The sequence below is a fragment of the Nonomuraea corallina genome, from assembly GCF_027620315.1.
Taxonomy (GTDB): domain Bacteria; phylum Actinomycetota; class Actinomycetes; order Streptosporangiales; family Streptosporangiaceae; genus Nonomuraea; species Nonomuraea corallina.
In genome coordinates this window covers 1-57671 of record NZ_JAPNNL010000015.1, presented here as the reverse complement: position 1 = coordinate 57671, position 57671 = coordinate 1, and the positions used below count along the sequence as shown (strand labels likewise).

The following is a 57671-nucleotide window of genomic DNA, read 5'->3' as shown; positions in this document are numbered from 1 at the left end:
AGCCGTCGTAGAAGACGCGGTCGACGACCCGGCGGGCGCGGCGGGTGACCCGGCGGTAGTCGTCGAGGAAGTCCTCCGAGCCGTCGGGCGGGTAGCCGAGGGCGCGGGCGAGGTGGCGGCGCTCGCGGGCTCCGGTGGGGACGCTGTCGCCGGGCCGCCCCTTGACCAGCATGATCGCGTCCCTGACGCCGGAGGCGCACCGCCACGCCTCGGCCAGCACGGCCTCGTCGGCGGGGTCGAGCAGCCCTTCGACGACGGCGGCGCGCAGCGCCTCCAGGGTGCGGGTCGTGCGCAGGGAGGGCCGCTCGCCGGCGTGGCGCAGCTGCAGCAGCTGCGCCACCCACTCGACGTCGGACAGGCCGCCGCGGCCCAGCTTGGTGTGCAGGGCGGGGTCGGCGCCGCGCGGCAGCCGCTCGGCCTCCATGCGGGCCTTGAGCCGCCTGATCTGCCGTACGGCGTCGTCGGAGATGCCGCCGGCCGGGTAGCGCAGCTCGTCCACCATGGCGGCGAACGCGGCCCCCAGCCCCGCGTCACCGGCGGAGAACCTGGCCCGCAGCAGCGCCTGCGACTCCCAGGGAGACGACCAGCGGGCGTAGTAGGCGCGGTAGGAGGCGAGGGTGCGGACCAGCGGCCCCTGCCTGCCCTCGGGCCGCAGGTCGGGGTCGATGAGCAGCGGCGGGTCCGGCGCGGGCAGGGCGAGCAGCCGGCGCACCTCGTTGGCCACGGCGAAGGCGGCGTCGGTGGCGTCCCGCTCGGCGGCGCCCTCCACCGGGTCGTGCACGAACATCACGTCGGCGTCGCTGGCGTAGGAGGACTCCATGCCGCCGAGCCGGCCCATGGCGATGATCGCGAACCGGGTGGGCAGCTCGCCGCGCCGCTCGGCCGACACCTTGGCGATGGCGGCGTCGAGCGCGGCCTGGAGGGTGACGTCGTTCAGGGTGGACAGCGCCACCCCGACCCGTTCGATGTCGATCAGGCCGGACAGGTCGGCCACGGCGGTGCGGAACAGCTCGCGGCGGCGCAGCGCGCGGACGGCGGCCACCGCCGTCTCCGCCTCGTCGGTGTAGCGGGACACGGCGGCCGACGCCTCGCCGAGCAGCGCCTGCGCCGGGCGGACGGCCAGGTCGTCGTCGCCGCCGAGCATCGCCACGGCCTCGGGGGCGTGCATGAGCAGCTGGGTGGCGTACCGGCTGGTGCCCAGGACGTGGGCCATGCGCTGAGCCACGGCAGTCTCGTCGCGCAGCAACCGCAGGTACCAGGGGGTGGCGCCGAGCTTCTCGCTCACCTGGCGGAAGCCGAGCAGCGCGGCGTCCGGGTCGGGCGTGTCGGCGAACCAGCCGAGCATGACCGGCAGCAGCGTCCGCTGGATGGCCGCGCGCCGGGACACGCCGCTGGCGAGGGCGGCGATGTGGCGCAGCGCGCCCTGCGGGTCGACGTAGCCGAGCGCGCCCAGGCGGGCCTCCGCGGCGGAGGCCGACAGCCGCGTCTCGGTCTCCGGCAGGCGGGCCACGGCCTGCAGCAGCGGCCGGTAGAACAGCTTCTCGTGCAGCCGCCTGGCCTGGCCGGCGTGCCGCTTCCACCGGGTGGTGAACTCGCCGACCGGGTCGGTCTGCATGCCCAGCGCGCGGCCGAGCCTGCGCAGGTCGGCCGGGTCCTCCGGCAGCACGTGGGTGCGGCGCAGCCGGTGAAGCTGGAGCAGGTGCTCCACCCGGCGCAGGAACGTGTAGGCCTCGGCCAGGCCGCGCGAGTCGTCGCGCCCGACGTACCCGCCGCGTGACAGGGCGGCCAGCGCGGACAGCGTGGCGCGGCGGCGCAGCAGCGGGTCGAGCCGGCCGTGCACGAGCTGCAGCAGCTGCACCGCGAACTCGATGTCGCGCAGCCCGCCGGGGCCCAGCTTGATCTCCCGCTCCCCCTCCGCCCGCACGTGCGCCTCCACGCGGCGGCGCATGGCCTGCACGTCCTCGACGAAGTTGTCGCGGGTGGCGGCGGACCAGACCAGCTCGTTGACCGCGCCGACGTACTCCTCGCCCAGCTCCGGGTCCCCGGCGACCGGGCGGGCCTTGAGCAGCGCCTGGAACTCCCACGTCTTGGCCCAGCGCCGGTAGTAGGCCAGGTGGCTGGCGAGCGTGCGGACCAGCGGCCCGGAACGGCCCTCGGGGCGCAGCCCGGCGTCCACCTCCCACAGCGACCCCTCGGCGGTGGCGGCCGAGCAGGCGCGCATCATCGCCTGCGCCAGCCGGGTCGCGGCGCGCAGCGCCTTGGTCTCGTCGGCGCCCTCGCGCGGCTCGGCGACGAAGATGACGTCGACGTCGCTGATGTAGTTGAGCTCCCTGGCGCCGCACTTGCCCATGCCGATCACGGCCAGCCGGGCGTCGCCGGACCCGACCTCGGTACGGGCGATCGCCAGGGCTGCCTCCAGGGCGGCGCCGGCCAGGTCGGACAGCTCGGCGGTGACCTCCTGGAGCGTGGCCAGGCCGGCGAGGTCGCGGGCGGCCACGTGGGCGAGCCGGCCCCGGTAGGCGACCCGCAGGTCGACGAGCGCGGCGGAGCCGGTGGCGCGCGGCTCGGCGTCCCCGGGATCGGCGCCGACGGCGCGCAGCAGCTCCGCCCTCGCCTCGCCGAGGCCGGGCAGGGCCAGCCGGTCGAGCTGGTCGGGGTGGCGTACCAGGTGGTCTCCCAGGGCGGCGCTCACGCCGAACAGGGCGAGCGTCCGCTCCCGGAGCGTGGCGTCGGCGCGCAGCCGGTCGAGGGCGGCGGGCTCGCGCTCGGCGAGCCTGGTCAGGGAGGCCAGCGCCAGGTCGGGATCGGCGGCGCCGACGAGGGCTTCGAGCAGATCGCCCAGCTCCACCCCGGCCGTCTCGACCAGGCGGGCGGAGGTGGCGGCGTCGGCGAATCCGAGTTTGGCGAGACGGGCTGCGGTGGACTCGATCCTGGGCACCCCTCCAGTTTGACAGCCCTGGGCGGCACCCGGCTCTCTCACATCGCCGGGCGGGGCGCCGGGGGAAGGGGCGGGAGCGGCGGTCCGCGCCGGGCTCAGGGCCGGCGTGCGTCCGAGCGGCTCAGGTTCCGGGGGCGTCAGGTTCCGGGGGCGTCAGGTTCCGGGGGCGGAGGTGAGGGCGGTGGCGCGGACGACGGACGCGAAGGCGTGCACGACGGGGCGCCAGGTGGACTCCAGGGCGGGCGCCGCGGCCCGCACCTGCTCGTCGAGGTGCTCCAGGCCTGTCCCCGAGGTCCAGGAGGCGAAGATGTCCGGCGTGGCCTCGGGATGGAACTGGACCGCCCAGGCGGCCTCGCCCAGCCGGTAGGCCTGGTTCGGGTACGGGTCGCCGGTCATCAGCGGCACCGCGCCCTCGGGCAGGCGGGTCATCGCGTCCCGGTGGTACTGGACGGCGATCGCCCGCCCGACGCCCGCCAGCAGCCGGTCGGCGGAGGCCGCGGGCAGCGCGACGACCTCGCACGCCCCGACCTCCAGTCCGTCGGCGCCCCGCTCCACGGTGCCGCCGCAGGCCATGGTCAGGAGCTGGGCGCCGAGGCAGACGCCCAGCGTCGGGGTGCCGTCCTCGACGGCCCGCCGCAGCAGCTCCCTGGTGGCGGGCAGCCAGGGGAAGCGCTCGTCCTCCCACGCGGCGGCCTCGCCGCCCAGAACGATCAGCCCGTCCGCCGCCCGGCCGGGGATCTCCTCCCCCAGGTACGGCCGGACGACGTCGCAGGGCAGCCCCAGCCAATCGGCCAGGTAGCCGAGCGGGGCGGCGGCCTCGTGCTCGATCACCGTGATGCGCATGGCACCCAATGTAAAGCCCTCTATACCCCTACAAACCCGACATGAGGATCGAGGATGTCAAGGTCAACGAGGGGTGATCCAGGTGGCGTTGGCGGCGGCCACCAGGGTGCCGTCCACCTCGTAGATGGCGCTCTCGCCGAACCGCTTGCGGCCCTCGCGGCCGGTCGTGCGGGCCACCACGGAGTAGACGCCACCCGGGATCACCTTGCGGTGGAACTGCACCGCGAGCCGGCCCAGCAGCGCCGACTCGCCCGGCTTGAGGTGGGCCCAGCCGGTGACGCAGTCGAGCGCCGCGCCGACGACCGAGGGGGGCACGCCGTCCTCCTCGGCCACCGTGAACGGCACCCGCCATCCGGCCGCGACGAGGTCCTCGGCGCCCTGGACCGGTCCCGGGAAGATGCGCAGCCCGTCACCCGGCTCACGGAACCCGCAGGCGAAGCACTCGGGGAAGGCGTGGGCGCGGCGGCCGGGGAAGCCGGCCTCGGCCCGAGCGGCCTCGGTGAAGCGCACGAAAGGCGGCGCCTTGACGTCCTCGGCCACCGGGATGGCCTCGACGAGCGGCTTGTCGCCGTCGTAGAGGGAGACGGAGTTGGCCAGGTGTTCCAGCTTCAGCTCGGTGCCGAGGGGTGTCGGGGCGCGCAGCGTGACCTCGACCGCCGATCGTCCGCCGTTCAGCGCGTCTGTCAGGGTGCCGGCCAGCCAGCCGCCGTTGGCGCACTGGGCAGGCCCCCGGTAGCGTTCGGGAACGGTCAGTACGGTCTGCAGGGCAGCCGTCGTCATGCAACACCCTCCTATATCACCCTAAATCGGGCGAAGTCCTAAAACGTCATTCGGGATGGGCCGATAGTACTGGACCTGCTGATCAGTCACGCCCCGGGTCCCACACCCAGGGATAACACCACGAAACCCGCCGAAACTTCCCATCCACGACGAAGCCGTACGGGTGCCCGCACTCCCCGGAGGCAAACCCCCGGGATCAGTAAAGATACGGTCCGGACGTTGCGCCCAGGTGACTTCCGTGTACGAGTGACGTTGCTCACGCCGCCGCCCGACCGGCGGCGGCGCGGCGGCCCTCGATGCTAGAGGACGGGCAGGTAGCGGCCCAGCTCGAACTCGGTGACCGTGCGGCGGTAGTCGCGCCACTCCGCGCGCTTGTTGCGCAGGAAGAAGTCGAACACGTGCTCGCCGAGCGTCTCGGCGACCAGCTCGCTCCGCTCCATGACACTGATCGCCTCGTCGAGCGACTGCGGCAGCGGCTGGATGCCGAGGGCGCGCCGCTCGGCGCTGGTGAGGGTCCACACGTTGTCCTCGGCGGCCGGCGGCAGCTCGTAGCTCTCCTCGATGCCCTTGAGGCCGGCGGCCAGGATCAGCGCGAAGGCGAGGTACGGGTTGCAGGCCGAGTCGAGCGACCGGAACTCGATGCGGGTCGAGCCGCCCTTGTGCGGCTTGTACATGGGCACCCGGACCAGGGCCGAGCGGTTGTTGTGGCCCCAGCAGACGTAGGAGGGGGCCTCGCCGCCCTGCCCGGCGATGGCCTCGGCGCCGCCCCACAGCCGCTTGTAGGAGTTGACCCACTGGTTGGTGATGGCGGTGATCTCGGCGGCGTGCCTGAGCAGGCCGGCGATGAACGAGCGGCCCACCTTGGACAGCTGGTAGTCGGCGCCGGGCTCATGGAAGGCGTTGCGGTCGCCCTCGAACAGCGACATGTGGGTGTGCATGCCGGAGCCGGGGTGCTCGGTGAACGGCTTGGGCATGAACGAGGCCCAGATGCCCTGCTCCAGCGCCACCTCCTTCATGACCAGGCGGAAGGTCATGATGTTGTCGGCGGTGGTGAGCGCGTCGGCGTACCGCAGGTCGATCTCCTGCTGGCCGGGGGCGCCCTCGTGGTGGCTGAACTCCACCGAGATGCCCATCGACTCCAGCATCATGATCGCCTGACGCCGGAAGTCGTGGCCGGAGCTGTGGGGGGTGTGGTCGAAGTAGCTGCCGGAGTCGATCGGCTCGGGCCGCCGGCCCTCCTCGGGCCGGTTCTTCAGCAGGAAGAACTCGATCTCCGGGTGGGTGTAGAAGGTGAAGCCCATGTCGGCGCACCTGGCGAGCGTGCGCTTGAGCACCCAGCGCGGGTCGGCGTGCGACGGGGAGCCGTCGGGCATGAGGATGTCGCAGAAGATGCGCCCGGCGCCGGGCGTCTCGCTGCGCCACGGCAGGATCTGGAACGTCGACGGGTCGGGCTTGGCGAGCATGTCGGACTCGTAGACCCGGGCGAACCCCTCGATCGCGGAGCCGTCGAAGCCGATGCCCTCGGCGAACGCGCCTTCCAGCTCGGCCGGCGCGATGGCGACGGACTTGAGGAAGCCGAGCACGTCGGTGAACCAGAGCCGGATGAACCGGATGTCGCGTTCCTCGAGCGTGCGGAGCACGAACTCCTGCTGGCGGTCCACGGCGTCCCCTCATGATGACAGTACAGGTCTCCTATCAGGATGCCGTGTCCGTGTTTCGCACACGTTACGAGGGGTGCCGGTGCGAGCCTCACTGACAAAGGGCGCGGCCGGACTTAATGTGATCACGCAGTCAGTCTCGGGGGAGGCATTGGTGGCTATCGACCTGCTCAATCACAAGCTCGATCGGGCCTTCGACCACATCGACGCGGCCGGGCGGGGCGTCGTGGACCGCGAGGACCTGCTGGGGCTGGGCGCCCGGATCCTGGTCGGGTTCGGGGAGTCCCCCACGTCGGTGACCGGCAGCGCCCTCGTCGAGGGCTTCGACCGCATCTGGGCGGAGCTGACGGCCGCGCTCGGCCGCGACGAGGACGCCGACCTGTCCCGTGAGGACTTCCGGCTCGGCATGACGGCCGCGTTCGTCAAGGGCGACCGGTACGAACCGGTCTTCCACCCGGCGGTGGTGGCGACGGCCGCCCTGTGCGACCGCGGCGCGGACGGCTACGTGGGGCCGCAGGAGTTCCGTACGCTGCTGGCCGCGTTCGGCACCGGCCACGACGACGCCGACGCCGCCTTCGACCGGCTCGACACGACGGGCAGGGGCGTGCTGACGGTGGACGAGCTGCTGGAGGCGGCCCGCGACTTCTACGCGGGCGAGGAGCCCGGAGCGCCCGGCAACTGGCTCTTCGGGCCCCTGTGAACACCGCGGTGAGCACGACCGTGATGGCTTCCGTACGGTCCGCGCTCCGTTCCGTCCTGCACTGGAAGCCGCTGCTGCCGCTGCCCCGCCGGGGCAGCAGGGCCGCCGCCGCGCTGCTGCCGCTGATCGAGCGGGTGCCGGCCATGGCGGCGCCGTGCCGGATGCACCCGGCCGTGTACGCGATCGAGGCGGCGGTGATCGACTGGGCGCGCCGGACAGGGCTGCGCGCCGATCCGGAGGTCGGCTTCCACCGGATGGCGGGGCGGGCGTTCGCCGAGTTCGACGCGGCGGCGGCGGCGCTGTTCGCGCAGTGGCTGACGTGGCTGTTCCACCTGGACGACGAGCTGGACGAGGGCCCGTGCCCGCTGGAGGTGTTCCAGGGGATGCTGGAGGGGTCGGCCGGCCATCCGCTGGAGGCGGCCTTCGCCGACCTGTGGCGGGTGACGAGCGCGCGGATGAGCGACCAGTGGCGCCGCCGGTTCGCGGTCAACCTGCAGCGCCAGCACTACGCCTGCCGCACCGAGGCCGACAACCGGGCGGCGGGCAGGGCGCCGACGCTGGCCGACTACCCGATGCTGCGCAGGGGCACGGTCGGCCCCTACCTGTACGACCTGGTGGAGCCGTGCCTGCGGGTGGAGGTGCCGGCCTGGGTGCACCGGTCAGAGCCGTGGCAGGAGCTGGTGAACTCCTGCAGCGACATCACCGCCTGGTGCAACGACGTGGCCTCCCGGCCGAAGGAGCACGGCGACGGCCACAACCTCGTCGTGATCGCGATGCGCGAGCTGGGCCTGGGCGAGCGCGACGCGGTCGGCTGGGTGCTCGACCGGATCGCCGAACGGTGCCGCGACATGAGCCGGGCGGCGCGGCGGCTGCCGCTGGACGACCTGGCTCCGGGCACGGCCAGGGACGTCAGCAAGGTGGCCTGCGCCTACCTCGCGGCGCCGCGGGCCCACCTCGACTGGTTGCTGGAGTCGTCCCGGTACGCCTGAGGCGCGCGGGCGAGGGCGTCGCCGGTGGCGGTGCGCCGGTAGACGACCTGCTTGCCGACCCGCATGCCGACGGCCAGGCCGCTGCCGCTGAGCACGGTCAGGTGCTGGCTGACCGCGCCGGGCGTCAGCGCTATGCGCCCGGCCAGCGCCGTGGTGGTGGTCGGCTCGGCCAGGGCGAGCAGGATCCGGGCGCGGCTGCGGCCGATGAGCGCGGCGAGCGCGCCGGGCGCGGGCGGCGGGCCCTGCTCCCACAGCGTGCCGACGCCGAGCACCGGATAGACGAGCATCGACTGGTAGGGGGCGGACATGACGGCCACCGACGGCCAGAAGAACGCGCTCGGCACCAGCACCAGGCCGTCGCCGTGGAGCGAGGCGTCGTCGTTGCACCAGGGCCGGTCGACCACGAGCTTGCCCGCGGACCAGGTCACGGCCGGGTCGAGCGAGGCGAACAGCTCGCGCGCGCCGCCGCCGGCGAGCTCCCGCGAACGGCGCAGCACGTCGCGTTCGAGCAGCGCGTGGACGCGCGGCCAGAACTCGCGGTCGGGGGCACCAGCGCGAGCAGCTCGTCCAGGTCGAGACCGGCCAGCCGGGGCCGCACGCAGGTGAGCCAGGGCAGGTGCAGGGCCTGCCTGGCCGGGTCCTGGAGCGTGCGCAGGCTCGCCACCAGCTCCCAAAGCGGCGAGAACGCGAACCGGATCCGGGCCACGTCCTCCGGCTTGAGCACCCAGGTCACTGCCATGCTTTTAGCATTTCCTAAATCGTTCGACCGGGTGTGCCAGGAGCCGGAACCTGTCCGGGTGACCACCACCGCCCCCGTGAAGCCGTCCTTCCTGCGCGCCGCCTTCGGCGGGCTGCCCCGGCCCTTCTGGGCCCTGTGGGGCGGCACGCTGGTCAACCGGCTGGGGACCATGGCGCTGCCGTTCACCGGCGTGTTCCTCACCCAGGCCCGCGGCCTGTCCGTGGCCGCTGGCGGCGGGGATGGCCGTCATGGGCGTGGGCTTCGCGCTGACGTCCTTCGTCACCAGCACGGCCATGCTGGCGGTCACCATCGCCGTGTGGACCGCGGGTGAGATCATCACCGCGGGCATCGCCGGGACGATCCTGACCAGGCTCGCCCCGGCGCACCTGCGCGGCCGGTACGCGGGGCTGTTCGGGTTCGCCTGGTCGGCGGCCGGGATGCTGGCCCCGCTGCTGGGCAGCGCCCTGCTGGAGGCGGGCGGGCAGCCGGCGCTCTGGTTCACGGTGGGCGGGATCGGCCTGGCCGCCGCGGCGGGGATGCTCGCGATCGGCCCCGCGATCCGGCGCCGTTGAACGGATTTTGATTCGTCGTTGGCCCGGCCCCGATAATTTCCTCCCAGCCTGCAGGCTGGGAGGACGGATTTCATGCGCCACGCACGGGCGGCGCGCGGTGCGGCGATCGGGCTCGCGACCCTCGCCATCGCGTTGGAGCTCGCCAACATCTGGGTGACCGCCCGGTTGCCGCCCGCGCCGTACACGCCGCTCCCGTTCGCGCCGGAGGACGTGGCCGGCACCGCGTTCCCGGTGTTCGGCGCGATCCTGGTCCACCGCAGGCCGCGGCTGGTCATCGGGTGGCTGCTCTGCGCGGGCGGCGTGAGCGCCGCCGCGAACATCCTGTCCGCCAACCTCATCGCCCTGTACGGGGACCCGGGGTGGGCCTGGATCGTGGTCGAGTCCACCTGGCAGGCGTGCCAGCTCTCGCTCGGCGTGCTGCTGCCCCTGCTCTACCCGGCGGGCCGGCTGCCGTCGCGGCGCTGGCGGTGGGCGGTCGTGCCGGCGGTGACGGGTCACCTGCTCGACTGGGCCGCGCTCCTGACCGTGGACCGGGAGCTCAGGGAGGCCTCCCACGTCCTGGTCACCGCCGGGATGGCGCTGGCGTTCACCTCGCTGGCCGTGCGGTTCGCCCGGGGCGACGCGATCGAGCGGCGGCAGATCCTGTGGCTGCTGGTCACCCTGCCGGGGCTGCTGGTCCCGTGGATGCTCGGCGGGGCGGCCTGGTGGACGGCCTCGTTCGGCATCCCGCTGATCCCGGCGGCGATCGCCGTGGCGGTGCTGCGCTACCGGCTGTTCGGCATCGACACCCTGATCAGCCGGGCCGTGGTCGGCACCGGGCTCGCCCTGGTCGTCACCTCCGTCTACCTGGCGGTGGGGGCCGCCTCCAGCCTGTTCCTGGCCGAGGTGCACTCGATCGCCGGGCTGGCGGCGGCGCTGTTCGCCGGGGCGTTCTTCCATCCGATGCGGCAGGCGCTGCAGCGCGGCGTGGACCGCCTGCTCTACGGCGGCACCGGGGTGCCCGCGGAGCTGGCCGAGCGGCTCAAGCACCGCCTGCAGCGGGTCGATCCGGGGCACGGGCTGCTGGCGACGCTGGAGGTGCTGCGTGAGGGGCTGTCGGTGACGGGGGTGGCGGTGGAGCTGGACGGCGCGACCGTGGCCACGGGCTCGCCCGAGCCCGTGGCCAGGAGAATCCCGCTGGTCTGGCACGGCGAGCCGGTCGGGCTGCTGCTCGTCGGCGGGACGGCCCGGCGCCGCTTCCCCGCCGCGCACGACGAGCGGGTGCTCGCGACGCTCTCCCCGTACATCGCCGACGCCGCGCACGCGGTGCGCATGACCGCGGCCGTGCAGCGGTCGCGGCAGCGCATCCTGGCGGCGCGCGAGGAGGAGCGCCGCCGCCTGCGCCGCGACCTGCACGACGGGCTGGGCCAGTCGCTCACCGGGATGGCGATGCTGATCAACGCGGCCCGGCTGTCCCTGCGCCGCTCCCCCGAGCAGGCCGATCGGCTGCTGAGCGACCTGCGCACCGGCATGGACGCGATCAGCGCCGACATCAGGCAGCTCGTGTACGGGCTGCGCCCGCCGGCGATCGACGAGCTGGGCCTGACCGGCGCGATCGAGGAGCTGGCCGGTACGCCTGAGGGGCCGGCGACCGCGGTGGAGACCGTCGGCGACCTGACCGGCCTGCCCGCGGCGGTCGAGGTGGCCGCGTACCGGATCGTCCAGGAGGCGCTGACGAACGCGCGCAAGCACGCCGCCGCGTCCGCCGTGACGGTCCGGCTGGAACGTGGCGACAGGATGCTGCGGGTCACCGTGACCGACGACGGGATCGGCCTGCCGCCGGACGTCCGCGCGGGCGTCGGGCTGGGGTCCATGCGCGAGCGCGCCGCCGAACTGGGCGGAACGTGCACGGTCCGGGCCCGTGAAGGCGGCGGGACGGTGGTCGGCGCGGACCTCCCGGCGCAATAAGCTCTCATTTACCTGCACGTCTGGATGGTCCTAGTCTTATGCCCACAATGTTGACTTTCACCGCGCTCGGACCGTTCCAGGCCTGGGCGGACGGCACCCCCCTCGACCTCGGCGGCCAGCGCCAGCGGGCGGTGCTCGCCCGCCTGATCGTGGCCGGCGGCCGGGCCGTGCCCGTGAACACCCTCATCGACGAGCTCTGGCCGGGCGAGCCGCCCGCGCAGGCCCTGTCGACCATCCAGGGATACGTCTCCCGGCTGCGGCGCGTCCTCGAACCCCGCCGGGCTCCCCGCGAGGAGGCCTCGGTGCTGGTGTCCGCCCCGCCGGGCTACGCGCTGCGTGCCCGGCCCGACCAGGTGGACGCGTGGCGGTTCGAGAGCCTGGCCAAGTCCGACGGCGCCCCCGCGGAGATCTGGGCGGCCATGGACGAGGCGCTGGCGCTGTGGCGCGGGCCCGCGCTGGCGGGGCTGTCCGGCGACCTGATCGCCGCCGACGCGGCCCGGCTGGAGAGCCGCAGGCTGGCGGTGGCGGAGGACCGCGTCGAGGCCGAGCTGCGGCTCGGCCGGCACTCCGGCCTGCTGGAAGAGCTGTCGGGGCTGCTCGCCGCCCATCCGCTGCGCGAGCGCCTGCACGGGTTGCGCATGAGGGTCCTGTACGAGTCGGGCCGGCGGGTCGAGGCGCTGGCGGCGTACGAGTCCGCCCGGCGCACGTTCCGCGACGAGCTGGGCGCCGAACCGTCCCCCGGCCTGGCCGAACTCCACCTCACCATCCTGCGCGCCGTCCCCGGACACCGGGGATCGAGCCCGTCGGCAGCTCCCGGAGAGACGCCGGAGGCGGCCGCGCCCAGGGGCGGGCCCGGCGCGGACCGTCCCCCGGAGGCGGCGCGCCGGAGGGGGAACCTGCGGGCCAGGCTGACCAGCTTCGTCGGCCGGGAGGAGGACCTGCGCCACACCGCCCGCCTGCTGGCGGGCAACCGCCTGGTCACCCTCGTCGGCCCCGGCGGCGCGGGCAAGACCCGGCTGGCCCTGGAGATCGCCGAGGCCGTGGAGCCCGACACTCCCGACGGGGTGTGGCTCGTGGAGCTGGCCGCCGCCCAGGACGCCGCCGAGGTCGTGCGGAGCCTGGTCGGGGCGCTGGGGATACGCGACGCGGTGTTCGCCCCCATGGGCGGCGCCGCCGTACCGAGGGAGCCGCTCGACCGGCTGACGGCGGCGCTGCGCGACCGGCGGCCGCTCGTCGTCCTCGACAACTGCGAGCACGTGGTCGAGCACGCGGCCCTGGTCGCCGACCGGCTGCTCGCTGACTGCCCGGGGGTCCGCGTCCTGGCCACCAGCCGTGAGCCGCTCGGCATCACCGGCGAGGTCACCTGGGCCCTGCCCCCGCTCGGCCTGCCGCCCGCGGACGCCTCTCCGGGCCAGGCCGCCGCCTACCCGGCCGTCAGGCTGTTCGCCGACCGGGCCGCCGGCGTGCGTCCCAGCTACCGGGTGGGCGCCGACGCCGGGGCCGTCGCCGCCATCTGCCGGGCGCTCGACGGCATGCCGCTCGCCATCGAACTGGCCGCGGCCCGGCTGCGGTCGCTGACCGCGCAGGAGATCGCCGCGCGGCTCGGCGACAGGTTCCGGCTGCTCAGCAGCGGCAGCCGCACCGCGCAGCCGCGCCACCAGACGCTCCGCGCCGTGGTCGAATGGAGCTGGAACCTGCTGGACGAGCAGGAGCGGACGCTCGGCCGCCGCCTCTCGGTGTTCGCGGGCGGCGCGACGCTCGCCACGATCGAGCACCTGTACGGGGACGTGCTGGACCCGCTGGCCCGGCTGGTCGACAAGTCGTTCGTGGTGTTCGACGGCGGCCGATACCGGATGCTGGAGACCATCCGCGCCTACGCAGCCGAACGCCTGGCCGAGTCGGGCGAGCTCGACGCGGTGTGGCGGGCCCACGCCCACTGGTTCACCCGCCTGGCCGAGACGGCCGAACCGGGGCTGCGCACCGGGGAGCAGCTCGACCGGCTGGCCGAGCTCACCGCCGAGCACGAGAACCTCGCCGCCGCGCTGCGCTGGGCCGTCGGCGGCGGCGACGCCGAGCTGGGCCTGCGCCTGGTCGGCGCGCTCGGCTGGTACTGGTGGCTGCGCGGGCACCGGGCCGAGGCCGCCGCACGCGCCCGCGAGGCGCTGTCCGCCGCGGGGCCGGACGCCGACGGCGCGGCCAGAGCCGTGGCCCTGGTCGTGTACGTGCTCAACGGCTACGGCACCCAGCTGACCTGGGAGGAGAGCCGGCAGGCGCTGGAGGAGACGCGTCGCCTGGGCGGCGAGACCCCGTCGCACCCGCTGATGGCGCTGGCCGGGCCGCTGTTCGTGCTCTACGGCAGCGGCCGGCCCAAGGACGAGGCGCTCGTGTGGGAGATGGACCGCCACACCGACCCGTGGGTGGTGGCCACCGGGCGGCTGCTGCGCGGGCTCGTCCACTACGCGTCCGGGCGGCTGGAGGACTCCGAGCGTGAGTCGCGGGCCGCGCTCGACGCCTACCGCGTCGTCGGCGACCGGTGGGGGACGGCCAACGCCTGCTCGACCCTGTCCAACGTGTACTTCCTGCGCGGCGAGTCCGAACGCGGGCTGGAGGTCATGAAGGGCGCGCTGGAACTGGTGGACGAGCTCGGCAGCGTGGAGGACACCGCCTACATGCGGGCCCAGGTGGTGCTCGGGCTGAACCTGCTCGGCCGCCGCGAGGAGGCCGAACGCCTGCTGCACGAGCTCACCCGGACGATACGGGACAGCGGCGACGAGATCGGCGAGGCGGGCGTGGCGGCCATCTGGGGCGAGTTCCACCGTCAGGACGGCGACCTGGAAGGGGCGCGCGAGCACTTCGCGCGGGCGCGGGCGCTCATGGAACGGGTTCCGGGAGCGCCGATCCAGATGGTGTCGGCGGTCAACACCTCCGTCGCCCTGGCCGCCGTGCACGACGGCGACCTGCCGCGAGCGCGGCGCCTGCTCGCGCTCGCGCTGGAGCAGGCGACCGAGGGGCACGACGCGCAGCTCATCGGCATCGTCGTGATCTCCTGCGCCGCTGTGGCGATGGCGGCGGGACGGCCCGAGGACGCGGCGGCGCTGCTCGGCGGCGCCGAGACGATCAAGGGCTCGCACATGGTCGTGGACCACGATCATGTGCGGATCACCGCCGACGCCGTGGCCGCGCTCGGGGAGCGGGAGTTCGCCCGCCACCGCGAACGCGGCCGCCTGATGAGCCAGGACGAGATCGTCGGACTCGGCATGCACGTGTGAATGATCCCATTCACACGTGACGGCGGAAGACCCTGATCGCCAGCGGCGCGAACACCACCATGAACCCCGCCGCCCACAGCAGCGAGATCAGCGTGGGCCCGGCCACCGCGCCGCCGATCAGCAGGCCGCGGATCGCGTCGGACAGATGCGTCACCGGGTTGACCTCGGCCCAGGCCGACAGCCAGCCGGGGAACGTGGCGGGATCGACCAGCGCGCTGCTGGTGAAGGTCAGCGGCATCATCACCGAGAAGGAGAACATCTGCACCTTCTCCGGGTTGGACGCCTTGAGCCCGATCAGCACCGACATCCACGACATGGCCAGCGCCACCACCACGAGCAGCGCCAGCGCCCCCAGCAACCCGGCCACCCCGGTGGTCACCCGGAAGCCGAGCACCATGCCGAACCCGACCAGCAGCGCGAACGCCCACACCTGCTTGAACGTGTCGGCGATGATCCGGCCGGTCAGCGGCGCGGAGCGGGCGATCGGCAGGCTGCGGAGCCGGTCGAAGACGCCCTTGGAGATGTCGGTGTTGAGGCCGATGGCCGTGGACAGGGTGTAGAAAAGGGCGTTCTGCACCAGCAGGCCGGGCAGCGCGAACTGCAGGTAGTCGCCCGTCGACCCGGAGATCGCGCCGCCGAACACGTAGGTGAACAGCAGCAGGAACATGATGGGCTGGATGCTCAGATCCAGCAGCTCCCACGGGTTGTGCTTGATCTGCACCAGGCTCCGCCAGGCCAGCGTCAGCGTCTGGCTCACCGTGGCGCCCGCGCTCACCCGCCTGGGCGGCGCCGGCAACGTCATCGCGGTCACGCGTAGACCTCCAGGTCGTCAACCTTCTCGTCGCCGGCTTCGCGCTCCTCCGCGCGGTGCCCGGTCAGGGCCAGGAAGACCTCGTCGAGACTGGACTTGCGCAGCGTCAGCTCGGAGGCGATGATCCCCAGGTCGTCGAGGCGGCGGACGATCGCCGGCACCACGGCGGGGTCGCGCACGGCGGCCGTGACCCGCCCTCCCGACACCTCCGGAGGGTCGCCCACGACCTCCTCGACCACCGCGGACACCGTCGGCAACTGATGCTCGGCGGCCGGCCGCACCTCCAGCACCTGCGCCCCCGTGGTGGCCTTGAGCTGGTCGGACGTGCCCGAGGCGATCACCTTGCCGTGGTCGAACACCACGATGTCGTCGGCCAGCTGGTCGGCCTCCTCCAGATACTGCGTGGTCAGCAGCACGGTCACGCCGTCGGCCATCAGCCCCCGCACCACCCCCCACAGCTCGGTGCGGCTGCGCGGGTCGAGTCCGGTCGTCGGCTCGTCCAGGAACAGCACCTGCGGGCTGCCGACGAGGCTCGCCGCCAGGTCGAGCCGCCTGCGCATGCCTCCGGAGTAGGTCTTCGCGGCCCGGCCGCCCGCGTCGGTCAGATGGAACCGCTCCAGCAGCGCCGCCGCCCGCCGCCGCGCGTCACCCCTGGACAGGCCCAGCAACCGGCCGATCATCAAGAGGTTCTCGACGCCGGTCAGCATCTCGTCGACCGCCGCGTACTGGCCCGTCAGTCCGATCATCGAGCGCACCTGGTGGGCCTGGCTCGTCACGTCGAACCCGTGCACCGACGCCCGGCCGGCGTCGGGCGTCAGCAGCGTCGCCAGGATGCGCACCGCCGTGGTCTTGCCCGCCCCGTTGGGGCCCAGCACGCCCAGCAGCCTGCCCGCGGGCACGGCCAGGTCGACGCCGTCGAGCGCTCTGGTCTCCCCATAGCGTTTGACCAGGCCCTGAGCCTCAATCGCATAGTGATTCCCTGTCATGGGCACCACTCTGCCGGAGGGCACTGACATCCTCACGACGCCGATCCGGACACCGCTGACAGATCGCTGACATGACGCGAGCCCTAAGCTGGCCTTGTGACGTCATCAGGTCCCTTGCGCGACCCCGCCAACCGCGTCTCCCCCCGGGCCCGCGGGCTCTGGCTGCTGGAGGCGCTGTTCGGGTTCGTGCTGCTCGTCGGCGGGTCGGTGCTGGCCGGCGGGTGGGTCGGCGGCAGCGGATGGGCCTGGGTGCCGGAGTGGTTCGCCGCGCGGCCGTGGCTGCTGCCGGTCACGGTGGCGGTGCTGACCACGCCGTTCCTGGTGGCCGAGCCGTTCGTGCGGTACGCGGTGCATCGGTGGGAGCTGTCCGGTGACGTCGTCTACGCGCGGCAGGGATTCCTGACCAGGGAGTGGGTGTTCGTGCCGGTCAGCCGCATCCAGACCGTCGACAAGGGGCAGGGATGGCTCGAACGGATGCTGGGGCTGGCGACGCTGGAGATCCGCACCGCCTCCCACGCCGGATCGTCGACGATCAAAGGACTGGACTTCCGGGTGGCGGCGGAACTGGCGGAGGCGCTGGCGCGCCGGGCCGAGCAACTCAGGGACGACGCGACATGACCAACCCCGCCGACCAGCCCCCGGTCCCGCCGTCCGGCGGCGCGAGCGGCTCACCGGAACGCGCGGACGACGGCCCCCCGCCCGTCGGTGGTGCGGGTGAGGGGCCTCATGAGGGAATGCCGTACGGAACCACCCCGCCCGGTCCGCCTGAAGGCGCTCCGCCCGGTCCGTACGGGGGCGTGCCGCCGGGGCCGTTTCCGGTGCCGCTGCGGCTGAGCCCGAAAGTGCTGCTCATCGACCCCGTACGGATGCTGCCCTCGCTGCTGGTGCCGCTGGTCGGCGTGCTCGTGGTGGGCGGCTTCTCGTCCCGGTCCTACCTGTGGGCGGCGCTCGGGCTGGTCGGGACCGTGGTGGTCGCCGTCATCCGGTGGGCGACGTTCACGTACGAGATCGTGGGCGACCGGGTGGAGATCAAACGCTCGCTCATCAGCCGCTCGATCCGCACCATCCCGCTGGAGCGGGTACGCGGGGTCGACGTGTCCACCCCGCCCATGCACCGCCTCCTCGGCCTGTCCGTCCTGAAGATCGACACGGGCGCGACCGGCGGAGACGGCGAGGCCACCCTCGACGGCATCACCGTCCAGGAGGCCGAACGGCTCAGACCCCTCCTGCTGCGCCGCGCCGGCACCGCCCCCGCGTCCGACGCCGGGCCCGCCGTGGAGAGCGCCGCCGACGCCGGACCCGCCGAGCGCGTCATCTTCGCCGTCCCGCGCAGGTGGCTGCTGTACGGGCCGCTGTCGGGCGCGTACCTGCTGACCCCGTTCGCGCTCGTCGGCGGCGCCATCGGCCTGGCCTTCCAGTGGGGCGACGATCTCGGCTTCGGCCAGGACGCCGCCTGGAACGTCGGCCAGTGGCTGTGGGCGCGCCCGTCGCTGCTGGTGGCGGCCGTGGTCCTGCTGGTGACCGCGATGCCGTTCGCGGGCGGCGTCATGTACGCGGTCTTCAACTGGGACTTCCGGCTCAAGCGGCGCGACGGCTACCTCGTGGCCGAGCGCGGGCTGATCAACCGGCGCAGCGTGTCGCTGGAGTCGCGGCGGGTGCGCGGCTACGAGATCGTCGACGGGCTCGCCGAACGCTGGGTCGGCGTGGTCCGCGCCTGGGCCATCGTCACCGGCCTCGGCGACTCCGAGACCCGCGGCCAGCTTCTGCCTGTCGTCCCGCGCGCCGACGCCACCACGGTCACCGGCGAGGCCATCGGCCCCTACCGGTCCAGCCTGCGCCCCCACCCGCCGGTCGCCCGCAACCGCCGCCTGTTCAGAGCCGTCTTCCCCTGGCTCATCCCGGCGGCGGCGGCCGGACTGCTGCTCCTGCTGACCGGGTCCGCCGTGTGGTCGGTGCTGCTCGTGGCGGCGCTGATCCTGGCCGCTCTCGGGGTTCCGCTCGGGCTCGACCGGTACCGCTCGCTCGGCCACGGCTATGACGGCGAGCGGGTGGCGGTACGCTCCGGCTCCCTCAGACGGTCCATGGCGGTCGTCGAACGGCGTGCCGTGGTGGGCTGGCGGCTCCGCCAGACCTGGTTCCAGCGGCGGGCGGGAGTCTTCACCCTGACCGTGGGGGCCGGCGCCGGCAAGGGCGGCTACTCGGCCATCGACGTCTCCGCGGCCCAGGCCAGGGACTTCCCCGCCGAGGTGACACCCGAATGGCTGGCCCCGTTCCTGAACGCCCCGCCCACCGGCACCCCTCGCCCACCCACCTCCGGCTGACCCGCCCCCCGGGGTTCCCGGCTCGTGCTCTTTGAGCTGGTCGATGCCGGAGGTTGGCGGGCGGCCGTGCGTGGCGCGGTTGAGCGCTTCCCCTGAGATCCGGCGTCTCCGGGCCGGTCGGTCACGGGTGTGGCGGAAAGCGCTCGCGGCTGCGGCGTCAGTCCTGGCGGCGGGCGCCGAACATGATCTCGTCCCACGTCGGCACCGAGGCGCGGCGGCCACGCGAACCCTTGCGCGCCTGCCGAGCCGGGGCCGGCTTGGGCGCGGGTGTCGGGGCCGGCGGCTCCTCCTTGGCCGGAGACTCCTGCTTGACCTGGTCGTCCTTGCTCGTCCGGGCCGCGGGCACCGCCTTGCCGCCCTTGGGCTGCGGCTTGCGTCCACCTCCCGCCGGTTCCGGCCCGGCCGCCTTCTTCGCGGGCGCTCCGGTCCGTACGGGGGCGGCCTGGCTTTCCGGCTCCTCACGTACGGCGGGAGCGTCGGCGACCTCCGACCCGCTGGCAGCCGGCGCGTGGACGGCCGGCTCCCGGTTCGGCGCGTCGGCCTTGGAGTCCTCCAGCTCACGGGCGGCGGCCTCAGCCGGGGACTCCCCGACCCCGGCGGCCGTCGCCGCAGCGAGGGCTTCCCCGGCCGCGGTGTCACCAGTGGAGTCCGCTGCGTCGCCCTTCGAACCCTCAGCCCCGGCGGTGGCGGCAGTCGCGCCTCCAGCGTGGGCGTGGGTGTTCGGAGAGTCGGAGGTCGCGTCCCCGGCCTTGGCACCGGCAGTCGCTTTGGCGGCGGTCGCGTCCTCGGCCTTGGGGTTGGCAGTGACGGTGGTCGCGTCCCCGGCCTCGGAGTCGGCAGCGGCGGCGGTCGCGTTCCCTGCCGTGGCGGCGGTGCCGGCAGGGGCGGCGGTCGCATCTCCAGCCTTGGAGATCGCGCCCGCGGCGTCGGTGGCCGCCGGGTGAGCGGTCGCAGCACCCTCTGCTGCGGCTGCCGCCTGGCCGGTCACGCCGTCCGCGTCGGCGGCCCCTGCCACGCCGTCCGTGTGGAGGGCTCCGGTCCCGCCGTCGGTTTCGGCGGCTCCGGCCGTCACGTCATCGGCGGTCGAAGTCGCCGCTTCCGCAGCCACAGGCCGGGCGACGGGTGGCTCAGGCTGCGCGGGCGCGGCTTCGGCCTGTCCGTGCGATGTGACCGTCCGTTCGGGCGAGGTCTCGGTCCGCGTGACCGGGCCCGCAGGCGGGACCTCCGTTCGCGTGGCAGGTTCCGTCCGCTCCGCCGGTCCTGCCGGGACGGGCGAAACTCCGGCCTGCTCGGCCGAGGTGGTCTGTGGCGGGGTTCCGGGCCGCGCGGCCGGGGTCGGCTGTGCAGGCGGCGTCGTAGTCTGCCCGGCCGGTCCTGTCTGCCCGGCGGGTCCTGTCTGCGCGGCTGGTCCTGTCTGCCCTGCCGATCCTGTCTGCGCCGCTGGTGCCGTCCGCGTGGGTGACGCTTCGGTCTGGGCTCCCGGTGACGCCTGCTCGGATGACGTCGGCTGCCCGGTCGCTGCCTCAGGCTCGTCGGTCGAGTCGTCGCGCGTGCCGGATGCGCTGCCGGCGGTGTCGGTGGGCGTCGCGGTGCCGGCGGCGGAGGTCGCCGCAGGCTGGGAAGACGGCGCGGCGGTTTCTGAAGACGGCGCGGCAGCCTCCGGAGACGGCGCGACAGCTTCCGGAGACCCGGCGGCGGTCGAAGTCGAGGGCGCCGGGGTCTGCGCGGACGCCGGTGCGGTGTTCTCACGATGACTGGTGGTCGGCGACGGCTCCGCGCCGGCCGGAGCGGCGTCGGTGAACGCCAGCTGAGCCGGTCGGCCGTCCGCAGGCTCCGCACGGGAGGCGGTCTCCGGACGGGACGGAGGCTCCGAATGCGACGCAGGCTCCGGACGAGGCGCGGCCTCTGGACGAGGCGCCGTCTCGGGACGGGACGCTGCCTCTGGGCGGGACGCCGTCTCGGGGTGGGACGCCGTCTCTGGGCGGGGCGCGGGCTCCCGATGGGATGCGGGGTGTGTGCCGGTCGGGCCGGGGTCGGGCGTGGTGGGGCGGCCGGGGTGGGGCGTACCCGGGTGGGGGCGTCCGTGGTCCGGCTGTGGTGTGAAGGGCTGCGGTGCGGCGGGGCGGTCGTCGGCGACCCGATGGCCGGGGCCGGACGAGCGGTCACGGGTGACCCGGTCGTCGGCGGGCGCGTAGAAGGGCTGGGGCCGCGACGGGCCCAGGTCCGGCAGCCAGGAGGAAGGGCCGCGGCGGGCGTCGTCGCGGGCCGGCGGCGCCGGGTCGGGGTCGTAGGCGGACGGCGGCAGGTCGACGGGCAGCTCGCGGGCCCGTGGGTCGTAGCCGACCGCCGGCTTCTCGGGCTCGGACTCCTGCCTGATCACGGACGGGAACGGCAGCGGGTCGGACGCCAGCGGCGGCACCGGCTGCAGCTTGGCCACCCGGGGCGCGAACGGGGTCACCGTGGTGTCCTCCACCACGGGATCGGGGTCGAAGTCGGCCGACGACAGGCGGTGGGCCTCGTCGTCGTGCGGGGTCACGTGGCGGCGGCGGGGGTCGAAGAGCCATTCGGCGTGGCGCGTGTGACCGTTCCACACGTAGCCGAGCTTGACCCGCCACAGGCCGTCGTCGCGCTTGGCGGAGTCCCAGTCGATCTCGTCGGTGGGCACGCCGCGCCGGGTGAGCCGCTCGGCCACCAGCTCGCCCAGCGTCGGGCCGGCCGCGGTCTCGCCGGGCATGCGGACCGTGACGCGCTGCGCCTGCTGGGCGACGTACTCACGCTCCTGGAGCACCGGCCCCTCGAACCAGCGGACCCGCTCGACCGGGATGCCGGCCGTGGCGGCGATCTCCTCCGCTGTCTCCCCGGCACGGATGCGGGCCTGGATCTCCTTGGGGCGCAACGGGCTCTCCACTTCGATCTCGTACTGACCGAGACGGGAGAAGTTGCCACGGACGGCAGCACGGAGCCGATCGTCCACAGGAAGAGTGAAGCGCGTGCCCCGCCCGGCTGTTGCCAGCACGAGGTAGGTGCCGTCCTCACTCACCGCGACGAGTCGGAGCTCCTGCATGCGAGTCCCTTCGTCAGCGTCGTCATTCTTCCCCCGGACCCTTGAGTCTCTCGCGTGTGCCGGTTGCCTGCCAGCACCGTACCCGGCATGTCCGAACATCGCCTTGCCGGGATAGCTCCGGGGCGATGTGACGCCGGTCACATTTGACGATTCCATCCTTTCAGAGACCGCCCGTGCGCAGGAGGAGGTCGGGCGTCCTCGTCGGATTGTGGCGCATCGGACGGCGGCCCGCCGCCAGAAGACGGGCGCGCGGCCCGGTCTCCCCGGCCGCGGCGGGCCGAACGGCGCGGCGTGGCGGCGCGGTGGTCACGGCGGTGGTCACGGCGGCGGCAGCACAGGTGGCGGCGCAGGTGAAAGGGGCCGCGGGCACGTGCGCGGCGGCCGGGCCGGAACGTCGGGGCACGATGGACCAGGCTGCCCCGCCCGCCGCTCGCGCGGGGGCGTGACACGCGCTCCCGCCTGTTCGCGCGCCGGTTCTTTACCCGGGGCAGACCCACCGGGCCGTCCCGCGTCAGGGGCCGAGCACCCGGTCCAGGTAGTCGTTGCCGAAGAGGCGGTCCGGGTCCAGCCGGTCGCGCAGGGCGGTGAAATCGGCGAAACGCGGATACACGCCCGAGAGGTACGCGGCGTCCCTGGTGTGAAGCTTGCCCCAGTGCGGTCGGCCGCCCAGCCTGGTCATGATCTCCTCGACGCCCTCGAAGTACGCCGGGTTCGGGGTCCGCCGGTAGATGTGGCAGGCCACGTACGCGGTCGGTCTGCCGTACGCGGTCGACAGCCAGGCGTCGCTCGGCGGTGTCACCCGCACCTCGACCGGGAAGGTGATCTTCCAGCCCATCCGGTCGATCAGGTCGCGCGTCTCGCGCAGCGCCTGCCCCAGCCGCTCGCGCGGGATCGCGTACTCGGTCTCCAGGAACCGCACGTCCCGCCGCGCGGTGAAGACCTTGTACGAGGCGTCGACGCACTCGGAGTCGCCCAGGGCCGCGGCGTTGACGGCGTTGATCCGGGGGATCAGGCCCGGCAGGCGCGCGCCGACCGCGCAGGCGGCGCCGAACACGGTGTTCTCCAGGAACACGGCGTCCAGCCAGTGCCGGAACGCGCTCGGCGGCGCGGCCGGCCCCGGATGCCGGTTGTTGGTCTTGACCAGGCACGCGTCGGTGTGCGGCAGCCAGAAGAAGTCCAGGTGCTCGTGCTCGCCGGTCAGGGCGTCGAGCGAGTCGAGGATGCGGCTGAGCGGCATCCGCCGGCGCCGGTGGTGCAGCAGGAACGCCGGCTCCACCCGGAAGGTGACCGCCGTGAGCACGCCGAGCGCGCCCAGCCCGACCCGGGCGGCGTCGAACAGGTCCTCGCCGGGTGCGACGGTGACCGTCGAGCCGTCGGCCGTCACCAGTTCCAGGCCGGTCACCTGGTCGGCCAGGCCGCCGGCCTCGCGGCCGGTGCCGTGCGTGCCCGTCTGGATGGCGCCCGCGACCGTCTGCTCGGTGATGTCGCCCATGTTGGCCAGGGCCAGGCCGCGCTCGGCCAGCAGCGTGTTCAGCGTCCTGAGCGGGGTGCCGGCCAGCACGGTGACCTGGTCCCCGGCCCAGGAGCGGACCCCGGTGAGCCCTTCGGGGCGCAGCAGGATCCCGTCGGTCAGGGCCACCCCGGTGAAGGAGTGGCCCGTGCCGGCCATGCGCAGCCGCCGCCCGCCCGCCGCCGCGTCCCGGACGGCGCGCGCCACGTCCCCGGCGGACGCGGGGGTGCGCACCTCGGCGGGGGAGCAGGTCTGGTTGCCCGCCCAGTTGGTGAACGCCATGAGGAGGCTCTCCCTGGCTGGAGCATGGTCACGTTAAACGTGAACAATACTCACTGTTCCCAGCCTTCAGGTAGCGGGAAGACGTCGCCGGCCTTGAGGTCCTCGCCCTTGATGACGTCGTCGACGGTGACCAGGTGGTATCCGCTGCGCTGCAGCGTCTTGATGATCGAGGGCATCGAGTCCACCGTCTGCTTCACCCAGTCGTGCATGAGGACGATGCTGTTGCCCTTGGCGACCGACAGGGTCTGCTTCTTGATCTTCTCTTCGTTCCTCGACTCCCAGTCGCGCGAGCCGCCGGTCCACAGGATGATCGGCATGCCGAACTCGGCCGCGATGTCCTGGACCGTGAGGTCCGACAGCCCGTACGGGGGACGCAGCAGCTTGGGCTCGACCCCGGCCGCCTTCTTGATCTCGTCGTTGGTCTTCTTGATCTCGCTGCGGATCGTGGCCTCGGACGACTTGGTGAAGTCGGGGTGGGAGTAGCCGTGGTTGCCGATCGCGTGCCCCTCCTTCACCATCCGCTTGACGTAGGAGGGGCGGCTCTTCACGTACTGGCCCTGGAGGAAGAACGTGGCCTTGGCGTCGTACTTCTTCAGGGTGTCCAGCAGGGTGCCCGCGTACTTGCCCGGCCCGTCGTCGAAGGTGAGCGCCACGCACTTCACCTGCGAGCAGTCGACCTTCTTCGCCTTGGGGGCGGCGACCGCCGGCGCGGGAGCCGCCAGCACCGCAACTGCCGCAATGGCCAGAAGTGAAGTCAAATGTCGGGACATAACTGTTGTTTCCAATGTGAAGGGTGATGCGAGGGATGTCCCGACGGTAGCGGATCAGGTCCGGACCGGTGAAGGCGCCTCGGGAAGTCTCAGCAAACCCGAACCTCCGACGCCCACGACGACCGCGAGCGCCGCGCACGCCAGCGAGAACCCGTAGGCGCTGGACGCGCCGAACATCTCGGTGAGCCTGCCTCCCGCCCACGCGCCGATCGCCACGCCGAGCCCGATCGAGGTCGAGATCCACGCCATGCCCTCGGTGAGCAGCGACGGCGGCACCAGCCGCTCGGTCAGCGAGAAGCCGGTGATGAGGGTCGGCGAGATGGCGAACCCCGCGACGAAGAGCGCGACCGCCATGACCGGCACCTGCCCGATGAACACGATCGGCAGCAGGCCGACGAGGAACAGGCCGAGCGTGCGGACGAACCGGCCGCGCAGCGAGATCCGCCAGTTGCGCGAGCCGAACCAGAGTCCCGACACCAGCGACCCGCCCGCGAACGCGGCCAGCAGGAACCCGGAGGCGCCCTTGACCCCGTGCTCGGCGGCGAACGCCACCGTGATCAGGTCGACCGAGCCGAAGACCGCGCCGAGGTTCAGATAGACGCACGACAGCAGGGCGACGCCGGGGATGAGGATCGGAGTGCCACCGCTGCCACCGTTCGCACGGGCGGGCCGCACCGGTGGCTGGGTGCTCCGCTGCAGCGCCAGCGCGATCGACCCGGTGAACATGGCCACCATCGCCACGGCCAGGCCGGCGTACGGGTTCACGGCCGTGGCCAGCACGGTGACCAGCGCCGGCCCGGTGACGAAGATCACCTCGTCGGCGACGGACTCGAAGGCGAAGGCGGTGTGCAGCTTGGCCGATCCGGCGTGCAGGTGGCTCCAGCGGGCCCGGACCATCGACCCGAGCGACAGCGACGTGGCGCCGGTCAGCAGGGCGGCCGCGTACAGCGTCCACGCCGGCAGGCCGAGCCCGGCGCTGAGCATGAGCGCGACCACGGCGAGCGCGTTGACCACGGCGAACGGGACGATGATCAGGCTCTGGCCGAAGCGGTCGGCCAGCCGCCCGGACAGCGGGGCGGCGACGGCGAAGGCGAGGCTGCACACCGCGGACACGGCGCCGGCCACCGCGAACGACTCGGTGAGGCCCTCGACCAGCAGCACCACGCCGATGCCGAGCATGGACATCGGCCACCGTCCGATGAACCCGGCCAGCACGAAACCCTTGACCCCGGGCCCTGTGAACAACCCCCGGTAAGGCCCGATCATGGCATTTTCTCCTTACGTCAACGCATAACTTTGCGCATCGTCTGTCCGGATCGCAACAGTTTTCTCGGCGAGTGGATTAACGTGTCCCGGGTGTCCGGTCTTCCCTCTTTGCGTGCGGTGTTACTGATGGTCACCGCCGTGCTCGTGGTGACGATCGCCGCAGGCGGCGTGGTGCTGGTCATGGGCGAGGCCCCGCTGGAGCGGGCGGCTCCCCGGGAGACGGGGAAGCGCGGGGCCGAGCGGCAGACCGCCGGGCTCGACGAGCTCGTCCCGACCACGGCCCCCACCACGGCCCCCACCACCGCCCCCGTCAAGGACTTCGGTGAGGGCGGCGCCGGGGTGACGCCCACGCCGCCGCGCGTGCTCGCCATCGCGCCCGCCGAGGTGCCCAAGGAGACCCGCTTCGCGCTGTCCGCGCTGAAGCACGTGCAGAAGGCCATCGTGGTGGACGCGGGCTCGGTCAAGGTGGCCGGCACCGGGCTCAACCTGCTCGCCGTCGACCAGGCCGACTTCCGCTCCTGGACGCCCAAGGCCGTCGCCGACCATCCCGGCGTGTGGAGCGCGCTGGCCAGGGGCGAGTTCGTCGCCGACGCGGCGGCCGTGCGCACGTACGGGCTCAAGCTCGGCGCCTACTACCAGGTCGACGGCGGCCCCCGGCTGCGGCTGGCCGCCGCCGCCCCGCTCGGGCTGAAGGGGGTCGACGCGCTGGTCGGCACCGAGCTCGGCCGCACGCTCGGACTGGCCCGCGGCGTGGTGGTGCTGCTGCACGGCCGGGAAGGCAAGATCAGCGAGGCGGCCGTGCGCCGGACGCTCGGCCGTTCCGCACAGGTCGTCCTGCTCGACGCCGACCGGCGCCGGGCCCGGGTGCGGGAGCAGCCCGAGCAGCCCGAGCAGGCCGCCGTCACCACAGGCAGGCCGGGCAGCTATCTGGAGCTGTACAAGCAGGCCGCCACCCGCTGCCCCGGCCTGTCGTGGACCGTGCTGGCCGCCATCGGCCAGGTGGAGAGCAGCCACGGCCGCAACAACGGCCCGTCGAGCGCCGGCGCGCTCGGGCCGATGCAGTTCATGCCCGCCACCTGGAAGGCCTATGGCGTGGACGGGGACGGCGACGGCAAGAAGGACATCTGGAGCCCGTACGACGCGGTGCCGGGAGCGGCCAACTACCTGTGCTCCACCGGGGCCGGCCAGGGCGGCGAGAAGCTGCGCAAGGCCATCTGGCACTACAACCACTCGTGGGACTACGTGGACAAGGTGCTCGGCATCGCCGACGCCTACGCCCGCTCCTACACCTGAGCGGGCGCCTGAGCGGGCCGGCGCCTCGGCGCCGGGCAGCAGGTGAGCGGGCAGGGCACCGGCTCCGGCTCGTCCATCAGCTCGCGCACCATCCGCACGAACGCCGGGTGGATGCCCGCCGTGGCGGCCCGCTCCATCGGCAGCCCGAGCTCCTCGGCGACCTGCCTGGCCTCGGTGTCGAGGTCGTAGACGACCTCCATGTGGTCGGAGACGAACCCGATCGGCACCAGCGCCACGGCCTTGGCGTCCAGCGCGCGCAGGTGGTCGCAGACGTCCGGCTCCAGCCACGGCACCTGCGGCGGGCCGCTGCGCGACTGCCACACCAGGTCCCACGGCGCGGTGCGGCCCAGCGCCTCGTTGACCAGCTCGGCCGTGCGGCGCAGCTGCGCCTCGTACAGGCCGCCCGACGGCCCGGAGGCCTCCGCCATCGAGACGGGGATGCTGTGGGCGGTGAACACCAGCCGGACGTCGTCCTGGCCGGCCCGGTCCTGGAGCCGCTCCAGGGCCTGCCGGGTGTGGTCGGCCATCGCCTCCACGAACCCGGGGTGGTCGCCGAAGTGGCGCAGCTTGACCAGCTCGGGGCCGCCCTCGAAGGAGATCCTGGCGATGTCCTCGTAGTACTGGCGGCAGCTGGAGTAGCCCGCGTAGGCGGAGGTGGCGAAGACCGCGGCCTTGCGCACCCCGTCGTCGGCCATCCGCCGCACGGTGTCCTCGCCGAACGGCCGCCAGTTGCGGTTGCCCCAGTAGACCGGCACGCCCGCCACCGGTCGCAGCGCCTCGACCAGGGCGCGGTTCTGCGCGTTGATCGGGCTGACCCCGCCGAAGCTCTGATAGTGCTCGGCGACCTCCAGCAGTCGTTCGCGGGGGACGCCGCGGCCCCGGACCACGTTCTCCAGGAAGGGCATCACGTCGTCGGGCCCCTCGGGGCCGCCGAACGACAGCACCAGCAACGCGTCGTAATCTGCCACGTGAACCAGCCTAGGACGGCGTGCCGGTGGTCCCGCCAGGAGGCCGGTGGTCGTGCCAACAGGTAGGTTCGGATAAGTGAGCCCCTTTGACGATATCCGTGACTATGTAGCCATCCCTCGCGTCACCTCGCTGAAGCTCGCCCCCGACGGCTCCCGGCTCGTCTCCGTGGTCCAGGCGCTCAATCCGGACGGCAAGTCGTACGGCACCGCGCTGTGGGCGATCCCCCTCGACCGCGAGCCCTACCGCCTGACCCGTTCGGCCAAGGGCGAGTCGGCGGCGGAGTTCACCGCGGCGGGCGACCTGCTGTTCACCAGCGCCCGGCCCGATCCCACGACCGAGGACGGCGACGGCGAGACGGCCGCGCTCTGGCTGCTGCCCGCGGCGGGGGGCGAGGCGCGCCGGGTGGCCGGGCGCCCCGGCGGCATCGGCGCCTTCCGCACCGCCGGCGACACCGTCGTGTTCGCCTCCGACGTGCTCGACGGCGAGGAGGCCGACGAGGCCGAGCGGCGCAAGGCCCGCAAGGACGCCGGGACCAGCGCGATCCTGCACGAGGGCTACCCGGTCCGCTTCTGGGACCACGACCTCGGCCCCGGCCGTCCCCGCCTGTTCGCCGGCCGGCTCGGCCCCGACGGCCTGGAGCAGGTCCGCGACCTCACCCCCGACCCGGGCGAGGCGCTGCGTGAGGCCGACTTCGCGCTCACCCCCGACGGCCGTACGGTGATCACCACCTGGCGGTCCCCGCTGCCCGCGGGGGAGCGGCGCGCCGAACTGGTCGCGATCGACGTCGAGTCCGGGGAACGCCGCCCGCTCTTCGCCGACGAGGGCCACGACTTCACCGGCCCGCTCGCCGTCTCGCCCGACGGCGCCAGGATCGCCTGCGTGCGCGAGCGGATCGCGACGCCCGGCCTGCCGACCCGCGCCGAGCTGTGGATCGGCGACCTGGCCTCAGGACAGGCGCGGGCGTACGCGCCGGACCTGGCCGCCCCGATGGACGTCGTGTGGGCCCCCGACTCCTCCGCCGTGTACGTCGCCGCCGACCATCAGGGCCGCCGGCCGGTCTTCCACGTCCCGCTGGACGGCGAGGCGTCCCGGCTGACCGCCGACGACGCCGCCTACCTCGCGCTCAACGTCTCCTCCGACGGCGCCTCCCTGTACGCGCTGCGCAGCGGGATCGCGCTGGCCCCCGGCCCGGCCAGGATCGACGTCACCGGCGAGATCACCGACCTGCCCTCGCCCGCGCCGCGCCCCGAGGTCCCCGGCACGCTCACCGAGGTCACCGCGACCGCCGACGACGGCGTCACCATCCGCGGCTGGCTGGTGCTGCCGGAAGGCGCCGGCGCCGCCGACCCGGCGCCGCTGCTGCTGTGGATCCACGGCGGCCCCGTCGCCTCCTGGAACGACTGGCAGTGGCGCTGGCAGGCCTGGATCATGGCCCGCCACGGCTACGCCGTGTTGATGCCGGACCCGGCCCTGTCCACCGGCTACGGTCAAGGCATGATCGACCGCGGCTGGGGCGACTGGGGCCCGCGCACCATGGCCGACCTGGACGCCGTCGTGGACGCCGCCCTGGCCAGGGACGACCTCGACGTCACGCGCACGGCCGCGATGGGCGGCTCCTTCGGCGGCTACATGGCCAACTGGATCGCCGGCCACAGCGACCGCTACCGCGCGATCGTCACCCACGCCTCGCTGTGGCACCTCGACCAGTTCGCGGGCACCACCGACGGGGCCATGTTCTGGCAGCGCGAGTTCGGCCCGCCCGGCGCCGAGCGCTACTCCCTGCTCTCCCCGCACCTCGCCCTCGACGAGATCACCACCCCGATGCTCGTCATCCACGGCGACAAGGACTACCGGGTGCCGATCGGCGAGGCCCTGCGGCTCTGGTGGGACCTGCGGCGCACCGGCGTGGAGTCGAAGTTCCTCTACTTCCCGGACGAGAACCACTGGATTCTCCAGCCCGGCAACGTCGTCGCCTGGTACGAGACCGTCCTGGCCTTCCTCGGCCACCACGTGCTCGGCCAGGAGTGGAAGCGCCCGGAGTCGGTGGCCTGATGCCCGGCGCCACGACACCCGCCGGGTTCCTCCGGCTGGCCGAGGACATCGCCCGCGAGGCCGGCGACATGCTGCTCGCCAAGCGGCCCGCGATGTCCACCCGGTCCGCCGACATCCAGACCAAGTCCAGCCCCACCGACGTGGTCACCGTCCTGGACCGGGCCTCCGAGCAGCTCATCCGCGAGCGCATCCTGGCCGTCAGGCCCGGCGACCGGATCCTCGGCGAGGAGGAGGGCGACCATCCCGGCGAGACCGACGTGCGCTGGGTCGTCGACCCGATCGACGGCACCGTCAACTTCCTGTACGGGCTGTCCGACTGGGCGGTCTCCATCGCGGTCGAGGTGCGCGGCCGGGTGGTGGCCGGCGTGGTGAACGCGGCGGCGCGCGGCGAGGTGTTCACCGCCGCCGTAGGCGAGGGCGCCTGGCTAGGCGGCGAGAGGCTGCGCTGCAACCCCGCGGTGCCGCTCGGGCAGGCGCTGGTCGCCACCGGGTTCGGCTACGACGCGGCGCGGCGGGCCGTCCAGGCCGAGGTGCTGACGGCGGTGCTGCCGCGGGTGCGCGACATCAGGCGCGGCGGGTCGTGCGCCGTCGACCTGTGCTCGGTGGCCTGTGGACGGGTCGACGCCTACTACGAGCGGGGCGTCAACTACTGGGACTACGCGGCGGCCGGGCTGGTGGCCGCCGAGGCGGGGGCCAGGATCGGCGGGCTGAACGGCAGGCCGTACAACGGCGACCTGACGCTCTGCGCGGCGCCGGGACTCTTCGAGGACCTGCACGACCTGCTCGTGCCGCTCGACCCGGAACGCGACGCCTGACGACACGGCGACGGCCGGGACCCCTCCTCCCGGGCACCGGCCGTCCTGTCTACCGCGTCAGCGCGGCCACGTCATCGTGGCAGCGGGATACCGTGATCGTCCGCCAGGCGGCGCAGATCCTCGATCTCGGCGGTGAGGGTGTCGGCGAGGTAGTCGTCACCGGCGCTCCTGGCTTCACGCAGACCCTTGTAAGCCTGGTCGAGGCGGCTTTCGATCGTGGTCGTGAACTCGCCCATCTCACCTACTCTCTCAGGGGGTCGGCCCCTCGCGGGGCGAAGGCGCACCCGCCGCACAGGGCCCGGAGGGGACGCGGGCGCATGGGGTGTTTCGCTGGCATACCCAGACCCCTTGTCGTCCGAAACATGGATTTCCTTGTGGGCTGTGTCACCCGCACCTGGACCTCGCTTACCGTGCGCTTATCGAAAAGGCGGGCACAATGAGTCATCACAATCGGAGGAAGGTGTGACAGCGTGCGCGTACTGGTGGTCGAGGATGAGAAGGTTCTCGCCGACGCTATCGCGACGGGGCTGCGACGCGAGGCCATGGCCGTGGACGTCGCCTACGACGGCGGCGGGGCGCTGGAACGCACCTCCTACATCGACTACGACGTGATCGTGCTGGACCGGGACCTGCCGGTCGTGCACGGCGACGAGGTCTGCCGGCGGCTGGTCCAGCAGCGCACCAGCTCCCGGATCCTCATGCTGACCGCCTCCGGTGACGTGGACGACAAGGTGGAGGGGCTCGGCCTGGGCGCCGACGACTACCTGGCCAAGCCATTCGTGTTCATCGAGCTGGTGGCGCGGGTGCGGGCGCTCGGCCGCCGGTCGGCGCCGGCCCTGCCACCCGTGCTGGAGCGCGCCGGCATCCGGCTCGACCCCGGCAAGCGGCTGGTCGAGCGCGACGGCCGGGAGATCGTGCTGACCAAGAAGGAGTTCGCCGTCCTGGAGGAGCTGATGCGCGCCGAGGGCGCGGTGGTCAGCCAGGAGGACCTGCTCGACAAGGCCTGGGACGAGAACATCGACCCGTTCACCAACGTGGTGCGGGTGACCATGATGACGCTGCGGAAGAAGCTGGGCGAGCCTCAGGTGATCGAGACCGTGCCCGGCGTGGGGTACAAGTTGTGACGGAACGGCCTGATGGGGAGCCGGACCGGGAATCGGTGCCGACGCACCCGATGATCAGCCCGCACTCGCGCAGGGCGGCGCGCTCCGCCCGGCCTGGCGACCCGCCGGCCGGCAACCCGGGCAACCCGGGCAGCCCGGGCAACTCCGGCGCTCCGCCGCCGAGCGGTCCGCCGGTCTGGGACGGCCCGCCGCCGCCCGAGTACGGGCCCTTGGCGGGCGGCGCGATCCGGGGACTCAAGGGGCTGACGGGGAAGGTCAGCATCCGGTGGCGGCTCACGCTCACCTACAGCGCGATGTTCTTCGCGGCCGGCGCGATGCTGCTGGTGGTGATGTACTTCATCGTCCGGTCGACGCTCTACACCGGGTTCGAGTACCGGCTGCGGGTGCCCGGCTACATCTCGCCGGAGTTCGCCGCCGACCTGGAGCAGCAGGTCCAGCTGCTGCAGGTCAACCAGATCAACGAGGTGCTCGACACCCTGGTCAGGCAGTCCATCCTGGCCCTGCTGGGCGTCGGCATCCTCGCGCTCATGCTCGGCTACTTCGTCGCCGACCGGGCGCTGCGGCCGGTCACCCAGATGACCTCCACCGCCCGCAAGCTCTCCGAGAGCACGCTGGCCCACCAGCGCATCGGCCTGGAAGGGCCGGACGACGAGCTGAAGGAGCTGGCCGACACCTTCGACGACATGCTCACCCGGCTCAACGTCGCCTTCGACGCCCAGCGCAGGTTCGTCGCCAACGCCTCCCACGAGCTGCGCACGCCGCTGACCATCAACCGGACCGTGCTGGAGATCGCGCTGTCCGATCCGGAGGCGTCGCAGGACCTCAAGGCGCTCGGGCGTACCCTCCTGGAGGTCAACGCCCGCAACGAGAAGCTCATCGAGGGCCTGCTGCTGCTGGCCAGGAGCGAGCGCGAGCTGGCGGTGCGCAAGCCGGTGGACGTCAAGGAGGTCGCGCAGACGGCGGTGGACCAGGTGACGCCGTTCGCCGGGGAGCACGGCGTCACGGTCACCACCGAGCTGGTGAGCGCGCCCACCATCGGCGATCCGGTGCTCCTCGAACGGTCGATCAGCAACCTGCTGGAGAACGCCGTCAAGTACAACCTTCCCGAAAACGGAAAAGTCTGGATTCGGACGGGAATGGTAGACGGTGCCTTGGTTGTTCAGGTGGCCAACACGGGGCAGCATGTCCCCGCGTACGAGGTGAACAGCCTGTTCGAACCGTTCAGGAGGCTCAACGCCGACCGGCTGGATTCGGCCAAGGGAGCGGGTCTGGGGCTGTCCATCGTCCGTGCTGTGGTGCAGGCTCACGGCGGCAACGTCCACGCGGTGCCGCGGGAGGGTGGCGGACTTGTGGTGACCATCAGGCTGCCGCGGCGTTGATCCGGCGTGTTGCCCCACGGGGGGCGTCTCGTTCGCGTCGTACATGTGGTTGGATGTGCCGTCGAACACGGTGGCGCATGACGCCAAGGCTGTGGGTTTCGCCATATTTGGCTAACCACTGCCATAGGCAGCAGGCCCTGACGTGTTGGGAGGTTCGTCGTCTGTTCCCCCGGGGTACCGAGAGGAAATCTCCCGGCGAACGGGCACAAGACGAGCTTCCCGTACGTTGAAAGACGCGCGACGAGCGCGACGACATATTGATGAGGGGGATGGAGTAAGCACGATGGCTACCGACTACGACAGCCCGCGCAAGACCGACGACGACCTGGGCGAGGACAGCCTTCAGGAACTCCAGGCGCGGCGCACGGACAAGTCGTCTGGCAGCATCGACATCGACGAGACCGACCTGGCCGAGTCGCTGGAGCTGCCTGGTGCGGATCTGTCGAACGAGGAGCTCAGCCTGCGGGTCATCCCGCGCCAGGCTGACGAGTTCACCTGCGCGCGCTGCTTCCTGGTGCATCACCGCAGTCAGCTGGCCTCGGAGAAGAACGGCCAGCAGATCTGCCGGGAGTGCGCCGCCTGATCGAGGAGGCATACGCGTGGCATCGACTGATCGACATCCAGAGGACGAGAACGCCGACCCCGGTCAAGAGGTCGGCGAACTCGTGGGCCGGCTCTCCGCGCCCGGTGAGCTGGAGCCGGGTGAGCGGCGCAGGCTGCTCGGCCGTCTGACGCGCGCCCTGTCGGAGGGCGCCGCCAAGGCCGGCAAGTCCGGAGTCGGCCGCGGCCGCTGGCTGGCCGACGTCTTCCTCAACATCGCCCCCCGCATCCCCATCAGAGACCTCCATACCCTCTCCCAGCACCACCACGGCTTGACCGGCGAGGAACTCGCCGACGACCTGGTACGCAACGCCATGAAGGCCACGATGACGGTCGGCGCCATCGGCGGCGCGCTCGCCGCCGCCGAGTTCGCCGCGCCTCCCCTCCTCCTGTCCGCCCCCGCCCAGCTCGTCGCCGAGACCATCGTGGTGGCCGCCATCGAGGTCAAGCTCCTCGCGGAGCTGCACGAGGTGTACGGGGTGCACGTCGAGGGCACCGGCACCCAGCGCGCGGTCGCGTTCACGGCCGCCTGGGCCAGGCAGCGCGGGATCGACCCCCTCGCCCCCGCCTCCGTGACCCTGGCGCTCGGCGCCGCGACCAAGACGGCGCTGCGCAACCGCCTGATGCGGGTCCTCGGCCGTCACCTGACGACCCTGGGCCCGTTCCTCACCGGTGCGGTGGCCGGCGGCACCCTCAACCGCATGGCCACCAAGAAGCTCGGCGCCGCCATCCGGAACGACCTGAGGATCAAGTCCCCCCTGCCCCCCGGCGAGACGCCACGACCCCTCACCCCGTAACCCTCCCCGTGGCCCAGCCGCCCCCTCCGGGACCACCTCCCCGCCCGGAGCGGGCAGCGGGGCACGCGTGGCGGCGTCCGGGCCGGGGGGTTCGTACGTCCGGCTTCGATCTCGGGTGGACCTGATCTCCCGCGCGGGTATGTCGACGGGTACGCCAACCCCGCGTCAGGAGCGTCATGGTCAAGCCGTTCGCCTCGTCGGCGGATCTCGCCGACAAGACCCGCTCCTTCGAGGAGCCCGCCCCCGGCGTCCACGTGCTGACGGCCGAGGGCGACCCCAACGTCGGCGCCGTCGAGGGCGAGGACTTCCTGGTCTGCTTCGAGGCCCTGGCGACCCCGGTGGCCGCCCGCGAGTGGCTGACGCTGCTGCGGGAGCGCACGGACAAGCCGATCCGTTATCTGGTGCTGTCGCACTACCACGCGGTGCGGGTGCTGGGCGCCTCGGCGTTCGGCGCGGACGTGATCGTGGCGCACGAGAAGACCCGCGAGCTGATCGCCGAGCGCGGCGCGGAGGACTGGGCCAGCGAGTACGCCCGCATGCCGCGGCTGTTCCAGGAGCCGTCGTCGATCCCCGGGCTGACCTGGCCGACCCTCACGTTCGGCGACCGGGTGAGCATCGACCTGGGCGGCGACCGGGGGGTGCTGGAGTTGCACCACTGCGGGCGCGGCCACACCGAGGGAGATCTGGTGGCCTGGCTGCCGCGGCGGGGCGTCCTGTTCGCCGGAGATCTGGTGGAGTCGCGGGCGGCGCTCTACACCGGTGACGCCTTCCACCGCGACTGGTCGGGGGCGACGCTGGACCGGGTGGCGGCGTTCGGCGCCCGGACGCTGGTCGGGGGCAGGGGAGCGGTGGCGCACGGCCGGGCCGAGGTGGACGCGGCGATCGCGCAGACCCGGGACTTCCTGCGGGTCATGCTGCGCGAGACGGGCGGGGTGCACGAGCGCGGCGGCACGCTGAAGGAGGCGTTCGAGCGCACCCATCGGGCGCTCGCCCCGCGCTACGGCGCCTGGCCGATCTTCGAGCACTGCCTGCCGTTCAACGTCTCGCGGCTGTGGGACGAGCTGGACGGCGTGGAGCGCCCGCGCGTGTGGACGGCGGAGCGCGACCGCGAGGTGTGGGCGCGGTTGCAGGGCTGAGGAGGAGCGGTGTCGGACGCGCAGGTCATCGTGGTCGGCGCCGGGCCGGTCGGGCTGACGGCGGCGCTGCTGCTGGCCCGCTGGGGGATCCGGGTGCTGGTGGTCGACCAGCGGCCCGGCCGTGAGCCCGCCGGGTCGCGCTCGATCTGCCAGCAGCGCGACGTGCTGGACATCTGGGCGGCCTGCGGGGCCGGCCGGATCGCCGAGGAGGGGCTGGCCTGGACCACGGCCCGTACCTACTACCGGGGCGAGGAGCTGTTCTCGTGGACGTTCGGCGGCCCGCCGCGCGAGGGGGCGCTGCCGGCCTGCGTGAACCTCTCCCAGACCCGCACCGAGGAGATCCTCGACGCGGCCCTGGCCGCCCAGCCGCTGGCCGAGCTGCGCTGGCACCACCAGGTCACCGGTCTGGAGCAGGACGGTGAGGGTGTCACCGTGCGCTGCGGCGGGCGCGTGCTGCGCGCCCCGTACGCGGTGCTCTGCGCGGGCGCCCGCGCAGAGGGGCTGCGGCGGGCGCTGGGGGTGACGTTCGACGGCGAGTCGTTCGACGACCGGTTCCTCATCTGCGACATCCGCGCCGACCTGCCCGGCTGGGAGCACGAGCGGCGCTTCCACTTCGACCCGGTGTGGAACCCCGGCCGTCAGGTGCTCATCCACCCGTGCCCCGGTTCGACCTACCGGATCGACTGGCAGATCCCGTCGCACTCCGCCCCGACCGGGGAGGAGGTGGCGGAGATGATCCGGATGATCGTCGGGGACCGCGACTACGAGCTGCTGTGGCGGACCACCTACCGCTTCCACGCGCGGGTGGCGTCGCGGATGCGGGCCGGCCGGGTGCTGCTGGCCGGTGACTGCGCCCACCTGGTGGCGCCGTTCGGGGCGCGCGGCCTCAACTCGGGGGTGCCGGACGCGGAGAACGCGGCGTGGAAGCTCGCGTTCGTGCTGAACGGGTGGGCGCCGGAGAACCTGCTGGAGACGTACCACCTCGAACGGCACGCGGCCGCCCTGGAGAACCTGGAGGTGACGGCGGCCACCATGCGCTTCCTCGCGCCCCGCACGGACGAGGAGCGGGAGCGCAGGCGGGCGGCGCTGGAGGAGGCGCTGGTCACCGGGCGGGCCGCCGGGGTGGACTCCGGGCGGTTCGCCGAGCCCTTCTGGTACGTGGACTCGCCGCTCACCACCCCCGACCCGGGGCGGCCGTTCCGCGGCAGGCCGGCCAAGGGGGCGTCGTGCGACCCGGGTCCCGGGGTGATCGTCCCGGATCTGCCGGTGCCAGGGGGAAGACTGCGGCAATCTTGCAGGAACGGTTTCCTGATACTCCTGGGCGAAATGTGTGATTCGGGTTTGTTTGCGCAGGTCTTGGGCAAGGTCTGTACGGCGCCGCTCGCCGTTCGCGAGCTCGCGGAGATGGACGGGTCCGGCAAGCTCGCTGAGAGACTCGGCGCCGGGCCCGGTGAGGCGTGGCTCATCAGGCCCGATGCCCATATCGCCGCGACCATCCCCCAAGCGGGGCCGGAGTCGGTGGCGGCCGCTGTGAGGCGCGCGTCGCGCCTTTCGTGACAGTGAGCCCTAGGAGGATTTGGGTGGTTGGCCGTAGTTCGTTTCTGATCGTCGCGAACCGGTTGCCGGTCGACCGGATCGTCGAGCAAGACGGAACGGCCTCGTGGCGTAGAAGCCCCGGCGGTCTCGTGACCGCCATAGCGCCGGTCATGCAGAGGCGCCACGGCGCATGGCTGGGCTGGTCGGGAGCGCCGGACGAGGAGCTCGAACCGTTCGAGCAGGACGGGATGCACCTGATCTCCATCCCGCTCTCGGCCGAGGAGATCGAGCTCTACTACGAGGGTTTCTCCAACGCGACGCTCTGGCCTCTCTACCACGACGTGGTGGCGACGCCGGTGTTCGAGCGGCGGATGTGGGAGGCGTACCGGGCGGTCAACGAGCGCTTCGCCCGCGCCGCCGCCGAGCACGCGGAGGAGGGTGCGGTCGTCTGGGTGCAGGACTACCAGCTGCAGCTGGTCCCCTCCATGCTGCGCGAGCTGCGGCCCGACCTGCGCATCGGCTTCTTCCTGCACATCCCGTTCCCCCCGGTCGAGCTGTTCTGGCAGCTGCCGTGGCGGCGCGAGCTGGTGCAGGGCCTGCTCGGCGCCGACCTGGTGGGCTTCCAGCTGCCCGGCGGGGCGGCGAACTTCCGCCGGCTGTGCCGCCGGTTGCTCGGCGTCCCGTACAAGGGCAACGAGATCTTCCTGGAGGACCGCGTCGTCCGTACGCAGGCGTTCCCGATCAGCGTGGACTTCGGCGAGCTGGACGAGATGGTGCGCCGGCCGGAGGTCGTCTCCCGCGCCAAGGAGATCAGGATGGAGCTGGGCGACCCCGAGCACATGCTGCTCGGCGTGGACCGGCTCGACTACACCAAGGGCATCGGGCAGCGGCTGGAGGCGTTCGGCGAGCTGCTCAAGGACGGCCTGATCAGCCCCGGCGAGGCGGTGTTCGTGCAGATCGCCACGCCCAGCAGGGAGCGGGTGGAGGAGTACCGCCGGCTGCGCGACGACATCGAGCTGCAGGTGGGCCGGATCAACGGCGAGACCTCGGAGTTCGGCAGCCAGCCCATCCAGTACTTCCACCAGTCGTACCCGAAGGACGAGCTGGCCGCGCTCTACCTGGCCGCCGACGTCATGGTGGTCACGCCGCTGCGCGACGGGATGAACCTGGTCGCCAAGGAGTACGTCTCCTGCCACCACGACCTGCACGGGGCGCTGGTGCTCAGCGAGTTCGCCGGGGCGGCCGACGAGCTGCGGCAGGCGTTCCTGGTCAACCCGTACGACGTGGAGGGCGTCAAGCGCCAGATGCTGGCCGCCATGCGGGCCACGCCGCACGAGCTGGCCCGGCGGATGCGTACGATGCGCCGCCGGGTCGCCACCTACGACGTGGACCGCTGGGCCGGTGAGTTCCTCAACTCCCTGGAGTCACCTGCTGCTTCAGACCCCGCCACGAGTCATAGCGCTTCTTGGCGGTCCGGTTGACCACGATCTGGGCGACGGACATGCCGACGCCCATCACCACCGCGTAACCGATGGCCTCACCCATGCTGACCTCGGGGGAGTCCGGGTCGATGGGCGGCTCCTTGCCGGTCGCCTTCACCCAGGCGAACCCGAGCAGCTTGCGGGCCGCCCAGGCCGTCGCCAGGCCCACCAGGCCTCCGACGACTCGCCAGGCGACGTCGGGCTTGTCATCCGCCATGCGATCTTCTCCTTCCCCTTTGTAACGAACCCTAGTCTCTGTCGTGGCCGGCGCCGGGCAAGCCGTACCATGAGGAGGCATGACCCAGCAGCGATCACGCCCTGCCGCCATGCCCGAGAAACCGACTCTCGACGGCCTGGAGCAGGTATGGGTATCCCGCTGGGACGAGCAGGGCACCTACCGGTTCGACCGGTCGAAGCCGCGTGAGCAGGTCTACTCGATCGACACCCCGCCGCCCACCGTCTCCGGGTCCCTGCACGTGGGTCACGTCTTCTCCTTCACCCACACCGACATCATGGCGCGCTACCAGCGCATGATCGGCAAGTCGGTGTTCTACCCGATCGGCTGGGACGACAACGGCCTGCCCACCGAGCGCCGCGTGCAGAACGTCTACGGTGTGCGCTGCGATCCGTCGTTGCCGTACGACCCCGACTTCGTGCCACCGGACAAGCCCGGCAAACGCGAAATCTCCATTTCGCGGCGCAACTTCGTGGAACTCTGCCACAAACTCACGGAGATCGACGAGCAGGCGTTCGAGGAGGTGTGGCGGCGGGTCGGCCTGTCGGTCGACTGGTCGCTGCTCTACACCACGATCAGCGACGAGTCCCGCCGGGTGTCGCAGCGGGCCTTCCTGCGCAACCTGCGCCGCGACGAGGCCTATCTCGCCGAGGCGCCCACCCTGTGGGACGTCACCTTCCGCACCGCCGTCGCCCAGGCCGAGCTGGAGGACCGGGAGTGGCCCGGCGCCTTCCACCGGATCTCGTTCTACGGCGAGCGGGGCCCGGTCTGGGTCGAGACCACCCGGCCGGAGCTGATCCCGGCCTGCGTGGCGCTGGTCGCCCACCCCGACGACGAGCGCTACCGGCCGCTGTTCGGCACCTCCGTCCTCACCCCGCTGTTCGGCGCCGAGGTGCCGGTGCTGGCCCACCACCTGGCCGAGCCCGACAAGGGCACCGGCATCGCGATGATCTGCACGTTCGGCGACGTCACCGACGTGACCTGGTGGCGCGAGCTGCACCTGCCGACCCGCCCGGTCATCGGCTGGGACGGCCGGCTGCTGCCCGAGCCGCCGGAGGGCGTCGAGGCCGGCCCGTACAAGGAACTGGCCGGCAAGACCGTCCACAGCGCCCGCGAGCGCGTCGTCGAGCTGCTGCGCGAGTCCGGCGACCTGGAGGGCGAGCCCCGGCCGGTGCGGCGGCCGGTGAAGTTCTACGAGCGGGGCGACAAGCCGCTGGAGATCGTCACCACCCGCCAGTGGTACATCCGCAACGGCGGCCGCGACGAGGCGCTGCGCGAGCGGCTGCTGGCGCGCGGGCGCGAGCTGGCCTGGCACCCGCCGCACATGCGGGCCCGCTACGACAACTGGGTGGGCGGACTGGCCGGCGACTGGCTGATCTCCCGCCAGCGGTTCTTCGGGGTGCCGTTCCCGGTGTGGTACCCCCTGGACCAGAACGGGCGGCCGGCCTACGACCAGCCGATCACGCCGCCGGAGGACGCGCTGCCGGTCGACCCGTCGTCCGACACCCCGCCCGGCTACACCGAGGACCAGCGGGGCGCACCCGGCGGGTTCATGGCCGACCCGGACGTCATGGACACCTGGGCCACCTCGTCGCTCACGCCGCAGATCGCCGGGCGCTGGGAGAGCGACGACGACCTGTTCCGGCGGGTCTACCCGGCCGACCTGCGCCCGCAGTCCCACGAGATCATCCGCACCTGGCTGTTCGCCACCGTGGTCCGGTCCCACCTGGAGTTCGGCGGCCCGCCGTGGAGCGACGTGGCCATCTCCGGGTGGATCCTCGACCCCGACCGCAAGAAGATGTCCAAGTCCAAGGGCAACGTGGTCACCCCGATGGACCTGCTGGAGAAGCACGGCTCCGACGCGGTCCGCTACTGGGCGGCCCACGGGCGCTACGGCGTCGACACCGCCTTCGACGCGGGCCAGCTCAAGATCGGACGGCGGCTGGCGATCAAGATCCTCAACGCGTCGAAGTTCGTGCTCGGGCTCGGCGAGGGCGGCGGCGAGGTCACCGAGCCGGTCGACCTGTCGATGCTCGCCGCGCTGTCCGCCGCGGTGCGCGAGGCGACCGAGGCCTTCGACGGCTACGACCACACCCGCGCGCTGGAGGCCGCCGAGCGGTTCTTCTGGACCTTCTGCGACGACTACCTGGAGCTGGTCAAGGCCAGGGCCTACGAGGACGGCCCGGCGTCCGCGTCGGCCCACGAGGCCCTTCGCCGGGCGCTCGACGTGCTGCTGCGGCTGTTCGCGCCGTTCCTGCCGTTCGTGACCGAAGAGGTGTGGTCCTGGTGGCGTGAGGGCTCGGTGCACCTGGCCCCCTGGCCCGAGCCCGACGCCGGGACGGGCGACCCGGCGGTGCTGGAGGCGGCCTGCGAGGTGCTCCGCCAGGTGCGCAAGGCCAAGTCCGAGGCCAAGCAGTCGATGCGGGCCGAGGTGTCGCTGCTGGCGGTCACCTCGCCCCGGGCCGCCCTCGTCCGGCCGGCCCAGGACGACCTGTGCGCCGCCGGCAACGTCGAGGAGTTCGTGCTGGAGCACGGCGAGGAGACCTCGATCGAGGTACGGCTGACCTGACCCCGGCGACCTGGGCGCCCTTCCACGGGCGCCCGGGCCGGTGCTCGTCGTGCGGGTCTCCGGGGTGGCTTCCGCGCGTTCTCGCGCCGGTCTTGTCGGAGGGCCGGGGTTTTGGTGACGGTCGTGCGGATACTTCGTAGGGGCCGTAACCCCGCAAAGGGTACGGACGTGCCCCTCCGAAAGAAGGCCGGGCGGATATCCGTACGCGTCCCGGCCGCGAACATGCCAGTCTGGGAGTGTGTTGAGCGACCGCCCCACCAAACTCGTGCCGCCCGTGCTGGCCAAGATGGCCGCGTGGAGCCTGTGCCTGATCCTCACCGGCGTGGTCGTCTTCTACTTCGTGCAGATCATCGCCCGGCTCAGCTTCGTCGTGCTGCCCGTGGCGATCGCGCTGCTGCTGACCGCGCTGCTGTTCCCGATGACCCGGAGGCTGCGCGGGGCGGGCATCCGGCCCATCTACGCCACCTGGCTCACCATGCTGGCCGCGCTGGCGGTGCTGGCCGGCACCGGGTGGCTCGTCGGGGCGCGCGCCACCGAGGAGTTCCCCAACCTGGTCAAGCAGGTGCAGGCCACGGTGGGCGACGTGCAGGAGTGGCTCGTGACCGGGCCGCTCCACCTGCAGGAAACGCAGATCAACCAGTACTTCAACGAGGTGCTCGCCCTCATCGACGCCCAGCGCACCGCCATCACCGGCACGGTGCTGAGCGCCGGCGCCGTGGCCGTCGAGGTGCTCGCCTCCATCGTGCTGCTGCTCTTCGTCACGTTCTTCCTGCTCAAGGACGGCGACCGGATCTGGGGCTGGTTCCTCAAGGGCTTCGGCGGCGTGGCGCCGCGCGTCGACCGGGCGGGCCGGGCGGCGTGGGCCACGCTCTCCCACTACGTGCAGGGCAGCGTGCTCGTCGCCGCGGTGCACGGCGTCATCATGGGCATGGTGCTGGCCGGGATGGGGGTGCCGCTCTGGGCGCCGCTGGCCGTGCTGATCTTCTTCGCCAGCTTCATCCCGATCGTCGGCATCTTCTTCGCCGGCACCGTCGCCACCCTGGTCACGCTCGGCGCCAAGGGCATCGTGTACGCCCTCATCTTCGTCGGCATCCTGGTCATCGAGCAGCAGTTGGAGAACCACGTGCTGCAGCCCCTCATCGTGGGGCGGGCGCTGAGGTTCCACCCGCTGGCGATCATCCTCGTGCTGTCCGTGGGCGGCATCCTGGCGGGCATCGCCGGGGCGGTGGTGGCCGTGCCGGTGGCCGCGGTGATCTACCGGGCGCTGCCCGAGCTGATGTCCGACCGGCGCGCGCTCCTGCCGCCCTCCACCGTGGTCGTCGCCGCCCCGGCGGGCGCGGCCGCCGGCGAACTGCACGTCAGCTCGGCCGGTCCGGTGGAAGCGACGGTGGAAAGGCCGGCGGGCGGGCGTGAGCTCGGCGAGGCGGCGGACACCGGGCCGGGGGCCGGGGGCGGGGCCGGGGACGTGGGCGGTGACCAGCGGGAGTCCGGGGACGCGGACGCGGCGGGCTCGGGGAAAACCGGTGCTGCGGGACGAGCCGGGGCTGACAGCGAGTAATCTCATCACCCGTGACCCGCTCCACCCTGACCACTCCGCCGCCCGGCGCGCAGGCGCCGACGGCCCACCCTGACGGACCGCCGCCCGGCGGTGCTCTCGGCTCCCATTTCAGCCGCTGCTTCGGCTGCGGCGCCGACCATCCCACCGGCCTGCACATCAACGCCGTCACCCCCGACGGGACGAGCGTCGAGGCCACGTTCACCGTGGGGGAGTCGCACCAGGGCGCGCCGGGGCTGGCGCACGGCGGCGTGCTGGCCGCCGCCATGGACGAGGTCATCGGAATGTCCATCTGGCTGCTCCGCAAGCCGTATGTCACGGCCCGGCTGGAGACCGACTACCTCCTCCCCGTTCCCGTGGGCACGACACTCCACCTGCGCGCCTGGTGTACCGGGATCAGGGGCAGGAAGGCGTACCTTGAGGCGGAGGGGCGGATGGGCGCCCCCGAAGGGCCGGTCGCCGTCCGGGCGGCGGCGCTGTTCATCGAGGTGGACATGACGCACTTCGCCGAGCACGGCGACCTCCCGGCCCTGCGAGCCGAACATCAGGACTACGAGGTGAACCCGTGAGCGAGCCGGAGGTGCTCATCCAGCGGCTCGACCCCGGCCTGCCCCTGCCCCGCTACGCCCACCAGGGCGACGCCGGCGCCGACCTGCACGCCGCCGAGGACGCCGAGCTGGCGCCGGGGGAGCGGGCGGTCATCCGGACCGGCGTGGCGATCGCGCTGCCCGAGGGCTACGCCGCCTTCGTCCATCCCCGTTCCGGGCTGGCCGCGCGCCACGGCGTCACTCTGGTGAACGCCCCCGGCACGGTCGACGCGGGCTACCGCGGCGAGATCAAGGTCACCTTGATCAACACCGACGCGAAGGAGCCCTTCCTGCTGCGGCGCGGCGACCGGATGGCGCAGCTCGTCGTCCAGCGGGTGGAGAGGGCGGTCTTCCGCGAGGTCGGCGAGCTGCCGGAGTCGGTGCGGGGCACGGGCGGTCACGGTTCCACAGGACGTTGATACAGGGAGAGTGAGACACAGTGTTCCGTCGTCGCCGTCGTGAGCAGCCGGAGCAGGCCGCCGAGGTGACCCCTCAGGCGCCCATGCGCGAGTCCGGCCCGTGGGACGCCGACGAGCCCCACCCCGACCTCGAACGGATCGACCTGGGCGGGCTGCGCCTGCCCCACAATCCGGCCTTCGACGTGCGCCTCGCCTCGGTGGGCGACAAGCACGTGGGCGTCGTCGTGCTCTGGGAGGAGAGCTCGCTGCAGCTCCAGGCGCTGGCCGCGCCCAAGTCGTCGGGGCTGTGGGAGGAGGTCAGGACCAAGATCCGCAGCGCCGCCAAGACGCTGGAGGAGCGCGAGGGGCCGCTCGGCATCGAGCTGGCGGGCAAGGTGACCGTCGAGGGCGCCGAACGCCCGGCCCGTTACCTGGGCGTCGACGGGCCGCGCTGGTTCCTCCTGGGCGTCGTCAACGGGCGGGCGGCGGTCGACGACGAACTGGCCGCCGGGTTCACCGACTTCATCAAGGACATCGTGGTGGTGCGCGGCGACGAGCCGATGGCCCGCGAGGAGTCGATCCCGCTGCGTCGTCCCAGCGACCAGCCTGCCGCCGACGAGCCCGAGCGGCCGGACACCGACCCGTTCAAACGAGGCCCGGAGATCAGCGAGACTCGCTAAGGACGTCTCATCACATAGGCTGATTCATCATGAGTACGGCAGAGCCTCCCAAACGTGGGGGATTGCGCGGTCTCCTCAGCCGGCTGACCACCAGCCAGTCTGAGATCGAGGCTCAAGAACTGCGTGAGGACGCCGACGAGGTCGGCGCCACCCCCATCGCCGCGTGTGGCGGCCGCCGCCGCTTCTGCGTCGCCGGTACGCTACGTACTGTCACCCTGCGCCCACGTGGCGGGGCGCCCGCGCTGGAGGCCGAGCTCTACGACGGCTCCGACGTGATCGACCTGGTCTGGCTCGGCCGCCGCAGGATCATCGGCATCGAGCCGGGCCGCCCGGTCAAGGCCGAGGGCCTGGTGAGCATCCAGGACGGGCGCAAGGTGATGTTCAACCCGCGATACGAGCTGCGCCCAGGGAGTTGATCAGGTGAGTGCTGAGGCCGAAGAGGTCGCCCACGAGACCGTCGAGGCGGCGGTGCGAGCCCAGCTCGCCAAGGCGTTCGGCGGCGTCCGGGGCATCATCGAGGCCGCCGTGCCGACGGTCGCCTTCACGCTGACCTGGATCACCACCGAAGAGCTGCGGCTGTCGCTCGTCATCAGCGTCGCGCTGTCGGTGCTGCTCCTGCTCGTCCGGCTGGTGCAGCGGTCGACGCCGCAGTTCGTCATCAACAGCCTCATCGGCATCGCCATCGGCGCGTTCTTCGCCAGCCGCACGGGGGACGCCAAGGACTACTTCCTGCCCGGCATCCTGTGGAACGGCGCCTACGCGGTCGGGATGCTGATCTCGATCGTCACCCGGTGGCCGGTCGTCGGCTTCCTCATCGGCTCGGTGACCAACGACCCGGTCGGGTGGCGCAAGGACCCCGGCGTCGTCAAGCTCTGCATCCGGCTCACCTGGCTGCTCATGATCCCGTGCATCGTGCGGGTGGCGGTGCAGCTGCCCGTCTACCTGTTCGGCGGCGGCGACGAGGCGGTCGCCGCGCTCGGCTTCGCCAAGATCGCCATGGGATGGCCGCTGCAGGTGGCCGCCCTGATGGCGATGGTCTGGGTGCTCGGCCGCGGCCGGACCCCGATCAAACCACCGGCCCCCGCCTGACCGGTCGCAACCACCGGCCCCCGCCTGACCGGTCGCAACCACCGGCCCCCGCCTGACCGGTCGCAACCACCGGCCCCCGCCTGACCCGGCCGAAACCACCGGCCCCTGGGCTGAACCACCGGCCCCGCCGGGAGGGCGGGGCCGGGGCCGCGGCGGTCAGTGCTGGGAGAGCAGGTGGGCCAGCTCCTGCTCCACCTCCTGGTTGGCCACGAACAGCAGCTCGTCGCCCGCCTCCAGCGGGTCGTCGGCGGTGGGCACCAGCACCCTGCCCTCGCGCAGGATCGCGACCAGCGCGGCGTCGGTCGGCCACGGCACCGAACCCGCCCGCTGGCCCACCACCGGCGCGTCCTCGGCCAGCGTGAGCTCGACCAGGTTGGCCTGGCCCTGGCGGAACGTCATCAGCCGCACCAGGTCGCCGACGCTCACCGCCTCCTCGACGAGCGCGCTCAGCAGGCGCGGCGTCGAGACGGCCACGTCGACCCCCCACGACTCGTTGAACAGCCACTCGTTGTTGGGATGGTTGATCCGCGCCACCACGCGCGGCACCCCGTACTCGGTCTTGGCCAGCAGGGACACCACGAGGTTGACCTTGTCGTCGCCGGAGGAGGCGACGACCACATGGCAGTTGTTGAGCCCGGCCTCGTCGAGCGAGGCGATCTCGCAGGCGTCGGCGAGCAGCCACTCGGCCCTCGGCACGCTGTCGATCTTGATGGCCCTGGGGTCGTTGTCGATGAGCAGCACCTGGTGGCCGTTCTCCAGGAGCTCGGCGGCGATCGAGCGGCCGACGGCTCCGGCTCCGGCGATGGCGACCCGCATCAGTCCTCGTCCTCCTCGGGCGCAGCGGCCAGCACCTTGTTGATCCGGTCCATGTCGCGCTCGCCGGCGATCACATGGAGCACGTCGCCTTCCTGCACGACCGTCGTACCGGTGATCACCACGGCCTCGCCCATCCGGTTGATGAACGCCGCGCGGGCCCGCGTCCGCTCCTCCAGGTCGACCACGCGGGTGCCGATCCAGGACGGGTTGACGGTCACCTCGGCGAGCACGACCGTGCCGGTCGGGTCGCGCCAGAGCGGCTCGGCGCCCTCCGGCAGGATGCGGCGCAGGATCTGGTCCGCGGTCCACCGCACGGTGGCCACCGTCGGGATGCCGAGCCGCTGGTAGACCTCGGCCCGGCGGGGGTCGTAGATGCGGGCCACCACGTTGTCGACGCCGAACGTCTCCCGGGCCACCCGGGCGGAGATGATGTTGGAGTTGTCGCCGCTGGAGACGGCCACGTAGGCGGAGGCGGACTCGATGCCGGCCTCGGTGAGCACGTCACGGTCGAAGCCGACGCCGGTCACCCGGCGGCCGCGGAAGCCGGCGCGCAGGCGCCGGAACGCCTGGGGGTCACGATCGATGATCGCGATCGAATGACCGTTGTCCTCGAGGATGTGGGCGAGCGTCGAGCCCACCCGGCCACACCCCATGATCACAATATGCATACTCCCCCGCACTTCGCGGTCCAGCCGGTCGCTTGACACCAGTATGGCGGGCGCGGGAGCGCACCGTAGGTCAGCGTCCCAGGGAGGGCTAGCATTCCGTACCGTGGCGAAAGCATCGGATCTCGTCAAGCGCCTGCTCGTGGGGCGGGCGCTGCGCAGCGGCCAGCTCCATGAGCAACTGCTGCCCAAGCGCCTCGCGCTTCCGGTCTTCGCCAGCGACGCGCTCTCCTCCGTGGCGTACGCCCCCCAGGAGATCCTCGTCATCCTGTCGCTCGCCGGCGTCGCGTTCTACTCCTACAGCCCGTGGATCGCCATCGCCGTCGTCATCGTCATGATCACGGTCGTGGCGTCGTACCGGCAGAACGTGCACGCCTACCCGAGCGGCGGCGGCGACTACGAGGTGGCCTCCACCAACCTCGGGCAGAACGCCGGCCTCACCGTGGCCAGCGCGCTCATGGTCGACTACGTGCTCACGGTCGCGGTGTCGGTGGCCAACGGCGTCGACTACGTGGGCGCCACGATCCCGTTCGTCGCCCAGCACAAGCCGACCGTGGCCATCGCCATCGTGATCCTGCTGACGGTGGTCAACCTGCGCGGGCTGCGCGAGTCCGGGCTGGCGTTCGCGGTGCCGGTGTACGCGTTCATGGTCGCCGTGCTCGGCATGGTCGCGGTCGGCGCGTACGAGCTGCTCTTCCTCGGCATCGAGCTGCGCGCCCCCACCGCCGACTTCGGCATCGTGGCCGAGCAGAGCGACCTGACCGCCTTCGCCGCGGCGTTCCTGATCCTGCGCGCCTTCTCCACCGGCTGCGCGGCGCTCACCGGGGTCGAGGCCATCAGCAACGGGGTGCCCGCCTTCCGCAAGCCCAAGAGCCGCAACGCCGCCAAGACGCTGCTCATGATGGGCCTGATCGCCGTCGCCATGTTCGGCGGCATCATCGCGCTCGGCCTGGCCTCCGGCGTCAAGGTGGCCGAGCCGTCGGTGGCCGCCACCGACCTGCTGCGGCCCGACGGCACCCCCGTCGGCCCCGGCTACCACCAGCAGCCGATCATCTCGCAGGTGGCCGACGCGGTCTTCGGCGGCGGCTCCGTGCCGTTCTACGTGCTGTCCGGCGTGACCGCGCTGGTGCTGTTCCTGGCCGCGAACACCGCCTTCAACGGCTTCCCGGTGCTCGGCTCGATCCTGGCCCAGGACCGCTTCCTGCCCCGCCAGCTCCACACCCGCGGCGACCGGCTGGCGTTCTCCAACGGCATCATCATCCTGGCCCTGATGGCGTGCCTGCTGCTGTGGGGCTTCCAGGCCGACGTCAGCCGCCTGCTCAACCTCTACATCGTCGGCGTCTTCGTCTCCTTCACGCTCAGCCAGACCGGCATGGTCATCCACTGGACGCGCCTGCTGCGCACCGAGGACGACCTCAAGGCCCGCCACGAGATGCACCGGTCCCGGATGATCAACTTCTTCGGCGCCGTCATGACCGGGCTGGTGCTGGTGGTCGTGCTGGTCACCAAGTTCGCCGTGGGCGCGTGGATCGTGTGCATCGCGATGCCGCTGCTGTTCCTCATGATGAAGGCCATCAGACGCCACTACGACAACATCGCGGCCGAGCTGGAGCTCACCGACGACCTCGACATGTCCACGCTGCCCGCCCGCAACCACGCGATCGTGCTGGTGTCCAAGGTGCACAAGCCCACCATGCGGGCGCTGGCCTACGCCCGCGCCACCCGGCCCTCCACGCTGGAGGCGATCACGGTCGGCGTCGAGGGCGCCGACGCCCGCCGCCTGCAGGAGGACTGGGAGCGCCACGGCATCCAGGTGCCGCTGAAGATCCTTCACTCGCCGTACCGCGAGATCACCCAGCCGATCCTCGACTACGTCAAGTCCGTACGCCGCCGCTCCCCGCGCGACGTGGTCACCGTCTTCATCCCCGAGTACGTCGTCGGCCACTGGTGGGAACACCTGCTGCACAACCAGAGCGCGTTCCGGCTGAAGGCGCGGCTGCTGTTCAAGCCGGGCGTGATGGTGACCAGCGTGCCGTGGCAGCTCCACTCGTCCGTCCGGCTGTCGGGCCGGCCCGAGCCGCTCGCCCCCGGATCGGTGCGCCGCCCGATCCGGCGCCCGTCCGCCGACAAGGACGTCACCTCCCGCTGACGCGGACGCGCAGGCGCGCGGAGTCCTCGGCGGTCCAGCCGGGCGGGGCCGCGACCGCCGCCCACCCGTCCACGATGAGCGCCCCGTAGCGGTGGCCGTGGCCGGGCGGCACGCCCAGCCCCGACGTCATGTCGCCCAGCACCTGCCAGAACGTCACCAGCGGGAACCAGTTCATCTGCCGGTTGATGTCCGGCGTCCGCGGCTGCTCCAGCCATTGCGGCCGCTCGACGACCAGCCGGGGCGTCCACCACGTCACCGGGTCGGAGGCGTTCTGCAGATAGACCACCCGCGGGCGCGGCTCGCCCGCCAGGTCGGCAGGACGCTGCGCGAACCGTACGATCTTGCCCGACTCGTACACCGGCCGCCAGACCGGGCTCCCGGGGTCGCGCCGGGTGGTGACGTCCCGCCAGATGGGGTTGGCGTGCGGCGGGCCGACGAACAGCGCCCCGTCCGCACGCTCCACCAGGTCGTCCAGGTCGGCGAACGCCCGCTCCATCGCGTAGGCGCCCAGGCTCTCGCCCGCGACCAGCAGCAGCGGCCGGTCGTCCGCGGGCAGCCGCTCCCAGCGCGCCCGGACCGCGTCGAACAGCGCGCGGCCCGCCACCGCCGCCCGATCCCTGTCGGCCAGGAACGACACCCAGCTCGGCAGGTAGGAATACTGCACCGCGACCAGGGCCGTGTCGCCGTTGTACATGTACTCCAGCGACTCGCCGAGGGCCGGGTCGACCCAGCCCGTGCCGGTGGCGCCCAGCACGGCCAGCACCGGCCGCTCGAACGCCCCGGTGCGCTCCAGCTCCCGCACCGCCAGCTCGGCCCGCGCCCGAGGGGTGGGCGCCGCCTGCAGGCCGACGTACGCCCTGATCGGCTGCTCGGCCGGCCGGCCGGAGAACGTCTCCAGCTCGCGCCTGGTCAGCGCGTCACCGGTGAACGTGCGCCCCTCACGGCCCAGCTGGTCCCAGCCCACCAGCGACTGCGGGGAGCCCGACAGCGCCGCCTGCGGCGGCCGGCGCACGCCCGCCTGCGTGGTCTCGTTGGCGACCGACGACACGTTGTTCATCGTGGCGACGAACCCGGAGAACAGCACGTCGTTGAAGAACACCACCACCAGCGAGGCCACGACCAGCACTCCGATCGCGTGTCCCAGCAGGTACGGGACGTAGCGGTCCAGCCAGTCGATCAGTTTGCCCCCGCCCAGCCGCACCAGCCGGGCCAGCGTGAGGAACACGCAGAACAGCACGGCCGCGACCGCCAGGATGACCGGCGGATACCAGGTGATCTCCGTGTCCATGCGCATGAGCGCCCGCAGGTCGCGCTGCCAGCCGTAGCTGTAGGACAACGCCGCCACCGTCAGCGCGGCGCACATCCCCAGCATGACCTCCCATGCCCTCCGCACCCACCGCGCCGGCGGCCGATAGCGGATCACCGCCCGGCCCGCCGCCCCGGCCGACGCGCCCACGCCGTAGCCGAGGATCGCCGTGACGGCCCCCATCACCCCCTGGTACTCCCACGTACGGGGCAGCAGCGAGGGCGTCATCGAGGCGCAGAAGAACAGCGTGGCCAGCAGCGTCCCGCCGAAGCCGAGCCCTCGCCGCACCACCCGCCGCCCCCGCGTCACGATCGTCAACGGTAGCCGACCGACCTGGGCCGGAGCCCGGCGGGCATAGGGTGGCGGGTGTGGAACAGGCAACGTTGGAGCTGACGGTCGGCCCGGTCGCGCACGGCGGCTGGTGCGTGGCGCGCCACGAGGGCCGCGTGGTCTTCGTCCGCCACGCGCTGCCGGGAGAGCGCGTGGTCGCCGAGGTCACCGAGGAGACGAGCCGCTTCCTCCGGGCCGACGCGGTGCGGATCATCGAGGCGTCGCCCGACCGGGTGGTGCCGCCCTGCCCGTACGCGGGTCCCGGTCTGTGCGGCGGCTGCGACTGGCAGCACGCCACCCTGGAGGCGCAGCGCGCGCTCAAGGCCGACGTGGTGGCCGAGCAGCTGCGCCGCATCGCCGGCGTCGAGCGGAAGGTCGTCGTGGAGGAGGTGCCCGGCGCCGAGGACGGACTCGGCTGGCGCACCCGCGTGCAGTTCGCCGTCCGCCCCGACGGCCGCATCGGCCTGCGCCGCCACCGCTCCCACGACGTCCAGCCCATCGACGCCTGCCTGATCGCCCACCCCGAGGTGGAGGCCGTCGGCGCGGAGGCGCACGACTGGCCGGGCGCCCGCGCGGTCGAGGTGATCGCCTCGTCCGGCGGCGAGCGGGCCGTCGTCGTCACCCCGCGGCCCCGCCGCCCCGCCGTCGTGCCCGACCTCGACGCGCCCGCCGCGATCCTGCTCGACGAGGGCAAGGGCAAGACGGTCGCCCGGCGCGGCTCCGGGGTGCTGCGCGAACGGGCGGGCGGGCGCGAGTTCCGGGTCGCGGGCAGCGGCTTCTGGCAGGTCCACCCGGGCGCCGCCGAGACCCTGCTCGACGCCGTCCTCGCCTACGCCGCCCCCGAGCCGGGGGAGTGGGCGCTCGACCTCTACTGCGGCGCCGGGCTGTTCGCCGCGGGCCTGGCCGAGGCCGTCGGGCCCGACGGCGCCGTGTTCGGCCTGGAGTCCGACGCCGCCGCCGTCCGCGACGCCCGCGCCAACCTCCGCGACCTGCCCCAGGCCCGGGTGGAACGGGGCCGCGTCGAGGACGCGCTCGACCGCTACGGGATCGAGCGCGCCGATCTCGTCGTCGTCGACCCGCCCCGCGCGGGCCTCGGCCGCGACGTGGTGGACCGCATCGCCGCCCTGCGGCCCTCACGCGTCGTGTACGTCTCCTGCGATCCGGCGACCCTCGCCCGCGACCTCGACCGGCTGGCCGGCCACGGCTACCCGCTGGCCGACCTGCGCGCCTTCGACGCCTTCCCGATGACCCACCACGTGGAGTGCGTGGCGCTGCTGGTCAGGGCGTCCTAGAGCCAGCCCATGCGCTGGGCCGTCCTGATGGCCTCCAGCCGGTTCTGGGCGTGCAGCTTGGTCATGGCGCTCGACAGGTAGTTGCGTACGGTCCCTTCCGTCAGGTGCAGCTCGCCCGCGATCCGCGCGATGGTGTGCCCGTCGGCGGCCAGGCGCAGCGCGTCGCGTTCCCGGTCGGTGAGCGGGCTGTCGCCCGCGGCCATCGCGGCGGCGGCCAGCTGGGCGTCGAGGTAGCGCCCGCCCGCCTGCACCTTGCGGATCGCCATGGCCAGCTCCTCGGAGGAGGCGTCCTTGCCGAGGAAGCCGCTCACCCCGGCGGCCATGGCCCGGCGCAGGTACCCGGGCCGGCCCAGGCTGGTCAGGATCACGATCTTGCACTGGGAGCTGATCTGCTCGGCGGCGCTCAGCCCGTCCATGCCCGGCATCTCGATGTCCAGCACGGCCACGTCCGGCCGGTGCTCGGCGACCGCGGCCATCACCTCGTCGCCCCTGCCCACCTGGGCCACCACCTCGATGCCGTCCTCCAGGTCGAGCAGCGCGGCGAGCGCGCCCCTGATGAGGTGCTCGTCGTCGGCCAGCAGCACGCGCGTCGTCATGCCGGCATCACCATCCTGAGCGCGTACCCGCCGTCGGACGTGGGCCCGGCCACCAGCGTGCCCCCGGCGCCGCGGACGCGCTGGGCGAGCCCGCCGAGGCCGTCCGGCGCGTGGTCGCCCACCGGGCCGAGGACGCCGTCGTTGGTCATCTCCAGGATCCCCTCCTTGATGGTGATCGTGCAGTGTTCGGCCTTGCTGTGCTTGAGCACGTTCGTCGTGCCCTCGCGGACCACCGCGGCCAGCAGGGTGCGGGTCTCGGGCGGGAGCGTGTCGGCGTCGCAGTCCACGGCGCAGCGCACGTCCGCGGCCTCCAGCACCGCCCGGACGCTGGCCAGCACCTCGTCCAGGTCGAGCGCCCGGTAGCTCTGCACGGTGGCGCGCACCTCCCGCAGCGACTGCCGGGCGAGGTCGCGTACCTCGAACATCTCCCGGCCGGCCGCCTCCGGGTCGGCGCGCAGCAGCTCTTCGGCCCCCGCCGCCCGGGCCGCGATGCCGGTCAGGCTCTGGCCGAGCAGGTCGTTGAGGTCGCGGGCGAAGCGCAGCCGCTCCTCCGACACGGCCAGCATGGCCCTGGCCTCCTGGCCCTCGTGCGCCTCCTTGATGATGCGCCACAGCCACAGGTTGACCGGGACCCCGGCGACCAGGGCACCGGTCAACAGGGCCTGCAGCAGCAGGGCCGCCGGCTGGAACCCGCTGGCCACGGTGATGACCGCCTGCACCAGCACGACCGAGCCGGCCGCCACCAGCCAGACGGTGCGCCTGCGCAGCCACGGCGCCAGCATCGCCGGCCAGATCGGGATCGTCGGGAGGACGGGGAGGACGGCCAGCAGCAGCGTGGCGACCCCGGCGACGGCCAGCAGCCGGGTCGGCCGAGGCGCGCCCCTGACGGCCAGCCGGAACCCCCGCATCGCGAGCACCACGACCAGGACCACGAGCGCCGCCGCTCCCGCGAGCACGAGGTCCGGCACGCCGTGCGTGCGCAGCGCGTACAGCTGCACCAGCCCGAGCAGGCCCATGGCGTAGAGCAGGTCGGTCGAGTAGACGACGAGCCAGCGGGCCTTGTCCAGCTTGGTGACCCGTCTCACGCCGGCACCTCCGCCCGCAGCGCGAACTCTCCCTCGCGGACCGGCCCGGCGGAGAAGGCGCCGCCCGCGGCGGCCATGCGCTCGGCCAGGCCGCGCAGCCCGCTGCCGGCGCCGCCGGCCGCGCCGTGCACGCCGTCGTTGCGCATCTCCAGTACGCCGCCGGCCAGGGTGATCGAGCAGCGGGAGGCGGAGCTGTGCTTGAGCACGTTCGTCGCGCCCTCACGCACCACCCAGGCGAGCAGCGCGCGGGCGTCGGGCGTCAGCTCCGCCGTGCGCGCCTCGACGACGCAGCGGGTGCCCGCGGCCTCCAGCACGGCGCGCGCCCTGGCCAGCTCCTCGTCCAGGTCCAGCGAGCGGTAGCCGTCGACGGCGAGCCGGACCTCCTGCAGCGACTCGCCGGCCAGCCGCCGGACGTCGGCCATCTCGGCCGCGGCCTTGCCGGAGTCCTTGACGGCGAGCTTGGCGGCCAGCTCGCTCTTCAGCGTGATGACCGACAGGCTGTGGCCGAGCAGGTCGTGCAGGTCGCGGGCGAACCGCAGCCGCTCCTCGGCGACGGCGAGCCGGGCCTTGGCCGCCTGGCTGTCGTGCGCGTCCCTGATCGTCCACCACAGCCAGCGCCACAGCCAGATGGCCAGCGACATCGAGACGGCCGCGACCAGCTGACCCGGCAGCACGGCCGGCCAATCGGGGCCGGCCGTGTGGTTCAGGAACGTGACGGCCGTGACCAGAGCCGCCCCCACCAGGGCCGACGCCCATAACGGCAGGTAGAGCACGACGACGCTGAGCCAGAAGTACGCGGTCACGTCCCAGGACATGTAGTCGCCGCCGGGCGGCAGGCGCAGCAGGACGATGCCCACCACCGCCGCGCCGGAGACGGCCAGCTTGACCGTGGGCCGCGGCCGGCTGTCGAAGGCGTCCCTGAGGATCAGGGAGAACAGGACGAACACCACCGCCATGCACACCGCCGAGGCGGCCCCGGTCGCCCAGCCGATCGTGCCCTGCCGGACGGAGAGGAGGATCACGATGAGGAGGATCATCCCCGTGAGGAGAACCAGGCCGTCCATCCAGTAGACGAGGATTTTCCGCGCCGTGTCCGGCCTGGAGGCCACCGTGTTTCCCCTAACCGCTCAGCTGCCGCTTGTCTGGCCAAAGCCTATAGTTCCCGGCAGCAGCGGCCGAAAGGGTCATCCTCGGAGGATCCGCGCCGCCTCCGGGTCGGGCTCGGCGCCCCTGAGCGACAGCCACGCCAGCCGGTGGCGGGCGGCGAACGCGAGCAGCGCGCGCGCGTCGGCCGCGCTCAGGTCGGCCGGACCGGCCGGCACACAGGTCAGCGCCAGCCGGGGCCACGCCTCGTCCGCGCTCGCGAGCCCGTACGCCCGCGCGACCTGGACGCGGGCGGCCCGCAGGGCGAGCGCGAGCCGTCGCAGGCGGCCCTCGGGCGCTGCCTGCGGCTCGATCCTGGCCAGCACGTTCACGGTGGCGATGTCGGCGCCCGCCTCGCGGGTGAGCCGCAGCATCTCCGCGTCGCGGGCGGTCAGCCCATCGGCCCGCAGCGGCAGGGTGAACCCGGCCCGCAGCGGCCGCTCCCGCTGCAGCGCCCCGATCGCGCGGGCGCGGCGCAGCACCGTCGCCCGGTCCCCGGGGTCGGACAGCTCGAACTCGACGTACGCGGCGTCGAAGGCCCCCACGGCCCGCCGGTAGGCGGCGGTCAGCGCGTCCGGCCTGGTGCAGGTGGCGGCGGCCTCGCCCGCGGGGCCGCCGAAGACCAGCCCGGCGTCGCCGCCCAGGGCGCGCAGCCGGCCGACCCGGTTGGCCACCGGGTCGTGGCCGAACGCCAGCCGCCCCGCCCACCGCTGCGCGCAGCCATCGGACGCGGGGCTCAGATGACCGAGCGCATACCAGCGCACGCCGGTGCGGCGCGCGTCGGCGGGAAGGTCGAAGCCGGGGTCCGCGGCGGTGTCGACGAACGTCACGAACCCGGACGGACCCGGCCCGGACGGACCCGGCCCGGACGGACCCGGCTGCGACGGCGACGCGGCAGGCGGCGAGCCGGGGACGGCCCGCGGGGACGAGGGCGCGGGCACCGGGGCGGCCCGGTGGAGCCCGGCCTGGGCGGGCAGCAGCGAGACCGCCGTCGCGGTGGCCGTCGTGAGCGCGGCGGCGGCCAGGAAGGTGAGCGGGCGCGGGAGCGTACCGCTTGGTCTGCTGCGCCGGGAAGCTGACATGAGCCACTCCGAGTGATCGCCCTACTACTGAACGCGGTCGCGTGTGGACGTTAGCAAGCCTTCGGGGCGGCGCGTGGTCAATCTCCGGATGGCGTCCGCTTTGGATCGATAATGGCCGCATGAAGTTGCGGATTTTCACCGAGCCCCAGCAGGGCGCCACCTACGACGAACTGCTCACGGTGGCCAGAGCCGCCGAAAGGCTCGGTTTCGATGCGTTCTTCCGCTCTGACCACTACCAGCGGATCGGGGACGGCGACCAGGGGCCCGGCTCCACCGACGCCTGGATCACGCTGGCGGGGCTGGCCCGCGAGACCTCCTCGATCAGGCTGGGCACGCTGGTGACGCCGGCGACGTTCCGGCTCCCCGGGCCGCTGGCGATCAGCGTGGCCCAGGTCGACCAGATGAGCGGCGGCCGGGTGGAGCTGGGCCTGGGCACCGGCTGGTACGACGGCGAGCACGCCGCGTACGGCATCCCGTTCCCGCCCACGGCGGAGCGGTTCAGCCGGTTCGAGGAGCAGTTGGAGATCGTCAAGGGGCTGTGGGCGGCGGAGAGGTCGTACTCCTACGACGGCTCCTACTACCGGCTGGTCGACTCGCCCGCGCTGCCCAAGCCGGCGCAGCGGCCCGGCCCGCCGATCATCATCGGGGGCTTCGGCGCCAAACGCACCCCGCGCCTGGCCGCGACGTTCGCCGACGAGTACAACGTGCCCTTCCACACCGTCGAGGAGACCGGGACCGCCTTCGAGCGGGTGCGCCGGGCGGCCCAGGAGACGGGCCGGGACCTCCTCATGTCGGCGGCGCAGACCGTGTGCGTGGGCCGGGACCCGGCCGAGCTGGAACGCCGGGCCGCCGCCATCGGCACGCCGCTGGACCGGCTGCGCGAGGAAGGGCTGGCCGGGACCCCGGCCGAGGTGCTGGAGAAGATCGGCGCGTTCGGCTCGCTCGGCGCCGAGCGGATCTACCTGCAGGTGCTGGACCTGGCCGATCTGGAGCACCTGGAGCTCATCGCCGCCGAGGTGCTGCCGCACGTTTAACCGATGGCAGCGGTTCGCCGGGCTGATGCACACTTGTCCGCGTGCTCCTGACGATCTCCACCACCGCCCGTCCCGCCACCGACCTCGGCTTCCTGCTGCACAAGCATCCCGACCGGGTGCAGCGGTTCGGCCGGTCGTTCGGCGAGGCCACGGTGTTCTATCCGGAGGCGGGGGAGGAACGGTGCACGGCGGCGCTCCTGCTCGATGTCGACCCGGTCACGCTGGCCAGGTCGCGGAGCAGGGCCACGCCCGACTTCAGCCTGGCCCAGTACGTCAACGACCGGCCGTACGCCGCGTCGTCGCTGCTGGCGGTGGCGCTGGCGGACGTGTTCCGCACCGCGCGGGCCGGGCGCTGCACGGCCAGGCCCGAGCTGGCGGCGGCGCCGCTGCCGCTGGAGATCCGGCTGCCCGCGCTGCCCTGCCGGGGCGGCCC

Annotated in this window: 49 protein-coding genes and 1 pseudogene (1 of these 50 running past the window's edge); 28 read left to right on the top strand and 22 right to left on the bottom strand. The window is 72.9% G+C overall.

Features of this window, described 5'->3' with window-relative positions; translation table 11 throughout:
* The 4 genes from OUY22_RS06435 to OUY22_RS06420 all read right to left on the bottom strand — a co-directional run.
* A protein-coding gene (locus OUY22_RS06435; RefSeq protein WP_270153854.1) for a bifunctional [glutamine synthetase] adenylyltransferase/[glutamine synthetase]-adenylyl-L-tyrosine phosphorylase crosses the window boundary here: on the bottom strand, positions 1-2938 show its 5' portion. Its footprint begins 2 nt before the window's first position; the window shows 2938 of its 2940 coding nt (coding positions 1-2938); the start codon lies at positions 2936-2938; the stop codon is cut by the window's left edge — 1 of its three bases falls inside, at position 1.
* Between the two features lie 153 nt (positions 2939-3091).
* Entirely contained in the window at positions 3092-3781 is a 690-nt protein-coding gene (locus OUY22_RS06430; protein WP_270153853.1) for a type 1 glutamine amidotransferase, read from the bottom strand.
* Between the two features lie 63 nt (positions 3782-3844).
* Entirely contained in the window at positions 3845-4561 is a 717-nt protein-coding gene (locus OUY22_RS06425; RefSeq protein ID WP_270153852.1) for a PaaI family thioesterase, read from the bottom strand.
* 299 nt (positions 4562-4860) lie between these two features.
* On the bottom strand, positions 4861-6222 hold the full coding sequence (locus tag OUY22_RS06420; RefSeq protein WP_270153851.1) for a glutamine synthetase family protein: 1362 nt from the start codon (positions 6220-6222) through the stop codon (positions 4861-4863).
* A 151-nt stretch (positions 6223-6373) separates the two neighbouring features.
* Here OUY22_RS06420 and OUY22_RS06415 point away from each other — a divergent pair, with 151 nt between their 5' ends.
* Together OUY22_RS06415 and OUY22_RS06410 are read left to right on the top strand one after the other, a co-directional pair.
* Positions 6374-6919 (top strand): EF-hand domain-containing protein, encoded by a 546-nt coding sequence (locus tag OUY22_RS06415; protein WP_270153850.1) that lies wholly within the window; start codon positions 6374-6376, stop codon positions 6917-6919.
* Positions 6920-6927: 8 nt separating this feature from the next.
* Positions 6928-7908 carry a terpene synthase family protein gene (locus tag OUY22_RS06410; protein WP_270153849.1) on the top strand — a complete coding sequence of 327 codons (981 nt, stop codon included), beginning with the start codon at positions 6928-6930 and terminating at the stop codon, positions 7906-7908.
* Here OUY22_RS06410 and OUY22_RS06405 read toward each other — a convergent pair.
* Both OUY22_RS06405 and OUY22_RS06400 read right to left on the bottom strand, forming a co-directional pair.
* Complete coding sequence (locus tag OUY22_RS06405) at positions 7848-8405, bottom strand: helix-turn-helix domain-containing protein (protein WP_270153848.1); 558 nt, start codon at positions 8403-8405, stop codon at positions 7848-7850. The two genes, OUY22_RS06410 and OUY22_RS06405, sit on opposite strands and share 61 nt — an antisense overlap.
* Positions 8333-8647 carry a hypothetical protein gene (locus OUY22_RS06400; protein WP_270153847.1) on the bottom strand — a complete coding sequence of 105 codons (315 nt, stop codon included), beginning with the start codon at positions 8645-8647 and terminating at the stop codon, positions 8333-8335. Before OUY22_RS06400 ends, OUY22_RS06405 begins: the two co-directional genes overlap by 73 nt.
* A gap of 248 nt (positions 8648-8895) precedes the next feature.
* Between OUY22_RS06400 and OUY22_RS06395 the strand changes: the two genes are divergently transcribed.
* The 3 genes from OUY22_RS06395 (at position 8896) to OUY22_RS06385 (ending at position 14435) form a co-directional block, all read left to right on the top strand.
* Positions 8896-9219 carry an MFS transporter gene (locus OUY22_RS06395; RefSeq protein ID WP_270153846.1) on the top strand — a complete coding sequence of 108 codons (324 nt, stop codon included), beginning with the start codon at positions 8896-8898 and terminating at the stop codon, positions 9217-9219.
* 72 nt (positions 9220-9291) lie between these two features.
* Positions 9292-11166: a sensor histidine kinase gene (locus tag OUY22_RS06390; protein ID WP_270153845.1), complete on the top strand. Its 1875-nt coding sequence runs from the start codon at positions 9292-9294 to the stop codon at positions 11164-11166.
* Positions 11167-11213: 47 nt separating this feature from the next.
* Positions 11214-14435: an AfsR/SARP family transcriptional regulator gene (locus OUY22_RS06385; RefSeq protein ID WP_270153844.1), complete on the top strand. Its 3222-nt coding sequence runs from the start codon at positions 11214-11216 to the stop codon at positions 14433-14435.
* A 10-nt stretch (positions 14436-14445) separates the two neighbouring features.
* Here the strand turns inward: OUY22_RS06385 and OUY22_RS06380 are convergent, their stop codons facing one another.
* Together OUY22_RS06380 and OUY22_RS06375 are read right to left on the bottom strand one after the other, a co-directional pair.
* The gene (locus OUY22_RS06380) at positions 14446-15237 is read right to left on the bottom strand and encodes an ABC transporter permease (protein ID WP_270153874.1); all 792 of its coding nucleotides are present in this window, start codon (positions 15235-15237) and stop codon (positions 14446-14448) included.
* A 5-nt stretch (positions 15238-15242) separates the two neighbouring features.
* Positions 15243-16232, bottom strand: coding sequence for an ATP-binding cassette domain-containing protein (locus tag OUY22_RS06375; RefSeq protein WP_270153843.1), 990 nt, complete (start codon positions 16230-16232; stop codon positions 15243-15245).
* A gap of 96 nt (positions 16233-16328) precedes the next feature.
* Here OUY22_RS06375 and OUY22_RS06370 point away from each other — a divergent pair, with 96 nt between their 5' ends.
* On the top strand, positions 16329-16850 hold the full coding sequence (locus OUY22_RS06370; RefSeq protein WP_270153842.1) for a PH domain-containing protein: 522 nt from the start codon (positions 16329-16331) through the stop codon (positions 16848-16850).
* 116 nt (positions 16851-16966) lie between these two features.
* Positions 16967-18553 carry a PH domain-containing protein gene (locus OUY22_RS06365; RefSeq protein WP_270153841.1) on the top strand — a complete coding sequence of 529 codons (1587 nt, stop codon included), beginning with the start codon at positions 16967-16969 and terminating at the stop codon, positions 18551-18553.
* A gap of 157 nt (positions 18554-18710) precedes the next feature.
* Here OUY22_RS06365 and sepH read toward each other — a convergent pair whose 3' ends face one another.
* The 4 genes from sepH to OUY22_RS06345 form a co-directional block, all read right to left on the bottom strand.
* Positions 18711-21617, bottom strand: coding sequence for a septation protein SepH (sepH, locus tag OUY22_RS06360; protein WP_270153840.1), 2907 nt, complete (start codon positions 21615-21617; stop codon positions 18711-18713).
* A 511-nt stretch (positions 21618-22128) separates the two neighbouring features.
* On the bottom strand, positions 22129-23409 hold the full coding sequence (locus OUY22_RS06355; RefSeq protein WP_270153839.1) for a D-arabinono-1,4-lactone oxidase: 1281 nt from the start codon (positions 23407-23409) through the stop codon (positions 22129-22131).
* Between the two features lie 50 nt (positions 23410-23459).
* Positions 23460-24134, bottom strand: coding sequence for a polysaccharide deacetylase family protein (locus OUY22_RS06350; RefSeq protein WP_270153838.1), 675 nt, complete (start codon positions 24132-24134; stop codon positions 23460-23462).
* Between the two features lie 99 nt (positions 24135-24233).
* Positions 24234-25445: an MFS transporter gene (locus OUY22_RS06345; protein WP_270153837.1), complete on the bottom strand. Its 1212-nt coding sequence runs from the start codon at positions 25443-25445 to the stop codon at positions 24234-24236.
* A gap of 126 nt (positions 25446-25571) precedes the next feature.
* Here OUY22_RS06345 and OUY22_RS06340 point away from each other — a divergent pair, with 126 nt between their 5' ends.
* On the top strand, positions 25572-26738 hold the full coding sequence (locus tag OUY22_RS06340) for a lytic transglycosylase domain-containing protein (protein ID WP_270153836.1): 1167 nt from the start codon (positions 25572-25574) through the stop codon (positions 26736-26738).
* On the opposite strand, the gene OUY22_RS06335 is transcribed toward OUY22_RS06340, so the two are convergent.
* On the bottom strand, positions 26729-27706 hold the full coding sequence (locus OUY22_RS06335) for a ferrochelatase (RefSeq protein ID WP_270153835.1): 978 nt from the start codon (positions 27704-27706) through the stop codon (positions 26729-26731). The two genes, OUY22_RS06340 and OUY22_RS06335, sit on opposite strands and share 10 nt — an antisense overlap.
* 76 nt (positions 27707-27782) lie before the next feature.
* Between OUY22_RS06335 and OUY22_RS06330 the strand changes: the two genes are divergently transcribed.
* Together OUY22_RS06330 and OUY22_RS06325 are read left to right on the top strand one after the other, a co-directional pair.
* Positions 27783-29759, top strand: a complete 1977-nt coding sequence (locus tag OUY22_RS06330; protein WP_270153834.1) for a S9 family peptidase — start codon at positions 27783-27785, stop codon at positions 29757-29759.
* Positions 29759-30574, top strand: coding sequence for an inositol monophosphatase family protein (locus OUY22_RS06325; RefSeq protein WP_270153833.1), 816 nt, complete (start codon positions 29759-29761; stop codon positions 30572-30574). Before OUY22_RS06330 ends, OUY22_RS06325 begins: the two co-directional genes overlap by 1 nt.
* A 71-nt stretch (positions 30575-30645) precedes the next feature.
* Here OUY22_RS06325 and OUY22_RS06320 read toward each other — a convergent pair whose 3' ends face one another.
* Positions 30646-30810, bottom strand: coding sequence for a hypothetical protein (locus OUY22_RS06320; protein WP_270153832.1), 165 nt, complete (start codon positions 30808-30810; stop codon positions 30646-30648).
* A 234-nt stretch (positions 30811-31044) separates the two neighbouring features.
* Between OUY22_RS06320 and OUY22_RS06315 the strand changes: the two genes are divergently transcribed.
* From OUY22_RS06315 to OUY22_RS06285, 7 genes are all read left to right on the top strand, one after another.
* Complete coding sequence (locus tag OUY22_RS06315; protein ID WP_270153831.1) at positions 31045-31698, top strand: response regulator transcription factor; 654 nt, start codon at positions 31045-31047, stop codon at positions 31696-31698.
* 35 nt (positions 31699-31733) lie between these two features.
* The gene (locus OUY22_RS06310; protein WP_270153829.1) at positions 31734-33077 is read left to right on the top strand and encodes a sensor histidine kinase; all 1344 of its coding nucleotides are present in this window, start codon (positions 31734-31736) and stop codon (positions 33075-33077) included.
* Between the two features lie 283 nt (positions 33078-33360).
* Positions 33361-33660 carry a DUF4193 domain-containing protein gene (locus tag OUY22_RS06305; RefSeq protein ID WP_148030302.1) on the top strand — a complete coding sequence of 100 codons (300 nt, stop codon included), beginning with the start codon at positions 33361-33363 and terminating at the stop codon, positions 33658-33660.
* Between the two features lie 16 nt (positions 33661-33676).
* Positions 33677-34474 carry a hypothetical protein gene (locus OUY22_RS06300; RefSeq protein ID WP_270153819.1) on the top strand — a complete coding sequence of 266 codons (798 nt, stop codon included), beginning with the start codon at positions 33677-33679 and terminating at the stop codon, positions 34472-34474.
* Between the two features lie 176 nt (positions 34475-34650).
* Positions 34651-35610, top strand: coding sequence for an MBL fold metallo-hydrolase (locus OUY22_RS06295; protein WP_270153818.1), 960 nt, complete (start codon positions 34651-34653; stop codon positions 35608-35610).
* Between the two features lie 9 nt (positions 35611-35619).
* Positions 35620-37167, top strand: a complete 1548-nt coding sequence (locus tag OUY22_RS06290; protein WP_270153817.1) for an FAD-dependent monooxygenase — start codon at positions 35620-35622, stop codon at positions 37165-37167.
* 23 nt (positions 37168-37190) lie between these two features.
* Entirely contained in the window at positions 37191-38627 is a 1437-nt protein-coding gene (locus tag OUY22_RS06285) for an alpha,alpha-trehalose-phosphate synthase (UDP-forming) (protein ID WP_270153816.1), read from the top strand.
* On the opposite strand, the gene OUY22_RS06280 is transcribed toward OUY22_RS06285, so the two are convergent.
* Complete coding sequence (locus OUY22_RS06280; RefSeq protein WP_270153815.1) at positions 38557-38844, bottom strand: DUF4235 domain-containing protein; 288 nt, start codon at positions 38842-38844, stop codon at positions 38557-38559. The genes OUY22_RS06285 and OUY22_RS06280 overlap by 71 nt on opposite strands.
* 79 nt (positions 38845-38923) lie before the next feature.
* Here OUY22_RS06280 and valS point away from each other — a divergent pair, with 79 nt between their 5' ends.
* The 7 genes from valS (at position 38924) to OUY22_RS06245 (ending at position 45740) form a co-directional block, all read left to right on the top strand.
* The gene (valS, locus tag OUY22_RS06275; RefSeq protein WP_270153813.1) at positions 38924-41431 is read left to right on the top strand and encodes a valine--tRNA ligase; all 2508 of its coding nucleotides are present in this window, start codon (positions 38924-38926) and stop codon (positions 41429-41431) included.
* A gap of 238 nt (positions 41432-41669) precedes the next feature.
* Positions 41670-42989 carry an AI-2E family transporter gene (locus OUY22_RS06270; protein WP_270153812.1) on the top strand — a complete coding sequence of 440 codons (1320 nt, stop codon included), beginning with the start codon at positions 41670-41672 and terminating at the stop codon, positions 42987-42989.
* 11 nt (positions 42990-43000) lie between these two features.
* Complete coding sequence (locus tag OUY22_RS06265) at positions 43001-43555, top strand: PaaI family thioesterase (RefSeq protein WP_270153811.1); 555 nt, start codon at positions 43001-43003, stop codon at positions 43553-43555.
* Positions 43552-43992 (top strand): dUTP diphosphatase, encoded by a 441-nt coding sequence (gene dut, locus OUY22_RS06260; protein WP_270153810.1) that lies wholly within the window; start codon positions 43552-43554, stop codon positions 43990-43992. The genes OUY22_RS06265 and dut overlap by 4 nt, the downstream gene beginning before the upstream one ends.
* Positions 43993-44012: 20 nt before the next feature.
* Entirely contained in the window at positions 44013-44651 is a 639-nt protein-coding gene (locus OUY22_RS06255; RefSeq protein ID WP_270153809.1) for a DUF3710 domain-containing protein, read from the top strand.
* A gap of 29 nt (positions 44652-44680) precedes the next feature.
* A complete protein-coding gene (locus tag OUY22_RS06250) occupies positions 44681-45067 on the top strand; it encodes an OB-fold nucleic acid binding domain-containing protein (protein ID WP_270153808.1) in 387 nt (128 codons plus the stop codon).
* Between the two features lie 4 nt (positions 45068-45071).
* Entirely contained in the window at positions 45072-45740 is a 669-nt protein-coding gene (locus tag OUY22_RS06245; RefSeq protein ID WP_270153807.1) for a DUF3159 domain-containing protein, read from the top strand.
* Positions 45741-45896: 156 nt separating this feature from the next.
* Here the strand turns inward: OUY22_RS06245 and OUY22_RS06240 are convergent, their stop codons facing one another.
* A complete protein-coding gene (locus OUY22_RS06240) occupies positions 45897-46556 on the bottom strand; it encodes a potassium channel family protein (RefSeq protein ID WP_270153806.1) in 660 nt (219 codons plus the stop codon).
* Complete coding sequence (locus OUY22_RS06235; RefSeq protein ID WP_270153805.1) at positions 46556-47224, bottom strand: potassium channel family protein; 669 nt, start codon at positions 47222-47224, stop codon at positions 46556-46558. Before OUY22_RS06235 ends, OUY22_RS06240 begins: the two co-directional genes overlap by 1 nt.
* Positions 47225-47327: 103 nt before the next feature.
* Here OUY22_RS06235 and OUY22_RS06230 point away from each other — a divergent pair, with 103 nt between their 5' ends.
* Positions 47328-49370, top strand: a complete 2043-nt coding sequence (locus tag OUY22_RS06230) for an APC family permease (protein WP_270153804.1) — start codon at positions 47328-47330, stop codon at positions 49368-49370.
* Here OUY22_RS06230 and OUY22_RS06225 read toward each other — a convergent pair.
* Positions 49357-50985 carry an alpha/beta hydrolase gene (locus tag OUY22_RS06225; RefSeq protein WP_270153803.1) on the bottom strand — a complete coding sequence of 543 codons (1629 nt, stop codon included), beginning with the start codon at positions 50983-50985 and terminating at the stop codon, positions 49357-49359. The two genes, OUY22_RS06230 and OUY22_RS06225, sit on opposite strands and share 14 nt — an antisense overlap.
* Positions 50986-51044: 59 nt before the next feature.
* On the opposite strand from OUY22_RS06225, the gene OUY22_RS06220 reads away from it, so the two are divergent.
* Positions 51045-52298 (top strand): class I SAM-dependent RNA methyltransferase, encoded by a 1254-nt coding sequence (locus OUY22_RS06220; protein WP_270153802.1) that lies wholly within the window; start codon positions 51045-51047, stop codon positions 52296-52298.
* Here OUY22_RS06220 and OUY22_RS06215 read toward each other — a convergent pair.
* From OUY22_RS06215 to OUY22_RS06200, 4 genes are all read right to left on the bottom strand, one after another.
* Positions 52295-52894 (bottom strand): response regulator transcription factor, encoded by a 600-nt coding sequence (locus OUY22_RS06215; protein WP_270153801.1) that lies wholly within the window; start codon positions 52892-52894, stop codon positions 52295-52297. The genes OUY22_RS06220 and OUY22_RS06215 overlap by 4 nt on opposite strands.
* Positions 52891-53979 carry a sensor histidine kinase gene (locus OUY22_RS06210; RefSeq protein ID WP_270153800.1) on the bottom strand — a complete coding sequence of 363 codons (1089 nt, stop codon included), beginning with the start codon at positions 53977-53979 and terminating at the stop codon, positions 52891-52893. Before OUY22_RS06210 ends, OUY22_RS06215 begins: the two co-directional genes overlap by 4 nt.
* Positions 53976-55088, bottom strand: a complete 1113-nt coding sequence (locus tag OUY22_RS06205) for a sensor histidine kinase (RefSeq protein WP_270153799.1) — start codon at positions 55086-55088, stop codon at positions 53976-53978. Before OUY22_RS06205 ends, OUY22_RS06210 begins: the two co-directional genes overlap by 4 nt.
* 75 nt (positions 55089-55163) lie before the next feature.
* The gene (locus OUY22_RS06200) at positions 55164-56204 is read right to left on the bottom strand and encodes a glycoside hydrolase family 18 protein (RefSeq protein WP_270153798.1); all 1041 of its coding nucleotides are present in this window, start codon (positions 56202-56204) and stop codon (positions 55164-55166) included.
* Positions 56205-56323: 119 nt separating this feature from the next.
* On the opposite strand from OUY22_RS06200, the gene OUY22_RS06195 reads away from it, so the two are divergent.
* The gene (locus OUY22_RS06195; protein WP_270153797.1) at positions 56324-57238 is read left to right on the top strand and encodes an LLM class F420-dependent oxidoreductase; all 915 of its coding nucleotides are present in this window, start codon (positions 56324-56326) and stop codon (positions 57236-57238) included.
* 41 nt (positions 57239-57279) lie between these two features.
* Positions 57280-57671: pseudogene (locus OUY22_RS06190) on the top strand (3' terminal RNA ribose 2'-O-methyltransferase Hen1); the annotation flags it as partial.

Bases quoted from the DNA above. Each gene is read 5' to 3' on its own strand.
- OUY22_RS06430 (WP_270153853.1), bottom strand. From the start codon at position 3,781: ATGCGCATCACGGTGATCGAGCACGAGGCCGCCGCCCCGCTCGGCTAC.
- OUY22_RS06425 (WP_270153852.1), bottom strand. From the start codon at position 4,561: ATGACGACGGCTGCCCTGCAGACCGTACTGACCGTTCCCGAACGCTAC.
- OUY22_RS06400 (WP_270153847.1), bottom strand. From the start codon at position 8,647: ATGGCAGTGACCTGGGTGCTCAAGCCGGAGGACGTGGCCCGGATCCGG.
- OUY22_RS06395 (WP_270153846.1), top strand. From the start codon at position 8,896: ATGGGCGTGGGCTTCGCGCTGACGTCCTTCGTCACCAGCACGGCCATG.
- OUY22_RS06390 (WP_270153845.1), top strand. From the start codon at position 9,292: ATGCGCCACGCACGGGCGGCGCGCGGTGCGGCGATCGGGCTCGCGACC.
- OUY22_RS06385 (WP_270153844.1), top strand. From the start codon at position 11,214: ATGTTGACTTTCACCGCGCTCGGACCGTTCCAGGCCTGGGCGGACGGC.
- OUY22_RS06380 (WP_270153874.1), bottom strand. From the start codon at position 15,237: ATGACGTTGCCGGCGCCGCCCAGGCGGGTGAGCGCGGGCGCCACGGTG.
- OUY22_RS06375 (WP_270153843.1), bottom strand. From the start codon at position 16,232: ATGACAGGGAATCACTATGCGATTGAGGCTCAGGGCCTGGTCAAACGC.
- OUY22_RS06365 (WP_270153841.1), top strand. From the start codon at position 16,967: ATGCCGTACGGAACCACCCCGCCCGGTCCGCCTGAAGGCGCTCCGCCC.
- sepH (WP_270153840.1), bottom strand. From the start codon at position 21,617: ATGCAGGAGCTCCGACTCGTCGCGGTGAGTGAGGACGGCACCTACCTC.
- OUY22_RS06355 (WP_270153839.1), bottom strand. From the start codon at position 23,409: ATGGCGTTCACCAACTGGGCGGGCAACCAGACCTGCTCCCCCGCCGAG.
- OUY22_RS06345 (WP_270153837.1), bottom strand. From the start codon at position 25,445: ATGATCGGGCCTTACCGGGGGTTGTTCACAGGGCCCGGGGTCAAGGGT.
- OUY22_RS06340 (WP_270153836.1), top strand. From the start codon at position 25,572: ATGGTCACCGCCGTGCTCGTGGTGACGATCGCCGCAGGCGGCGTGGTG.
- OUY22_RS06325 (WP_270153833.1), top strand. From the start codon at position 29,759: ATGCCCGGCGCCACGACACCCGCCGGGTTCCTCCGGCTGGCCGAGGAC.
- OUY22_RS06320 (WP_270153832.1), bottom strand. From the start codon at position 30,810: ATGGGCGAGTTCACGACCACGATCGAAAGCCGCCTCGACCAGGCTTAC.
- OUY22_RS06305 (WP_148030302.1), top strand. From the start codon at position 33,361: ATGGCTACCGACTACGACAGCCCGCGCAAGACCGACGACGACCTGGGC.
- OUY22_RS06295 (WP_270153818.1), top strand. From the start codon at position 34,651: ATGGTCAAGCCGTTCGCCTCGTCGGCGGATCTCGCCGACAAGACCCGC.
- OUY22_RS06280 (WP_270153815.1), bottom strand. From the start codon at position 38,844: ATGGCGGATGACAAGCCCGACGTCGCCTGGCGAGTCGTCGGAGGCCTG.
- valS (WP_270153813.1), top strand. From the start codon at position 38,924: ATGACCCAGCAGCGATCACGCCCTGCCGCCATGCCCGAGAAACCGACT.
- OUY22_RS06250 (WP_270153808.1), top strand. From the start codon at position 44,681: ATGAGTACGGCAGAGCCTCCCAAACGTGGGGGATTGCGCGGTCTCCTC.
- OUY22_RS06240 (WP_270153806.1), bottom strand. From the start codon at position 46,556: ATGCGGGTCGCCATCGCCGGAGCCGGAGCCGTCGGCCGCTCGATCGCC.
- OUY22_RS06235 (WP_270153805.1), bottom strand. From the start codon at position 47,224: ATGCATATTGTGATCATGGGGTGTGGCCGGGTGGGCTCGACGCTCGCC.
- OUY22_RS06215 (WP_270153801.1), bottom strand. From the start codon at position 52,894: ATGACGACGCGCGTGCTGCTGGCCGACGACGAGCACCTCATCAGGGGC.
- OUY22_RS06200 (WP_270153798.1), bottom strand. From the start codon at position 56,204: ATGTCAGCTTCCCGGCGCAGCAGACCAAGCGGTACGCTCCCGCGCCCG.
- OUY22_RS06195 (WP_270153797.1), top strand. From the start codon at position 56,324: ATGAAGTTGCGGATTTTCACCGAGCCCCAGCAGGGCGCCACCTACGAC.